Raw genomic sequence first — 57671 nt, 5'->3', positions numbered from 1 at the left:
CTCTAATTTGTCTTGTGAAATACCAACCCCAGTGTCTTTAATCTTAATAATAGCCCGATCGTGTTTAGAATACGCTTGTATCATAACTGCACCTGTCTCAGGTGTAAATTTCAACGCATTACTCACCAGATTTCTAAGAATCGTCATGGTCGTATTCCTATCCACCCAGAGGTCTATAGACTCAGAAATGTCAGCTTTCAAATCGATGAGCTTTCCTTGAGCCATATTTTTTAAGGTCTTCACAATCTCATCCGCCATGTCATTCAGAGATACTTTTTCAGGCACATTAGGAAAATGACCTTGTTGCTGCATGGCCCAATTGAGGAGATTATCTAGAAGCGCAGAAAGTCTTTCCACAGAGTCATCAATATCATCCGCGATTTCGAGTAGTTGATCAGTTTCTTTTGCCTCTACTAAAAACTTGATCATTCTACTTATACCCATAAATGAACTTACCGGGCCGCGTAAATCATGAGAAATGATGGAAAAAAATTTGTCTTTGGTTTGATTAAGCCGTTCCAATTCCTGGCTTGTTCTGCTTTTTTGCTTGTAGTATTTGTAAACAATTAACCCAAGTATGAGCAGCACCACAGCAAGCAAGGTAATTGCTGCCATGATGACCCGCTCAGTCTTTTGTTGTGCCGTAAGTACGTCTACTTCAGCTTGTTTTTGACCAACTTCATATTCCGTGCGGATATCAGCAATCTTTTGAATGGTTTCTTCATTATTAATACTATCCCTGAACGCGACATACTGTTTGTGATAATAATACGCACTGTCTATGTTTCTCTGCATTTCAAATAGCTGAGATAACTTCAGACTTGCATCTCTTATTTGTTCTTTCAGACCATACCGAATAGCTAATTGCATACTTTTTGACGCATACTTTAAAGCAGAATTTATTTCATGCTTCTGCTCATAGATATCGGCCATATAGGTGAGGTAAATTGATATCCCATAATAATCCTCCATCTTATCAAGACTATTCACAGCCAGTTGTATGTTCTTTTCCGCAGAAATAAAATGACCCTGCTTGGCATAAACCAACCCGATGTTTCCTAAACTATACGCAACTCCAATTGTATAATCTAAATCCTGATAAATCAGTTGAGATGCTTCAAAGTAGAAAAGTGCAGAATCCAACTCACCATAATTGAAATATTCATCTCCCAAATTGAGCTGAACAGAAGCAAGTGTCAACTTATTTCGTCCTGTTAGTGCAAAAATGGCTTGCTTGTAATAGTCAATGGCATTTTGATGACTCCCTAATATTGAATATATATCAGCGATAGCAACAAGTGATTCGCCAACACTATTTGAGACGACTGCTTCTTGTCTTTTTGATATTTCTAAACATTTAAAAAAAACCTGAAGGGCACTATCTAAATTTCCCAATTTGCGTAGTGCATCACCCAATTGATAATACCCTCTGAGAACTCCTATTTCATCGCCATTTTTTAAGGAGAAATCAATCATTTCATTGGAATATCGAATTTTCTCTTGTGGGTTTGTAGAATTGAAAGCTATACTCCAAACGAGCTCACTATACTCTGAAGCATTTAAATCTCCATTAGCCTGTTTGTCATAAATAAATAAGAGACTATCCGCAATACGTTGATCTTGCGAATAGCCTCTCAGGAAAACTAAAAGAAATATAATAACGCAGAAATTACACCTCAAATCAAGTCCCTCCTTTTATACTAATTTTCGGATCTACCTCATGACAGTTCCCATCACTATCTACAAATCGTATAGTATATTTAGGCTCGTTATCAATTATCGCATCAGGTTTCACTTTGACTATCCACATTCGGTTGGTATATTTTGGCTTAGGTGGATTGACAAAGTCATCATTGTCAACAAAGTCGATCCCTGTAATGATCTTCACTCCAGGACCAGCCATCCAGATCATTAATTCATTTTGCTTAGGATATCCAGTTACAGTTTCAGGCGAAACTTCTTCCCAGGAATTGTCATCATCAGAAAAATAGAGTTTACCATTCTTGTACTTAAGAATGTTTACTACAGCATATCTAGCCATGGTCAGTTAGGTTTATTACGTAGGTGAATTAAAAAGTATGGGAAGTTAAAAATTTATCACAAAAAACGTAACCAGCAAGACAACTTATGTTGCAATTACTTCTTCTTCTAGATCGTAAAGTGGTAAAGTAACGGTAAATGTAGTCCCCACAAGTTCTTGACTCGACACTTCAATTTTACCTCCATTCATTTCTACAAACTCATAAACTAACTGCAATCCTAAACCAAGCCCCTTCTCTCCAGAAGTACCATAAGTACTCTTTTTATCTTGTAACTGAAATAAATTTTTCAGCTTCTCCTGTGGTATTCCCACTCCTGAATCAATGACTTCAATAACGGCTTGATCGGCATTTTTGGAAGCTGAGATGGTAACACTTCCTCCATCGGGTGTAAATTTCAAGGCATTATTGACCAAATTGCGTAAAATGGTCATAGTGGTGTTTTTATCCACCCACAAATAAATAGGCTGCTCGATCTGTGCTTGCAAGTCTATTTGCTTTCCCTTAGCCATCGTATCCAGCGTACGAATCAAATCCTCCGCTACTTCATTTAAATCCACTTTCTCAGGCACATTCGGGAAATGACCCTGTTGCTGCATTGCCCAATTGAGTAGGTTATCTAATAATGCGGACAATCGATCGACAGACTCATCAATATCATCAGCTATTGCCAGAAGCTGCTCCGTTTGTTGCCTATTAACAAGGGATTTGATCATTCTACTAATCCCAAAAAAGGAACTTACTGGTCCTCTTAAATCATGTGAAATAATGGAGAAAAACTTATCCTTGGTCTGATTGAGTCGTTCCAATTCCTCATTGGTTTTGGTTTTTTGCCGATAATACTTCAGGATAACCAACCCAAGAATCAACAGTACAGCGGCCAATAAAGAAATACCAATAGTTATTAAACGCTCCTTATCTCGTTCGGCATTGACCAGATCCAGTTCTGCTTGTTTTTGCCCAACCTCAAATTCTGTTTTCATGTCCCCGATTTTTCTAATAACCTCAATATCTTTCAGGCTATTATCAAGTTCTATAAACTCCTTGTAGCTTTTTAACGAATTCTCATAATCACCTTGAATTTCATATAGCTGACTCAACAACTTATACCCATCACGTAACTGCTCTTTAAACTCTCCCTTATTCGATTTGGCAATAACATCCTGTGTTAATGAAATGGCTTTAACAACCTGTTTCTTTTTCATGTAAACTTCCGCCAGCAAAATCTGAAAAGTCAACTTTGCATCCGAAACTTTAACTAAGTAATCAACAATTTGGCGTAGTTGAACTTCAGCAGAATCTAACCTTCCAATCTTTAGGTTAACCATTCCTAAATTACCAGTAAGAAACTTAGTGTACACGAGTTTTTGAGCTTCTTTAGCATGCTCTACTCCAATAGAAAAATAGTAATATGCCGAATCAAGTTGATTGTTTTGATAGAAAGCCTCACCAAAATTATTATAAGCCTGGATTAGTCTGTTTGAATCTTCATTTTGATGAAATTCTTTGATCAATCTATGAAAGTATAAACTACTTTTTTCCATATCACCAATCCGACCATAAACAGTAGCCAGCAATGTTTCCGCAGGACTTGTTTTTTCATTAATCTCAAGTTTTAGTTTCAAGGACTTGTAGAGATAATCAATACTTTGCTCATAATTCCCTTTATCCTTAAGTGCTTGCCCCATATAGAAATACGCACTAGCTAGATAGTATTTATCATCCTGACTTATATCTATCAATTGTTGCGCATAAGCGATAACAGAATCCGGCTGACTAAGCAAGTATGCAGTTAATGATGTTAGAACTTCTCGTTTTTCCTGAACATCAACTCTTGATAACTTCTCTTTAAGACTATCAATTTTGGTCTGACTAGAGTATGCAATCAAACCGACAAATTGAATTATGAATGACAACCATAATTTCTTTGACATAAAAAAAGCGATTCACCGTTGAATCGCTAATTTATAAAGGTTTACTCGTCAAACCTATTCTTTAAGGCTGAGCACAATTGTTTGAATCCTCTTCATCACAAATGTCCATATCTGGATCCACTGTAATAGTTTTCTTAGACCCAGCCAATACCACAGTAATATCATATTTACAGGTATCTCCAGTCTTACAGCTTTTCTTCACTTTACCTTTCTTATCTTTTTTACCCCCAGATATAGACTCAAACAAGTCACCTGTTTTTGGTGTAATGGTAACTTCATCAATTGTTTTATCACCTATCCAGTCGATATCAGATCCACTGTTCACTACAGTGTATGGTGATTGAGGACCTACAATTCCCCAATTGGTTTTATCATCTGCACTCCACCAAAGTTTATTTTGGGAGTACCTCAAGTTTATTACTACTTTTTTAGCCATAGTTGTTTTTAGGTTTTTGGCGGTTGAACAATTAGTTATCCCGCACAATATATATCAATTGATATAATCCCAACAAACGGCTTTCGGTGAATTACCTATTACATTCGGTTAAGCACAAAAAAAGACCTACCGAAAATCGACAGGCCTTTTTACATTGGTTGCTAATATTATCTTTAATGTCTTTTGTCTTAAAATTTTTGGTTGATGTACCATCTAATGCTCAAAAGCTTCGAGATTTGCTGTGGATCTGATGAACCCTCGATATTCTTATCAACATGTCCCTTAATTTTTGAAAGTGTTGACTCAAGCATTGCAAGCTCTTCTGCATCAAATCCTTCAAATGAATCACTAAGTGCGGTCTGGTTGGTAGCTGTCATAATCATATGCATTTATGTGTTTGGACAATACAAATATTGTTTAATCACATAAATCAAAAAATTAATCATAAGCCAGTGGGAATTATTAGGAATGATTGGGAATTATCGAGAGTAAATTCGAAAAAACAGCCCCCTGAATGACCTACAATATGATAATTCTGATGAGAAATCAGATGATTCCAAGATTTTAGAGCAGTTACATTCAGCGACAAATCAAATATCTCTATTGTACCTCCAGGTTTACTGCATTTAAATGCAGTATCCATAATGTTTCTCAACACTAGCTCCAAATGCCCTCTATCAGCACAAATCCTCCTCTCTGTACTCAATTGATATTATAATTTCAACTTTTACCTTTACTATGATCACTATTTACATCCAGAAGGCCACAAACAATCTTCGAATCAGTGATTGCTGTTACTCCCGTCTATGCAAACGAGTATTTCCTACAATATCACGAGCCCCAAAAAAGTGGCAGCACAAAGTAGAGGTATACGCTAATAAGGAGAATCGAAATAATATTCAGCACTATTCCAGTCTTGATCATGTCACTTATTTTCAGATAACCTGAACCAAAGACTACTGCATTTGGTGGTGTAGCAACTGGAAGCATGAATGCGCAAGAAGCCGCCAATGTTGCTCCTGTCATTAATAAAAGTGGATTAACCCCTATCGCTTCAGAAAGCGGAGCGATTACAGGCAAAATCATCGAGGTGGTTGCGACGTTGGAAGTGATCTCGGTTAGAAAGTTAACACTGCCGACGACCCCCATTAAAATGACCGCCACATTACTACCTTCCAAAATGGACAGGTATGAGCCCAGCCAGGTTGCCAGCCCTGTTGACTTAAATCCTTCAGCTATTGCCAGTCCACCACCAAAAAGCAAAACGATTCCCCAGGGAATCTGTACAGCACTTTCCCAATCCATAATTTTTGGCTGACGTCTCGCATTGATTAAAAACAATGAGACTCCAGCCATAATTGCTATTGTCGTATCATCCATTCCTGGAATGAGTTTTGAAAAGATGAATGAACGAGTGATCCACAAGAATGCAGTAACACAAAACACAACTAATATACGCTTTTCTTCGAGGCTGATTGGTCCTAGGTCTTTCAACTGCTGATTGATTTCACTCTGATTCGTTTCTCTTACAGAAGAAACCTTAAACGCAATGCGTGTCAAGTAAAGCCAGGTAATGATCAAGAGTGTAACAGAGATCGGAAATACCATAAAAAACCATTCTGAGAATATCAGTTCAGTTCCATAATATTGCTCCACTACTCCGGACATCACCAAATTTGGTGGAGTACCAATCAAGGTAGAAATCCCTCCAATAGAAGCTGAGTAAGCTACGCCAAGCATTAGTGCTTTTCCAAAACCATCTGCCATTCCTGATTTCGATGATTGCAACTGCATAACGATAGCCATACCTATTGGCAGCATCATCACACTTGTAGCGGTATTGCTAATCCACATACTCAAGAAGGCTGTAGCCAGCATAAAACCCAAAACAATTCCTCGCTGACTTACTCCTATCGTTTTAATTAGGTTCAAAGCAATTCGCTTATGCAAATCCCATTCTTCAATAGCTACTGCCAGCATAAATCCACCTATATAGAGGAATACCATTTTATGACCATAGGCTGCTGTGGTTTCCCCAATGCTAAGAGCGCCGGTAATCGGAAACAAGACAATTGGCAAGAACGAAGTAGCTGGAATAGGAATAGCTTCTGTCACCCACCAAATAGCCACCCAGCAAGTCACAGCCAACACCATAAACGCCTGATCATTGAGCTCAGGAAATGGCCTAAGCAGCAACAACAATGCAAAACAAAGTGGACCTAATACTACGGAAGATTGATGAAGAATTCTTTTCAGACTCATGTCCAAATCTAACAATAACGGTTTTTCAAATTGAGAAGAGATTCTCCAAAATGAAGCAAAAAGCTACGACAAATTATGCTTAAACCCTCAAAAAGCGTGTTTTTCTTGATTTGGAATACTATTGGCATATCATATTTCGAATCAAATAAATCGTAATTATGAAGACACGAAATATTCTATCCACATTACTAGCTTTAATTACGCTATCTGCACTTATCTATTCATGCGACTCTGAATCAGAGGTATCTGGTAAAGGCACTGCAGGCGTTAAAGTAACCGATGCTGCTGTTGATGCGGAAAACATTAGTGGTGTTTATCTTTCTGTAGCTGAAGTTCAAGCGATCGGCAAGAGTGAAACTAAAACACTTACTGTTTTTGATGAACCTCGAATATTTAATCTCATGGATTACCAGAATGGATCAACTTATGAGCTAGGTGAAGGTGAAATCGATGCAGGACTCTATTCTGAAATTCGCCTTATAACTGACGGCAATTCTTATGTATCCTTTGATGATGGATCTACTGAACCATTAAACATCCCAAGTGGAACTTCTTCAGGTTATAAAATCAAAGGTGATTATCAAATATCTGCCAATAACAGAACTGATCTAGTTATTGACGTGGACTTAAGAAAAGCTTTTGTTTTAACCGGTGAAGGAACTTATAAGTTAAGACCTACCGCTAGATTAATCAATGAAGAAGGTACCGCAACGATAACAGGCACCCTTTCTTCCACAGCAGAGGATAGAGTGATTGTATATGCATATGCTAAAGGCACCTATGATAGTTCTGAAGAGGCTGAACCCGCTTCAGGAGAATCAAGATTTGAAAACTCTGTGAACAGCGCTGTAGTATCAAATGGTTCTTTTACACTAGCATTTATGGAGCCTGGCGAATATGATTTAATCGCAGTAGCATACGAATCTGATGAAACGAATAACACTTATAATTTCAGAGCTGCTACAGAAGCTGAAGTACTTCTCAATGGCCACATATTGAGCATCCTAGAGCTTGAAGCAAACACCAACGTGAATTTGCTTTTGAATGTAAGCTTTGAATAATGCTCATAAACTTCAAAAATTATTGTGGGGCTAATGCCCCACATTTTTCCAATCTAAATCTCCAAAGTCATGAAAAAATTAGCACTTATCATAATCCCCTTAATACTAGCGTCATGTCAATCCAATAGCTACTACAACGCTATGAATACTAACGAACAGCGTTTTGATGGTTGGCAAAAAGAAAATGCTGTTTTTCTTACAGAAACACATGATCAAATTCTATTGATCGAGGATCTATCCGAACTAGCACAAAAGAGTGCCACATTAAGAGAAACTTATCTACTCGCCGAAGATATTGAAGAAGAAATGGCTGATTTACAACTGACTTATCAGGTGGAAGCAACTATTCACCGAATCAAGCTAGCATCTGCACTTAGCGAACCAAGCGATCAGATTCTTCATAAGTTAGAATCCATTTCAGCTGACAACTTTGATCAGGTTTATTTACAGTATTTAAAATCAGAACTGATTGATCTTCAGAAAAAAGCTGTTGATTATAAAAAAGAAGGACACAACGAACGAATTCGTGAATTAGCAGATAAAGTCAGTGACCTAATTGACGATTTGAACGAAACGAATAAGCAACTAAGCTGAAACACATTTTAAAACAACCTATGAAGTTGCGCGTTACCTTTGTGGAATTAATCATTTCATACTTGAAAAGGAAAAACATTGCCAACTTCATAGGATTTTTATTAATCCTCCTAACCATTTCCGTTACCGGAATTGGTTACATCACTTATAGCAACCTCAGCGAGATAGTATCCGATCTCCAAACAGACTCCAGACCAGACGACAACCTTATCCTCTACAAAGAAATTATGATCTCCATAAGTGACATGGAGAATAAAATTGAATCTTATCAACTAACCGGAAACACCAACTACCTTCAGCAATACGACCAAAGTGTTATTGCAGTCTTTAAAACTCTTGACTCTTTAAATAAGAGAAATCGAAACGACAAAGAACTGATTGCACTAAATGACTCCTTAGGAAATCTGGTCATTCGTAAAAATGATCTGCTTGAGGACATACTTCAACTTTCACAGACTGAGGTAGAAACCAACCTTGATCCCCTACAAAGTCACATAGAAGATCTATCTCACATAAAAATCCCAGACAGTTTAAAAGAGCAAAAAGATACAATCACTCAAACTGAGTTAATCGCTCAGAAAGAAAAAGAAGGTGGTTTGTTTAATAAAATCTTTAAGAGAAAACCAGCTCCCCCATCTTCCAAAACAACTACTATAATCCAGGATAAAGAAGTCAACACAGATAGCATCTATTTAGCTCAAGCTTCTACCTATCAGGATAAACTTCGAGAAGCGATTACTCAAATCCAACAAAGCAATCAAGCCAAATCTCAGCAATTAAAACAACGAGAGCTTTTGCTTCAAAATAAGCACGATGACATCCAGCAAACCATCATGGACTTGATTAGTCGATTAGAGTCTCGTGAGACGGTAAAAATGAAGATCAACTCTCTAGAAGCAAGAAACCTGGCTTCTAAAACGAATCAACAGATTCTAATCTTCTCTTCCCTGACATTCTTACTCCTTCTAGCCACTATCATTATTATTTTTAGCTATGTACAGAAGAACAAAAAATACCAGCAACTCTTAAAAAGATCAAAAGAAAGCACTGAAACGCTCTCAAAAGCCAAGGAAAGATTCTTTGCCAATATGAGTCATGAGATCCGAACGCCTATGAATGCGATTTCAGGTTTTAGTAAACTTTTGCTTAGATCAGAATTAAATTCAGATCAGCAGGAGCAGGTAGAAATCATCAAAAAGTCCTCAGATCATTTATTAAAACTTCTGAATGATATTCTTGATTTCTCTAAGCTTCAAGCACTCAAGCTCCAGTTAGAGAAAAAATCATTCAACCTGCAGGAATTGCTGGACGATACTTACAAACTTCTCAAAGAACCTGCGGACTCCAAAGGCCTACACTTATTCACTACCTACAGTGACTTACCTAAATATGTTTCCGGCGATCCATATCGTTTAAAGCAAATACTGATCAACTTACTCAATAACAGCATTAAGTACACTGAATCTGGAAGCGTAGAACTAAAAGTCACTGCCACTAATCTAGATGAGAAAAGTGCGATCGAAATTCAGGTAATAGACACGGGAAGAGGCATTCCAAAGGAAAGCCAATTCAGATTATTTCAGGAATTCGAACAATCAGATCAGAGTTCTTTCTCTAAAGGAACAGGATTAGGCTTAGCCATCACTAAAAAATTAGTACAACTTCATCAAGGTAAAATCAACTTGGAGAGTGAAGAAGGCGAAGGAACAACTGTTACAGTTAATCTGGAATATGAAATCGCTGCAGAACCACCAAGAGAAAAAGAAGTCTTTGAATACGATGACAACTTCAGCGATAAGAAATTCCTGATTGCCGACGATGAACCGTTTAACATCAAATTGCTAGCTACACTTCTTGATAAGTGTCATGCTAAATATGACACTGCTGTTAATGGAGCTGAAGCATTTGAACTTCTCCAAAAGAATAAATATGATGTAGTCCTTTTAGATTTGAAAATGCCCGAAATGACTGGCTGGGAAGTAGCAAAAGCTGTTAGAGAAACAGACAATCCTAACGTAGATCAGCCATTAATAGCTTTAACGGCTACAGTAGCACAAATAGACAAGCAAAAGGCACAATCTAGTGGGTTTGATCACATTTTAAGAAAACCGTTTGATGAAGCGGAATTGTTTACCCTCATTTCCAAATCTGCTCCTGGCAACAGATCTATAAAAATCACTCAACCTATAAAAAAAGCATCAATGACTCAGATCGACCTTTCTTCACTTCAAAAAATGGGTGACGATGCCTTTGTAACTGACATGGTAGAAACCTTTATCGAAAGCGCCAATAAGGAATGGACGATTATAGAATTGGCATTAGAAGCTCACGACTTGGACACGGTAGCAAACAGTGCGCATAAAATTGTAGCTCCAGCTCGTCACTTAAAAGCAGAGAAGTTGGTTCCGCTGTTAAAGAACATAGAGAAAACGGCGGATTCAGGCTCATCTCCTTCTGAAAAGCTACTGGAAGATGCGCAAAACGAACTTGATCAGGTGATTCTAGCATTGAATCAATACCTGGAAAAAGATCACTCTTTGAAGTAAATCATAACACATTACCAATTTTTGTGTTATATCAGCAATAACATTTTTTAGTCTAACTACTATATGAGCGACAAACCATTCACCATATACGTCGTGGAAGACGATGACTGGTACAGAAAGCTTCTCCACCACAACCTGACTCTTAACCCTGATTATCGGGTAGAAGTTTTTAACTCGGGCGAAGCTTTTCTTAAGCAACTCAAGAACAAGCCAGACATTGTAACCCTTGATTACAAGCTACCGGACCGAAACGGGGAAGAACTTTTGAAAGAGATAAAGTCCTACGATCCGGGAATCGAAGTATTAATTATCTCAGAGCAAAATGAAATAGAAACGGCTGTAAAGCTATTGAAGGCCGGAGCTTACGATTACATTACCAAAACAGAAGATATTAGAGATCGGCTTCTGAATGTAGTTCAGCATATTCGGAAGAATTCTTCATTAAAGACACAAATCCAAAATTTACAGTCTGAGGTAGAACGCAAGTATGATTTTCAATCATCTATCATTGGTCAGAGCGCCCCTATGAAAAAGGTGTTCCAGATGATGGAAAAGGCTACTACCAACAACATATCTGTAATAGTCAATGGAGAGACAGGTACTGGTAAGGAAATGGTGGCAAAATCAATTCACTATAACTCCGACAGAGCTAAAAAACCTTTCATAGCTGTGAATATGAGTGCTATTCCTAAAGAACTTGCGGAAAGTGAACTGTTCGGCCATGAAAAAGGTGCTTTTACAGGAGCTGCCAACAGGCATGCCGGGAAATTCGAGCAGGCTCATGGAGGCACATTGTTTCTTGATGAAATTGGAGAAATGGCTCCTGAGCTACAGGCAAAATTACTTCGAGCACTACAGGAGCGAGAAATAACACGGGTGGGCGGTACTGAATCTGTGAAAGTGGACTGTAGAATTATAGCTGCAACACACAGAAACTTGCTCGAAGAAATGAAAAACGGCAAGTTCAGAGAAGATTTGTACTACCGTTTATTCGGACTTCCTGTAGAGCTCCCTCCTCTGAGAGATAGAGACAAAGACATAATCATATTAGCTAAATACTTTGTAGAAGGCTTCTGCAAAGACAATGGCATGGCACAAAAAACTTTCAGTAAAGATGCGCTTAAGAAGTTAATGGCTTATCAGTTCCCTGGAAACATTCGTGAGCTTAAGTCCATAGTAGAACTATCTGCAGTCATGGCTGATGGCGACGAAATTTCAGCCGAGGACATCTCTTTCACTCAAGCAGATCCAGTGACAGACATCTTTGACGAACAAATGACCATGCGTGACTATGAGTTGCGCATCGTAAAGATGTATCTGAAAAATCATGACAATGACATCAAGAAAGTAGCTCAACTTTTAGACATTGGACAGTCTACAATTTATCGTATGTTGAAAAGAGAAGAAGAGCAACAAGATTAATCGTTCTCATAACTTGTTGAAAAGTCTCCTTTTTTGAGAATGGCATTCTCAAATTGGGAGACTTTTTCATTTAAGATCAAATTATACCCACTGACTATCAATTAGTTACAATATTTTCTAAATCCGGCACAGGTTTGGCAACATGACTTATCAAATAAAGAAATGAAGTCATGAAATATAAACAACTATTATCACTCGCAGCAGCTTTATTCATTGGAACAGCAAGTGCATTCGCTACTGGAAACGGTAACGAAAAAGAGACTACCAAGCCTTACACCTTCGCCAACAATCCATATAAGAGTTTATCAACTCAATCATATAAATACAACACAGCAATTGGTATCAGAGGTATTGGGACTTCAGGTCTTACTATCAAACATTTTACCAGAGCCAACAGAGCCGTAGAAGGTATTGTAGGTTTTTATCCTGACGCATTTTCGGTAACCGTATTATTAGAAAACTACGTGAACGCCTTTGATCAAGCTGGACTAAACTGGTACTATGGTTTTGGTGGACACATTGCTACTCAATCTGACTGGGTTTACTACGAAAACTACAGAGGATACAGAAGAAATGAAGGAGATTTCGGAATCGGTGTAGATGGAATCTTTGGTATTGAATACAAAATCAATGAAGTGCCAATAGCAGTAAGTCTTGACGTGAAACCATTTTTAGAAGTAACCACAAGAGGCGATGCTTATCTAGCACTTGACCCAGGACTAGGAGTAAAATTCGCGTTCTAAAAAATCAAGCATTCAACCACGCTTGAGCCAAGAATAACTTCACTATAAAAACTCACTCACATGGAAGCTCTAGCATTAGTATATATCACCTTGGGATTATTATTTATCACAGTCTTTACACTTAAAAGGTATAAAGCATCATCTGGGAAAAGTTTCCCAAAACGATTAAAATCTACTTTCATCCCCCACGCTAAAATAGATCCGTGGATAGATAGAAAGAACATTAAACAAGTATTTGAACTATAAATAGCATAGTTATGAGAACAAATAATAAATCACTTATAGGTGGACTTGCCATAGGAATGGCTACGGTCCTTGGATTAACATCATGTGGCAAACAAGAAAGAGAGCAATTGAAAGCTCAGGCAGATAGCCTGGAGTATAAGTTGCAAGAGCGAGACTCAGCTTTCAACAACATCATGAATGTAATGGCTGAAGTAGAAGCGCAAATCGACGATATCAAGCAACAAGAAAATCTGGTTGTAACCAACAGCTCTGGAGATTTTTCTCCCAAAGAGAAAAATGAAATGGTTGACGACTTGAAAAGAATCAATGCTTTGATAGACGATGCAAACACGAAAATCGCTTCATTATCTGGTCAGCTTGAAAATTCAAACTTTGAATTGAATGCTTTCAAAAGCAGAGTAAAAAACATGAAAACTGATCTTCAAAATAGAGAAACCGCAATTGCCAAGTTGCAAGAGGAGATCGAAATGAAAGACACTCAAATCGCAGAACTAAATACTGAAGTAAAATCTTTGGTAACAAGAGTTCAGCTACAAACTGAAACAATTGAAGTTCAAAATCAAGAGCTTGTTGAAAGAGAAAATGATCTAAACACAGCATTCTTTGCCGTAGATACAGAAAGAAAACTGCGTGATGAAGGATTGATCACTAAAGAAGGAGGATTCCTTTGGTTAGGAAGAACTACCGAGTTGCAAGCAGATGTAGCGCAGACTAAATTCACCGAGGTTGACATACAAAACACCAAAAAATTCTATGTAGATAGTGATAAGGTGGAGATCGTTACAGAGCACCCATCTGATAGCTACAAACTAATCGGTGAAGAAGGAAAAGTAAAATATCTGGAGGTCACTGATCCAGCTAAATTCTGGAAAATCTCTAAATACTTAGTGATTTCAGTAAAAAGCTAGGGGACCCCAACCAGCAGAAAGCGTTTGCCCTCAGCCGGGCGACGCTTTCATTTAAATAACAACTCACTTTAAATAACTATTACCATTATGAAATTTAAGATTCTAATACTAACAGCATTTTGCGCATTCGCATCTACTATGGCTTTCTCTCAAAAAGCAGGTATCAAAGGTGGCGCTAACTTCACCAATCTATATGTAGAGGATGTAGATGATGAAAACATGAAAATCGGTTTTAATGTCGGAGCTTTTTACAGAGCTGATATTACAGAAAATTTTGCCATTCAGCCTGAGTTCCTTTTTACACAAAAGGGCTCGGAAATTCAATATGATAATTTTTTACAAGGAGAGGGAAAATACCGATTCAACCTGAATTATTTAGAAGTACCTGTACTGGCTGTAGTCAAATTTGGCCCTATCAACTTACACGCCGGCCCATATCTGGGATTCCTTGTTGGAGCCAATGTGAAAGATGTTGACGATAGAGGAAACATTAATGATATTGAAGAACTTGATAGAGACGATTTCAACACACTAGACACAGGAATAGCTGCAGGTGTAGGATTTGATTTCCCAACTGGAATTCTTGGCGTACGATATAATTATGGCTTCCAGGAAATTGGTCAAGATGGAGTAGCAGGTCAAGCAACAGAAAACTCTAAGAACTCGGCTTTACAACTTTATGTAGGATTTGATTTTTAATCGAACCTAATTCAAATCAACTATAGATTTGCCGCAAGGCAACAAAAGCCTCGACTTAAGGATCGAGGCTTTTGCTTTATAATCCCATCCGTTAATTTCGACTATTTACATTCCTTTCCTTACCAATAAACGAATACTCTCTACAATAAAATGTTAGAAGTATACATTGAGGGTACAAACTATCTCAGTCATGCACAAAGAAACTATTTTAGATCACGATCAATCAACTGTCTGGTTTTATCCGGAAGAGAAAATTGTTCACCATCAGTTCAAAGGCAATATAAACGGTGATGCATTCCAGAATACATTGAATGCGTCTGCGGAAATTTTCGAAGCCTACAGATGCCAAAAATACCTTTCTGATGACCGGCTCAATACCGGTGTTGATCAAGCAGATGTTCAATGGGCAATTAGCGAATGGAATCCAAGAGTCTTAGCTTGTGGATGGAGGTTTTGGGCCATTGTAAAGTCATCCACTGAAAGCGACCCAGAAATGGATAAGGTGATTGAAGCATACGAAAGAATTAATCTTAAAGTACAACTCTTTGAAGATCCGACAGAAGCACTAGAATGGCTTAAACAACAGAACTAATCCTCGTATAGCTCTAAATCTACTTCCACAAAGATCACTAAGCTCGTACTTCCTGAAAATAGATTAATTTTTGTTAAAATAATCAGCTGATATAACCAGCTGAGAACCTTCCTCGTTATCTTGACGATCAAAAGTCACTAAAATGCGTCTACGAATAATGGTGGGCGAAAGGTGATTTGGTCTCGTAAACCCAAGCGCACGAGCATTGCTATGTAGACTGGGGTTCGAACCTTTTAAAAGAGGATTTATTACAAAATCAATAAAATAAAAAAGCCTCAACAAAAAATTGCTGAGGCTTGAAGTGATTCGCCTGGGGCTCGAACCCAGGACCCTCTCCTTAAAAGGGAGATGCTCTGCCAGCTGAGCTAGCGAATCGTACGTAGCTATAAAAACTATGAACCAATGAATAAGTTTAAACAGCAACAAGAAAATAAAAAAGCTTCATTTCGATTAATGAAGCTAGTGTGATTCGCCTGGGGCTCGAACCCAGGACCCTCTCCTTAAAAGGGAGATGCTCTGCCAGCTGAGCTAGCGAATCAGGACGTCAAAATTGCAATTTCTAAGGCCGTTTCCTTAAATTGCGGTTGCAAAACTAAGCCGGTTATTCTCAAAATACAACCCATGAATAAGTTTTTTATTAGAAATCTTTACCTACTCGTCGCATTTGTATTGATTCATTCTTCGGCCTTCGCTCAAAAGACCGAATTATCAACTGCGGATTCTCTTTTTATGAATCAAAAATACACTGAAGCTTACGAGACGTATGAGAAAATTTTCAATGAAAATCAGGCCTCTCCTGCTATGCTGACCCGCATGGCATTCATTCAGGAAGGTCTGGGCAACTATGCTAATGCACTCTACTACCTAAATCTGTATTATTTACAATCCTCTGACAGAGATGCTCTGACTAAAATGAGAGAGATCGCCGAAGAACATAATCTATCGGGTTATGAATATTCAGATTTTAAATTCTTCGAAAACTTCATTCGTAAATATCAAATGGAGATCAGCTTTTGCTTAATGGCATTCTCACTGTTCATATTAGGTTATAGTTTTAGAAAGACCAAGAAAGACGAACGTCCTGCTATCTCCTTAGGTGTTCAACTGATAGCTCTAATAGCGCTTTTAGCTATCAACAATGAGCTCTTCATCAAAGACAAAGGAATCATCAACCAGGATCAGTCCATATTGATGTCAGGCCCATCTGCTGGTGCTGAGCCAATTGAGGCCATCGGCCTGGGCAACAAGGTGACTATTCTAGAAACAGACGAACTCTGGTCCAAAATCATTTGGAACGATTCTGAAGCTTACATCCGAAATAAGAATGTAAGAAAATTATAATCTCTGAAAGAAAAGTAAAGACACAAAAAAAGCCCTGCAACACAGGGCTTTTAACTTATGCAATAATTTATAATTACTTAACTGTTTTTACAGTTTTGATAATTCTAGCAGCTACTTTGTATGGATCTGCATTTGATGCAGGTCTTCTGTCTTCTAGATAACCACTCCATCCGTTGTTCTTAGTGAAAAGAGGAATACGAATAGAAGCACCTCTATCAGATACACCGTAAGAGAAGTCTGTGATCGCAGCAGTTTCGTGCTTACCAGTCAATCGCTGATCGTTATAAGCACCGTATACAGCAATATGCTCAGCTACAACACCTCTGAATGCCTCACATACTTCTTTGATCTTAGCCTCAGAACCAGCAGTTCTGATCAAAGAGTTAGAGAAGTTAGCGTGCATACCAGAACCATTCCAGTCAAGTTGACCTAGTGGTTTTGGATGGTAGTTGATAGAAAGACCATATTTTTCAGTCAATCTTTCCAACATATATCGTGCAACCCAGATTTGATCACCTGCAGATTGTGCACCTTTTGCCATGATTTGGAATTCCCACTGACCAGCAGCTACCTCACCATTGGTACCTTCGATATCAAGACCAGCCTCGATACATAGCTCTAAATGCTCATCTTTGATTTCTCTACCGAAAACAAACTGCCCACCTACACCACAGTAATATGGTCCTTGTGGAGCTGGGAATCCACCTTCAGGGAATCCGATAGGTCTGTTAGTAGCATTGTCCCAAATGAAATATTCTTGTTCGAAACCAAACCAGAAATCATCGTCCTTATCATCAATAAGGGCACGACCGTTTGATTCGTGAGGAGTACCATCAGCATTCAATACTTCTGTCATCACCAACCAACCGTTTTTGATTGCTGGATCTGGACATACAAACACTGGCTTCAAGATACAATCTGAAGATCCGCCTTCAGCTTGCTCAGTAGAACTTCCATCAAAAGACCAATCTTTTAGGTCTTCTAGTTTTCCACTGAAATCATCAACCAATTTTGTTTTACTTCTTAGAGACTGAGTTGGCTTATAACCATCAAGCCAGATGTACTCCAATTTTGACTTAGCCATTTTCTTCTGGTTTATATTTTAATTAAGTGAACGATTAAAAATTTTCTAACAAAACAGCGCTAAAACTGAACATTTTCAATGTTAAGCGCCTATTACAAATTTTAAAAAAAATAATGAATTATTAAACGATTTTCATCATTAATTACAAATGATTATCAATCGAACAAAAAAATCACAATTCTACATGCAAAAATCCCATTTCCACCCGATTAGCTCGAATTGGAAATGGGATATTGAAATATTTTAATGCTTTTCTAGCTAAAATTTAGCTTAGAAAGCGTAAACTGCAGCCAAAGTAAATGCAGCCAATGAGCTTCCAACCTCAAAGTCAGTTGGACTATCAAATTCGGTCAACACATAATCATCACTGTAAGCATCTAATCTCACTTCAGGAATAAAAGTCAATGGACCTACAGAATAATTGGCAGATAAAGTAAGATCAAAAACTGAATCATCTTCAGCTAGCAAACCTAGCCCTGTATCTTGAAAGTACTCACCTCTTAGGCCCAAGCTGAAATCATCAGTAAATGATTGCTGAAGGTAAAGAGCCGCACCAATGAAGTTATCATTATTGTAAGTAGCATTAATCCCTAAATAAGTAGCATCTGCCACATCAAATCCTCCGGTATAATCAATCTGGAAATAGTCATCACTAAATAATAAGTTCAAGTACTGACCTGCAATTCCTAATTGAGCTCCTCCGTAATAGTGATTATTCGGGTTAAATTCTGTTACATCAGTATCATTAAATACACCCAACATTAAACTAGCCTCTCCCAAAGCAATATCAGCTTTCAAACCTGTGTGAGAGAATGGACCGTAAGAGAACATGTAAGAAGTCGAGTAATTGAAATTCGCTGTTGGAGAAATCACCTCGTAACCAAGGAATGTATTGAAGTTACCGAAAGTCAACGTAAATCCGTCGGATACATTCCAGTAGGTATACAATTGATTCACAATACTTGACGATCCAAACGGAGAACCAAATACTGCCTCCATACCTCTCGGACCGAAAACAAGGTCAGCAACAAATCCGACTTTCTCTCCTTCGTAGCCAGCAACTAGATTAGCCATACCTAACGAGAAGCCTGGAAGATTCGCAAAAGAAGTACCAGGGTGTTGATAATATTCAGCACCATTTTCTGGATCACCATCCAAATCAACATATTTATTAGGAGCATTAAGATTTGCTCTGTAATATGTATCAACAGAACCACTAAACGAGAAGCCAGCAGCTTCATCTTCGTCCTGTGCCTGGACCGTAGCTACGCCAAGCAAGAACAATACTGGTAGTATTAGTCTTTTTGTTAATTTTGTAAAAGTGTTCATAAGCTTTAATTCGATTAAATAAGGTTTGTGGAAATTTTGGCCTCTGAAGTGTTATTGGTTGGCGCCTTAGTACTCAGAGGCCTTTATGTTTTTGATCTATTATTCAGAAATGATAGTGTATCCTCTGATACCGTGTTCGTGACTATCAAGACCTTCTTTTTCATGCTCTTCGGAAACTCTAATTCCTCCAACCATTTTCAATACGATGAAGATCAAGAATGCACAGATGAATGCAGCAGCACCACAAGCAGCGATACCGATCAACTGAGAAACTACACTATGATCAGGATTAGTAGAGAAGAAACCTACTGCTAGCGTACCCCAGATACCACAAGTCAAGTGAACAGAAACTGCTCCTACTACGTCATCCAATTTAAATTTATCTAATGTAACCGCAGAGATTACAACCAATACTCCTGCAATAACACCTACGATGATGGCATTTCCTGGCTCAATTACATCTGCACCAGCAGTGATACCTACTAGACCAGCAAGGATACCGTTAAGCACCATACCAAGATCAAGTCTCTTGAATGCAATGTAACCTGTAACGAAACCACCAAGACCACCAGCACAAGCTGCTAATGAAGTAGTTACCAATACAAATGATACCAATCCTGGATCAGCAGAAAGCACAGAACCACCGTTGAATCCGAACCATCCTAACCATAATAAGAATACACCTATTACAGCCAAAGGAACAGAAGAACCTGGCTTGTCAATTACTTTTCCATCTACATACTTACCAAGTCTTGGCCCAAGAATCATGATACCTGCTAGAGCTCCCCATCCACCAACAGAGTGAACTAGTGTAGAACCTGCGAAATCGTAGAATCCAAGACCATCAAGGAATCCACCACCCCATTTCCAGCTACCGATAATTGGGTAAACCAATCCAACGTAGATTAAGGTGAAAATTAAGTAAGAGCTAAGTTTGATACGCTCCGCAACTGCACCCGATACAATGGTAGCAGCTGTAGCAGCGAACATTGCCTGGAACAAGAAGTCCGTCCAGTAAGTGTAGCCAGCGCTTGCATAGTCCGCAGAATTATCAGCTGTCACTGAATTCTCAAGACCGAAACCAGCAAATCCGAAGATACCATTGAAGTCTCCAGGATACATTAGGTTAAAACCTACCAATGCATAGGTAAGAATACCAATGATAGGAGTCAGTGTATTCTTGAAAAGAATGTTCACTGTGTTTTTAGACTGGCCAAACCCAGCCTCTACACCTGCAAAACCAAGGTGCATAATGAATACTAGCGCAGTAGACAACATCATCCAGATGTTGTTTGCAGTCAGCAAGTTTGCTGTGATGTCTGCACTGTAATCTGTAGCCGCTGCAGCGACTGTCTCGACAACCTCAGGTACCTCAGCAGCTACTGTTTCTGCTACGGCCACCGAGTCTTGTACAATCATCAATAGGTTGGTGATCATGTTCATAAGCTTTTAAAGATTTGAAATGTTTTTACTAAACGTCTATTAGTTGTTCAGTCATGACGATTCTGAGCACATTACTCATTTCATCAATTCCAAATTAAGAAACTTAATCACTAATTATCAAAACATAACTTTGCAGAAACATTGGATTTTCACACCCAAATCAAGGGTATTTTGCAAGATATTTTGTAACATTCATTATTTAAGCTTAGGAAAATTATCAATTTAATAATCAGGTGTTCGGTATAGGCATTTTACTTAAGCATATTGTAATTATTATATTTTTCAAAATATTTTTAAATGGTTTTAACCTAATTCTGATTTTTTATCAATTATATAACATTTTATCAGAATATTATTCTGAATCACCAGTTCTGACGATATTTCAAACAATCTTCAAACCGTCAAAATAACATTTCTAGCATTCCACGCTACTTGATATAATTTTGCTAAATGGATAACGACCAAATATTCTTTCATTTAGGCGAGGGCACAGCATTTGACAATATTCCAGCCTCACCTGCTATCTATCAGACAAGCAACTTCACTTTCAACACACTGAAAGACATGTCTGAATCGTTGCAACACGAAGACAAAATACCCTTTTACACACGCGGAGCTAATCCAACGACAGCCATTTTACAACAAAAACTGGCAGCTTTGGAAGGGACAGAAGAAGCTTTAGTATTTGGGAGTGGAAGTGCAGCAATTACTGCAGCCGTATTTTCACAAATAAAATCCGGAGATCATGTCGTCTGCGTAGAGAATCCTTACAGCTGGACAAAGAAACTGCTTGATAAAACATTATCACGTTTTGGAGTATCTACCACCTATGTAAATGCTAGTGACAGCCAAGGCATCATAGATAGTTGTCAGCCCAACACTACCCTCATATACCTGGAGAGTCCAAATTCCTGGACGTATGAAATGCAGGACATTGAACAAATTACAGCTTATGCCAAATCAAAAGGCATCATTACGATTATGGATAACAGCTGTGCCTCACCTCTGTATCAGCAGCCTGCCAAATATGGAATTGATATTATAGTTCATTCTGCTACAAAATATCTAAGTGGACATGCTGACATGGTAGCAGGAGTTCTATGCACATCTAAAACGATATTCGATCAAATATTTCAAGGTGAGTACATGACTTTTGGTGGCATCTTATCTCCTTTTGAATCGTGGCTAATGATCCGCTCTCTGAGAACTCTAGACATGAGAATGGAACGAGTTACTAAAAACGCCTTAATAGTTGCTGATTTTCTTGAGGATCATCCAAAAGTTGAAAAAGTGATATTCTCACATTCCAAAAACTATCCCCAACCTGAGCTCAGAGACAAATATCTAAAGGCTGCAGGTGGCCTTATGACAATCGATTTGGCAACAAAAGATTTTCAAGCAACGGAAAAATTTTGCAACACATTGAAACGTTTCAAGTTAGGTTGTTCGTGGGGTGGCTTTGAATCATTAGCTTTCCCTGCTGTAACTACTATGAGCTCACTAAACTATGACAAGCCCAACACGCTGGTCAACAGAATAAGATTGTATATAGGCATGGAAAGCTCTGAATCACTGATTGAAGACTTAACCAATGCGCTTAATACTATTTAGTATTTTTATTTTTTTCTTGGGCAGCTTTTGTTTTGGACAAAATACTGGCATTGTCAAGGGTAGGATCACCGACAGCAATGGTGATCCTTTGGCATTTGCTACTGTCTATGAAGAAGGAACCACCAACGGCACTACGAGCAATGCTGATGGTTTTTACCAACTCTCTTTACTAGCTGGGACGAGAAACATTGTAGCCCAATTCGTAGGATATCAGCGCCAATCGCAACAAATAGAAGTTAGCACCTCTTCCACCATTCAGCTGGACTTTCAACTAGCAGATGAAGCCTTAGTCCTGCAGGAAGTCATCGTATCTGCAAAAGAGAAAGATCACGCCCGACAAATCATTCGAAACGCTATCAAAAAAAGGAAATACTACCGAGATGAAATAGCCGCATTCTCTACCGATGTGTACGTAAAAGGACTTCAGCGTCTCGACAAAAAACCAAAGAGCCTTCTGGGAATGACCATCGATATAGATACTGGAATCGTTTATTTATCAGAGTCTGTTTCCAAAATCAAATACCAACATCCTGACAAGGTCAATGAAATCATGATTTCCTCTAAAGTAAGCGGAAACAATAATGCTTTCAGTTACAACCAGGCATCTGAGATGCTGATCAACCTTTACGACAATAGCTTTTTTGTAGAAGGAATCAGTGAGCGACCATTTATTTCTCCTTTAGCGAACAATGCCTTTTTATATTATGACTATAAAATGGCAGGCACAATTATTGAAAATGATCTCTACATCAACAAGATAAGAGTGATCCCCAAACGAAGTACAGATCCTGTTTTTAGTGGCTACCTATATATCATAGAAGATAGTTGGAGACTCTATAGTGTGGATGTACTAACCACCAAGTCTAATGGCATTGAATTCCTGGACTCTTTAACTTTCAACCAGGTGTATGCACCTGTAGGCAATGATATCTGGATGCCAATATCTCAACGATTTACGTTCAAATTCAAAGCCTTTGGCTTTCAAGGAAGTGGTCATTTCACAGCTATTTACAGAAATTACAAAGTACAACCCAACTACTACCAACGTCGAGTAAGCGATAAAAAGAAAAAAGAAGAGGCAGAAGAAAAGCCCAAAGAGAAACCAAAAGAAACTCAACCAGATGTCATCAAACCAAAAAAACCTGAAGCTCTAGAAAATGACATCATCGTTAAAATGGATGAGCCTCCTTTATTTACCAAACAGGATTTCTCCAATGCCATTCTCGTAGTAGAGGAAGAAGCGAATGATCGAGATTCAGCGTACTGGGCGAGAGTCCGTCCTATTCCGTTGACAACTAGAGAGAAAGTAGATTATCAACAAAAAGACTCCATTCGAGCAATCAAAGAGTCCAAAGCCTACAAAGACTCTGTTGATCAAATTAGAAACAAGTTTAAATTTTCGAACATCTCATTAATTGGCTACACACATTACAACAGCTACGAAGGAAAATACATCAACTTCCCTACGCTCAAAGAACTGGTGCAGTACAACTCTGTAGAAGGACTTGCTATCAACCTGCCAATAGCGTTTCAAAAAAGAAATGATCGATATTTCAATTATCGAATAATGCCAACACTGAGGTATGGATTTGACAACAAGCAGCTCCAGGCCAAGATTGAAGGGCTAAAAATGCTCAATCAAAAGAAACGAGAAATGATACAGGTAGCTGGTGGTCGATTTATTGATCAGCTGAATGACCAGGATCCTATTTCGTATATCAACAATACCTATTTCACCTTAATAAGAGGACTGAACTATGCAAAATCTTACCAAAAGCACTTTGGGTATTTCATTTACCAACGAGAAGTGACGAATGGCCTGCTTTTTACCGGAAGAATGGAATATGAGGATAGACAGCAGATATATAATACTGCAACCTATAACCTGTTCAACAGAGATTTTACTCCGAATGCACCTACAAACGAAGAAATTGGCACAACTGACTTCCCTCGATATCAAGCATACAGCATTAGCGCTCGATTACGCATCAGGCTGAATCAGAAATACATTGATCGTCCAGACCGTAAAATAATAGTGGATTCTAAGTTTCCTGATGTTTTTCTTTATGCTAAATCAGCTCTACCAGTGTTTGGTGCTGATGTTCAATACCATCTACTGAAAGCAGGGATTTCTCACAAAATGATGCTGGGACAGTTGGGCACAAGTGATCTAAGTATATGGACGGGAGCTTTTGTAGGTAAGAAGCAAATGTATTTTACAGATTTCCAGCACTTCAATGGTAACCAAACGTACTTAACCACTCAGGGCGTGATTAATCGTTTTCAGGTTCTGGAATATTATCGATTCAGTACTCAAGATAAGTTTGCAGAGGCTCATTATGAGCATCATTTTAATGAGTTTATATTCAATAAAATACCATTCGTTAAAAAACTCAATCTACAGGCAGTAGCCAGCGCCAACTACCTAACCACGCCAACAATGGGTCATTATTTTGAATTTGGAGCAGGAATTGAACACATCCTTCGATTTATTCGAGTTGATTACTTTACTGCAATTAGAAATGGCGATTACTACGGGTCAGGAATTCGTATTGGCGCAGGATTCTAGTTATTTGAGCACATGAATATAGCCCTTATATTCAGTAATGGAATACTTCACCAAATAGTAGTAGACACCTGATTCTACATTGAGCCCTTTCCATGAAAATTCTCGATTATCACTGTAGAATACCTCTGTACCATTACGGTCATGCACTACAAAATATTGGAATGAATCATCGCAATTATCAATAGGTAAATTTTGATCAGAGTTTAGCAGGTTAGTCAATGAATATTCATCATTGATACCATCTCCATTTGGCGTAAACACATTAGGAGGCGTGAATCGATTAAACTGCTCTCGCGTTTCGGTAATCTCAAAACGAATAGCCATTGTATCTAACCTTGCTCCTACACAATTGTCATCGTAGGCGATAAAAGGAATTTCAAAAAATGCCGATGTTTCACCAAAATCAATCAAAGAACAATCCGGCAACCATTTAAAAGTAGAAGTAACCTCACCATACCCTGTTTCCCTTGGGAACTCGATAATCTCTGAACGTGGCAATCTGGCTGGATTAAAAAAGTCAACAGTTACAGAATCGCCCAAATCAAAATCAAAGGCAGTGATGTCCATTTCAAATAGTTGATTCACATAGATGACTGTATCAGCGTAGTACTCGAATTCCGGCTTTTCATTTGGAGGAACGATTACGTGAATTTTAATCAATTTTGAATCTGCATTGGTTACCTGACACTCATCATAATCTTCCGAATGGAAGTCCAATTCGTAAGTTGTGTTTTCACTAATGCGCAAATTCTTGCAAGAGGTATCCCAACTAAACTCTGATTCTACCTCCCCATTACCTTCTACTTCAAAAAAGACCATACCAATATTCGCTGGAGTAAATCCATCTGCCAGCAATTTCAGATCAATTTGATCCATATCAGCATCTGTTGATTGCACTTTAAATCGTACCACATCTCCAAGCGTAATCGCTATAGAATCTTGAGTTTCGGCAGTCACAACCGGACTGGTATTTGGAGGAAGAATGACGTTCATATTGTACCACTGAACTGAAGGGCTAGGCACCTCACAATCATCTAAATCCTCCGCGTATATACCTACCACGAAATTGTTGTAAGTAGAGAAATCATAATCCTGACAGTTCGTTCGCCAGACTAATTCAGCAGTAGTTTTACCAGATTCCTGAGTTTGTGTTACCAATTCAAACCCAAAATCTTCAGGGCTTTCCTCATTTTGTAAAACGAGCATAAAATCAATGCTATCACTATTCGCATCGCTACTTACCACATCTATTCGCAAACTATCACCTTCATTGATAGTATAACTAACATCAATTACTCCATCAAATGTGGGAAACTCATTTGGTGGTGGTTCTACTATTACCTTCAGCCTCGCCGTGTCCAATTGAGGCACCGGACAAGCATCATCAGCGGCAATTAGATCCACAATAAAAGGCCCATCCCGAACAGGTGGACACCCAGGCATACAGACTTCAATAATCAATGAATCCTGGCCAGGGGTTACAGTTTGATTGGTTATTTGGAATACATCATCCAGATATCCATCAAAATTCACTCCTTTCGCTTTCAAACTGATCGTTTCACCATTGGTTACATTAGTCACTACAAACTCGAAACACTTATCATCTGAAAGTGTAAATTCCAAAATATCAGTATCTACATTAAAATTTGGTCGGTCAGGAATTGAAACACCTACAACAGGTGGATCTGGAGGATTACAACCATCCACTACGAGCATCTGAAAATCTCGCTGCATTTCACCGAGTTGCACTCCATCTCTCCATTCTTCAACAATAACAGAAAACACATAAACTCCCGTTTCACTTGGATTGACTGTCAGTAAACCTTCACTGCTGATAGCCAGAGGTCTTGAACCAGGCACCATCCTATCCTGAGAAAACCCAGAAGACCAGGATACCTCAATATGAGGTTTGGGAGTTTTTGGGGGGTAAGGAGCAAGTGCACTACTGTTGAGTGGCGTAGCCAGCCTATAAGCTAAAGAATCTCCATCTGGGTCAACACCTGTAAAGTCTGTATAATACAGTTGATCTACACAAGCATAATCACTTAATGGACGAAGCAGAGTTGGTGAAGAATTAATAAACTCTTTACCATCTTTCCATAAAGGAGGAATTTCCAACACATATTTCATACCTGTATCACCAGGATTATTAATGTTCCTGATGACATGATTACGGCAGCATCTTTCATAAACGATGTAATACCCTTCCTCATCAGCAAAGTCCTCAGGATTCAACTGGACATCCGCTGAGAATAAAACCTTAGATGTTTTAAGCTCATCAATCGCACATTCTTGATTAGAATAAGGAACATCGGAAATTGACACTCTGTCCAAAAAATACTCACCCACGCGGCTATTGTCTCTATTAGAGAAGATGACCACATCGATCGAGGATTCGAAAAAAGTATTATCTGTTTGCGCGGCATCCCTATATTGAATCAAGGAAATACGGTAAAGACCAACGCCCAACGTCCTAAACTCAATCTCACCACCAACTATATGGAAAGCTTGTGTCAAATGGATTAAAAAGAATAATCCCAGATATAGTATTCCCTTTTTCATTTTTGGATTCTCCTAGATTAGAGGAACACCTTTTTCATGATGAACCCCAACCCTTCAGACAAAACTATTATTAGCTTTGCGCTGAAATGAAGTCTAGTAAAGTTATCGAAAAGAATAGAGATATCTCGCAGCAACATTCTAGTTAATGAATCCTCCCTCTTCTAATTCAAATTTCTCACAATTAAACACATGAGTACTTGATTGGGAGACAAGGGGAAAACTAAAAAACAATAAGTACAGATAACGCTTCTACAAATCTCAAGACAATAAATTTAACAACAGGCCACGTATAGATTGAATATGGCAAGAAGATCATCAAACAAATTTGTAAAACGAGGAGAAATACTCGAAATCAAAATTGAGAATTATGCCTTCGGCGGAAAAGGTATTGGTCGTATTCGAAATGAGCTAGGCGAGTTTGTAGTGTTTGTTCCCAACACGCTACCAGGCCAACTAGTGAAAGCACAAGTCCAAAAAGCGAGTAAAACATATGCTGAAACAAAACTTCTAGAGGTATTGACTCCTTCTGAAGATGAAGTTTCCATTCCATATCAGGAAATACCAGGTGCACCCTACATCAAATTACCAATTGAAAAACAGCATGCTTACAAAAAGCAAAGTACGCTTGAGCTGTTTAAAAGAATTGGAAAAGTTGATAACATAGAATCGCTTCTAGATGAATTTATCGCTTCTCCAAGTGGTTTCCATTATAGAAACAAAATGGAATATGCTTTTTCTGCAATAGGCTACGATCACGAACTTAAAACAGATGTAGATGAATTTACGCTCGGCTTCAAAAAGCGAGGCACCTGGTGGTGCGGAGATGATCTAAAAAAGGACTCTGGACTCTTTGATAAGGAAGTAGAAGATAAACTCAAGCTGATCAAAGAATACTGTGAGAAGACCGGTCTTCCTCCATGGCACGGACCAAAAAGAACTGGTTTTTTCAGATACCTGGTAGTTCGTAAGTCATTCAAAACAGATCAAATCCTATTCAACCTGGTCACAACTTCAGATGAAGAGGGCAGATTTAATATTCAAAAGTTTGCAGATTTCCTGGTAGAGCAGTTTGGATCACGAATTGCAGGTCTACTTCATACCACTAATGACGAAACAGGTGACCGAACTATAGCCACCACAGGAGAGATCAATTTGGTTTACGGAGAAGACAAAATCGTAGAAGAACTTCTTGGTCTCAGTTTTGAGATAAGCATGAAGAGTTTCTTCCAAACCAATCCTAAATCTGCAGAAAAGCTGTACAGCAAAGTGATCGATTACGCTTTAGAAAAGAAAGATACTGTAGATAACAACATCGTACTTGACCTATTCTGCGGTACAGGAACTATTGGACAAATCCTGGCTTCGAAGAGCGAAAACGCTCAGATAGTGGGTGTAGACATCATCGAAGAAGCTATTGAAAATGCGAAAGAAAACGCCGAAAGAAATAATATTGAAGGCGTCAAATTCTATGCGGCTGATGTTGGCAAGTTCCTTTACGAACATCCTCAATATCAAAACAAAATCCGCACCATCATCTTAGACCCTGCACGTGCTGGAGTAGCCCCTAAAACGATGCAGAAAATCATCAATCTTGGAGCTGAGCGCATGGTTTATGTTTCTTGTAATCCGGCAACCCAAGCTAGAGATATTGACTTGTTAGCTCAAGCTGGTTATCATATTACCAAATTTAGCCTCGTGGACCAATTCCCACATACGGCTCATGTGGAGAGTGTGGTGTTGCTGGAGAAAACTGTGTAAAAAACAAAGCCTGTCTGAGTAAATCAAACAGGCTTTTCTTTTATTCTTTATCAAGTTCATACTTCGAGAGTACTGCATATTCAGCAGCTCGTGCAAAACTGAACATCCCTTCTGTATTATTAGCTTGATCATCAGAATTCCAGCCAGCCAAAAGATTGGTTGGTAAAATTCCTTTTTTCAGATAATGATCATATGCATAATCCAGGTTTTGCTGAAAAGTATCCAGATAATAACCCGTTCTTTTATTTTCCGAATACACATCCGTATACCCACGCATCAGCACACCATTGAACCATCCATTAAACCCTGTAATCTCATAGGAATAGTATCCTGTCACATCCTTATCCAACTCAGTGAAGTACTCAAAGGATGAATCACTTAATACTTTTACATCCTCCAAATAGATCTGATCTTTTGTCACACGCAAGAGGTCGATACCTCCAGAAAGCATTGTGCCGCTGTTATATGAAATAGCCGCCCCTACAGGATCTGTACAAGTGATTCCTTTCCGATAAGTTACTCCATCAACTTGTTCTAACTCTGGCTTACCTGGTGTACAACCACCCATCATATCAGCATATACATTGTCCTGGCGAAGCAAATGATCCTTTTGATAGTTATAGACTTTTTTGGCAAACATTAAATAATAGTCGCTTTTACTCATTGACTTTGATATTCGAGTTTGCCGATCCGAGTCATCGATGTAGCGGTAAGTAATAGAATCTTGCGCCCCATCGTATATCTCAGATAACCATACCAATGGACTAACCATTGGGCCATTGCTACAAGAGTGTTTGGTAACGTAACCTGGCCCCCAGGTAATCCCTCCATTCTCATTACCAGACTCATCAAAAGTACAATCCCAGCCGTCCAAAACATATTCCGTTAGGTATTCAGCTTTTTCCAGGAACTTCTTTTTACCTGTCAAATGATAGGCTTCAATCAGTTCGCGAGCAAGCCACATCTGATCATCATACACATTCATCACACCTGCTACTTCAGCAGTTCCTTTAGCTCCTCCTCTATTTACACCATAGACTGTCCACTCATTCGTTTGTGTATAAGAAGTCAGCTCAAATGTGCCCAGGTAATAATCACCGTTGGTGTATAGCTTTTCAAGAATGTTTTCAAATCGAGCAAAGTGTTCTTTATACAAAGAGTCATTACCATGTTCATGCTGAAGTTTTAGTCCATGCATTATGGCATCAACTGCCTCCATTGCACTGGTATACATCCAGATACTTCCTACTTCTTCCGAACGGGAATTGGTTAGCGGGTTGTAAAAACGTGCCATCTTCATCTCCTCACCTTCAAAGTATGCTGCAAAAGCAGAATCAGCAAGTTGGATGGATCGAAGTAGGTTTTGCTCAGATAGCGATAGGTGTTTAGGCGTTTGTTTTTTCGGTGAACTGCACCCCAGAAATACTCCAATCAATATCAGACAAGTGATTGGAAACGAGAATTTTCTATAATTGAATTTCATCAGATTTGGTCTATTCTGTTGGGGGCTAACAGAGAATTACATTAAACAGTTAGTGATAATTTCAAATCTAATAATTATCCGTCAATTATACGCTTAATGAAAAAGTGGTACCTTACCATTTGACAAACGGCCAAATATCAAATCAACAACACAATTAAAATTTGATAGAAACCAGGGTCACGCTACTTTTGCACCAAATTCCCAAAAGCACATTTAATTTCTATTGGACAATATTGGAACAAATACATAGAGATAAGTGTACTTAACCTGGTAAACACAAGACAAAATGCAAAACGACCCTACTTTAGATCCGAAATACCTTGGCAAAATTTCAGCTGATTTCGTCAAAGTTTCAGAACAGTTGAAAGAGGCTAGTTACATGATTCGTAAACGCGAATTTTCAAAATACCCGGTTTTTCCTGTCTCTAAAGAAGACATTCCCATTGGTCAACTTCTCTATGAAGCTGGTAAAATGGAAAATGAGTGGAATTATTATGCCTCTTTCATGGAAGAATTTATTCAGAGAGGTTTGATAGAAGAAGAAAAAGCATTCTCTGAGGCCTATAAAGATCCAGATGAGTTTTGTTGCCTATTTATTGTAGATCAGCAGTTTACTAACTTTGTTTTTATTCCGTTTCCGGAAGATTGAGATAAGTCTAAACATTTACACGCCTAAAACTATTCCTTTTATATATGGAAGAAATACAATCGATTTTTGATGACGCGACCAATTACTCCAACATTATCGTGGAGTATGTCATGGAATATGGTCTAAAAGTAATATTTGCAGTTCTCGTACTGATTGTGGGTCTTTGGATAATCAAAATGATTACCAATGGCTTGAGAAAAGCAATGGACAAAAGAAATTTTGATCCTTCATTATCCCCTTTCTTATTGATGCTTCTGGGCATCGCTCTAAAAGTCATGCTGGGTATCTCTGTTGTCGGCATGGTTGGTATAGAAGTCACTAGCTTCATCGCAGTTCTGGGTGCGGCAGGTTTAGCTGTCGGTTTAGCTCTTCAAGGAACCTTGCAAAACTTTGCTGGTGGAGTGGTCATTCTGCTCCTAAAGCCTTTCAAAGTAGGTGAAGTGATCGACGCAAAAGGTTACCTAGGTACCGTTAAAGAAATTCAAATTTTCTATACCATCGTCAACACTTTCGACAAAAAGACGGTCTACATACCAAATGGCAGCCTTGCAAATTCTGATATGACAAACCTGTCTCAGGAAGATACACGAAGAAATGCCTGGACATTTGGCATTGCCTATGGCGATGACTATGACAAGGCAAAAGAAGTTTTGAAACGACTAATTGACGAAGACGAGCGCATCCTCAAAGATCCAGAGCCATTTATTGCTTTGGAATCTTTAGGAGACAGTTCTGTAAACATCGTAGTTCGCGCCTGGAGTAAAGCAGCTGATCTTTGGCCTGTACACTTCGACATGAACGAGAAGGTTTACAAGACATTCGCAAAAGAAGGCCTCAACATTCCTTTCCCACAAATGGATGTTCACCTTCACAAAGAAGACTAAAACGAAAAAGGCCTCAAACGAGGCCTTTTTTCATTTCAAATCATTCACATTCAATCCATGTAGACAACCCCTTCTTTCATAACGAAAGATACTTTGCCCATATCATCTATCTGCTCTAGCGGATTTCCATCCACAGCAATAATGTCGGCCATCAAGCCCTTCTTAAGGCTACCAAACAAATCACTTTTTCCAAGTATTTCAGCATTTACTGATGTAGCACATTTGATAGCCTCCATTGCAGGCATTCCACCAGCTACCATGTAAATAAACTCCTTATAGTTTTCTCCATGCGGGTACACAGCAGCATCGGTACCAAACCCGATTGGAACTCCCATTTTATACGCTTTAGAAAAAGTACTACTGATTTGAGGTCCAATCACAGCAGCTTTCTTTGCAACCATTGCAGGATAATATCCATCGATCTTTGCTAATTCAGCAACAGACATTCCTGCGGTAATAGTAGGGATGTAATAGGCACCATGCTCCTTCATCAATTTCATAGTCTCCTCTGACATGTACGTACCATGCTCAATAGTCTTAACTCCAGCTTTTACCGCACGTTGCATTCCTTCATCACCATGTGCATGTGCCGCAACGTGAAAACCCAGATCGGAGGCAGTTTTCACAATCTGATCCATCTCTTCTTGAGAAAAGTGAGCACCAACACCATCTTTTGCTACGCTTAGCACACCGCCAGTTGCTGTAATTTTAATTAAATCAGCTCCATTCTTATATCGTTGACGCACTGCTTTTCTAGCATCCTCCACACTATTAACCACTCCATCCTTAGCAGATGGATCACCCATCAAATCTTCTCTGTAACCATTGGTAGGGTCTGCATGCCCGCCAGTAATAGCAAGGGACTTTCCTGAAGTATAAATTCTTGGCCCCACGACCAATCCTTTGTTGATAGCATTTCTCAATGAAATATTTACACCAGAACCCCCTACATCCCTGACTGTGGTAAACCCGGTCATCAAGGTAGTCTTGGCATGCTTAGCAGACTCGAAAGCAATGTCGGCAGGGTTCATTGTAAATTCTTTGAGGTAACCATCCTTACTGGTCTCACCTTCCAGATGCACGTGCATATCTATTAGTCCAGGCATCACCGTTTTATTCTTCAGATCAATGATTTGATCTCCATTCATTGGTTTGGTGTAGCCTTCTTCAACTGATACTATAGTTTTATCTTCCACCACTATAGTTTGTTCAGTTTTCATTTTATCGCTTACGCCATCGATCATTCTTCCAGCATAAATCAAAGTGCGCTGGGCTTGAGTGCTCCATGCAATGGTAAGCATGAATAGTATAATCAGGTTTTTCATTGGTGTCTTTTTTTTCTTTAAAATACAACAATATTTGACGATGCAACCAATCCTAATACATGAACCAACCAAAAACCAATAAAGGTGGTAGTCCAGGCTTACTAATTGCCGCAGCATTTATCGGTCCTGGCACAGTCACGGTATGTACAATCGCCGGAGCTAACAATCAGTTTCAACTACTTTGGGTAATGATCATTTCAATAGTGGCAACCATATTTCTTCAGGAAATAGCCTCTCGCCTTGGTATTGTGAGCAAAATGGGGTTAGCGGGATTACTAAGGAGTCAAGTAAAGCATCCAATCATAAGAGTCCTTTTATTAGGCCTTGTGGTTTGCGCTATCATCGTTGGTAATGCTGCTTATGAAGCTGGTAACATTAGTGGAGCTGTCTTTGGATTGAAAGTAGTTGCTCCTATTCCCTACGGAGGAGTTTTATTAGGTCTCATAGCTGGTGCCCTATTATGGTCGGGAAGCTACAAAATCATCGAAAAGGCCTTAATTGTATTGGTAGGCATAATGAGCATCTCATTTTTAGCTACCGCCATCATTACGCAACCCGATATCATTTCATTAGCAAAAGGAATGCTCCTGCCCACCTTTGAAGACGATCAACTGCTGATCATTTTGGCACTTGTGGGCACTACCATTGTTCCATACAATTTATTTCTACACGCATCTATCGCAAAAAATCACTGGAATAACACTGAGTTGGCAGCAGCCAAAAAGGACACGATAAGATCAGTAATCATTGGAGGTATTATTTCCTTATCGATCATCATCACTGCTGCCAGCGCTACAGAATCTAACATTCAGAATGCCGCAGATTTAGCTCTTGGTTTAGAACCACTTTATGGTTCATTCGCCAAATACTTAATAGGCATCGGCTTGTTCGCAGCTGGAATTACTTCGGCTATTACAGCTCCTTTAGCAGCAGCCTATGTTGCACAAGGGTGTTTTAATTGGGAAGACAATCCAAAACATGCTGGATTCAGAGCTACCTGGATTGGCATACTACTTATTGGCACCATATTTTCATCTATTGGCTACAAGCCAATTGATATCATCAAGTTTGCACAAGTGGCCAATGGTTTACTGCTTCCTATCATTGCAGCACTGATTATTTGGCTTTCGAGCAAGACAAGCATACTAGGTCAGTTCACGAACAAAAAAAGCACCACCATTATCGGTATCATCATTATTTTGATCACTCTTTCTTTAGGAATAAAAAGTATCTGGTCCGCTTTATAAACATTAATCGGATTCGGTGATTATATTTAAATATGAAGAGATGGCTCATCAACTGTGACATGGGTGAAAAAATCGGAAACGATCACCTGCTAATGCCGTACATTCAATCTTGCAGTATAGCCTGCGGAGGTCACATTGGTGATGCAGATTCCATGAGCGAGACCGTCCAACTCGCACAAAAATATCAAGTTGAAATAGGAGCACATCCATCTTTCCCTGATCAAGAAAATTTTGGACGCAAACCGATGAGCATGGCGTCAGATACTTTAATTGATAGTCTTGTATCTCAAATTAACAGTCTTGAAAAAGTTTGTTCGGTTATAGGAGCCAGATTGAGCCACATCAAACCTCATGGAGCCTTATACAATCAAGCAATTACAGACCTGAGGACTGCCGGAGCCGTAGTACAGGTCATGAAAAAATACCCAGGTGTTACCCTATATGCACCATGGCAAAGTGTTGTTTCTGAGTTAGCCCAGGAAGATGGAATTCCAGTAAAGTTTGAGGGTTTTGCAGATCGCAGATATGAACATGATGGATCTTTAGCTCCTCGCAACAACAGCGATTCAGTAATCAGTAACCCAAAAGAAGCACTTTCACAAGTGAAACAGATTACCAAATACCACAAACTCACCTCTATTGATGGTATTACCTTCGACTTTGAAGCAGAAACTTTTTGTGTACATGGTGACAATCCAGAAGCTGTCGCCATTGTAAAATTATTGAGCGAAAAATCATGAGAAACATTCACATCAAATCAATGGATGAAAGCAATCTATTGATGGAATGGCCCGGAGCAATCTCCGAAGATATCATGCGTGAAATTGCCGCCTGGCAACATGCAATCGAAAAAAACCTTAGTCCGATCATATTAGAATGCTTTGCGGCATATAGAAGTCTTTTGATAACCTATGACCATCAACAAATAGATGCCGAGGATCTAGAAATAGAACTACTCAAATTACCTGTTAGCAAAAGAAAACTCCGATCCAAAAAATGGCAAGTACCCGTATATTATGATGAGGAAGTAGCCCCAGACTTGAAAAAATTCTGTGAAGAGAAAAACCTTACATTGAAACAACTAATTAAAAAACATACTTCCCCTCTTTACGACATTCATTTTTACGGCTTTCTACCAGGATTCATGTACCTGGGAGGGTTGGATGATGCTCTAGGTCATCCGAGAAAAGCCACTCCTGACAAATCTATTCCAGCTGGATCCGTAGCTATTGGTGGTCAACAAACAGGTATCTACCCAACTACCTCACCTGGAGGCTGGCATGTGATTGGCAATTGCCCAATCAAATTATTCGATGTTACTCAGGATCCTCCATGTCCTTTCAAACCCGGAGATCAGATACGATTTAAGTCTGTTGCTAAAAAACAGTACGATAAAATCAAAGAAGAAGTAACATCAGGAACTTATAAATACCAGAAGGCATGAGCGGGGCAATGATTTTCAAAAAAGCAGGCCTGCACACTTCTATCCAGGATATGGGTAGATATGGCTATAGAAAATATGGAGTACCTGTTTCGGGATCGATGGATCAAAATAGCGCCATCCAAGCCAATCTATTGGTAGGAAATGATGCTCATGCTCCTGTAGTGGAAATAACGGTAGTAGGACCAACAATTGTGTTTAACGCGAATGTCAATATTGCCATTGTTGGTGCTGATCTTTCTCCAAAACTGGATAAGAAATCAATTCCATTGAACACCCGACTGATTGTTCATGAGGGACAAACCTTGGAATTTGGAAAATGTAAACTGGGCATTCGAGCCTATTTGGCCGTAGCAGGTGAACTGGATGTGGAGAAAATCATGAAAAGCACATCTCAATATCCACAAATAACCTCTGACAGTAAGATTACTGATGGTTTAGAAATTGGACTTAAAAACAACCGATTTTTGGATGGAGTCTCCGCATCAATTAGAGTGGATAAGAAATATTTCAATGAGAAAGCATTGGAAGTATTCCCAGGCCCAGAATACAACCTCCTTCAGGAAGAGCAATTGAAATCAATCTTTGAGCAGACCTGGACTGTAGGACCAAATAATCGAATGGGATATCAATTGGTCAATGAATTAATGCCTGGACATACTCGTGAGATCATAACTACACAAGTTATCCCAGGAACAATTCAACTAACTCCTGCGGGAAAGTTGCTTGCACTCATGCGTGATGCACAAGTGACAGGAGGTTATCCAAGAGTTCTACAACTTACTGAGCTTTCTATTAACATCCTGGCTCAAAAAACGGAGCGAACAAAACTTCAATTCAAAATCGCAGAAAACGACTAGTAATAAGAATTGCTACAGGGTTTAGCTCTGTAGCAATTCTACTAATTCACTATTCCCTTTCATTCTTGCCTGCTCCACTAACGAATGCCCTTGTCCATCTTTTATATCGGTCTCTGCTCCAGACTGCAACAGTAGCTTTACAATGTCAGGTTGATTAAAATTCACAGCATACACCAATGCAGACGCACCATTTTCACTTCTTAAATTAACATCCGCTCCATGCTGAATGAGTAATTCTGCGATGGCTAAATAGCCTTTAAAGCAAGTACCCATCAATGCGGTATTCCCAACCGGGTCTTGCTTATTCACATCCACACCTTTTTCAATAAGCAACTCTACGGCGGCCAGGTTATTAAAATAGGCTGCCATAATTAATGGTGTAAAACCTCTTCCATCAGGTTGACTGACGGCTGCAGGATTATTTTTTAGTGCTTCTTTTAATTCTTCCAACTGATCATTTTTGATCAGTTCATTCACATGAGTTGTTGCCGTATTCATTTAGATTCTATTTAAATAAGACTTTGTGATAAGAGTCCTATGATACTCTCAATATAACTTCGTAAATATGCAATAGTTTATTTCTATGTAGTTTATTGGGTGATAGGTTGTAGTTATGACATTAACGCAGTTGCGATACGCACTTGTTCTTAAAAAACATCAAAACTTTAAAAAAGCAGCAGAACAGCTGGAAATTAGCCAACCGGCTCTGAGTGTTCAGATTCAGAAGCTAGAGGATGAAATTGGCATTAAGTTGTTCAACAGATCCGGAAGTCCAATTCAGGTAACCAGAGATGGTGATTTGTTTTTGATCAAAGCGCAAGAAGTTGTTAACAACGCCAAGCAACTAACCACTTTTGCTCAGGAATTAAACGAGGATTATAGCGGATCATTAGAAATTGGCGTAATCGCCACATTAGCTCCTTTTCTGGTTCCATTATTTAGCCACGCTATTCAAAAAGACTATCCTAATCTTCAGCTAGTATTCAAAGAACAAACTACAGAGGTCATTGTCAATGGAGTGAGAAGCGGAGATCTGGATGTAGGGATCATTTCTACACCAATAGATGTCTACGGAATACAATCCATTCCATTGTTCTACGAGCGCTTCTACATGTACTCTTCTGAAAGTGGTGAAGGATCAAATGAAATCAAGCTAGAAGACATCAACTATGACAGGCTTTGGTTACTCAATGAAGGGAATTGCTTTAGAGATCAGGTAAATGACTTCTGCGATATCAAATCCATCAGAAAAGGAAAGAAATTCATCTATCAGAGTAACTCCATTGATGCTTTGATCAGAATTGTGGATACACATGGGGGCATGACCATACTTCCAGAATTAACCACGCTTAGCCTAAACGAATACCAGGAAGAAAACCTAAAAGTCATTCATGGAAAGCCGAAAGCACGGGAGATTGGTATCATAGTGACTCCTAATTACGATAAAGTGCGTTACGTTAAGCTTTTGGAAGAGTACATCAAGCAGAATATTCCATCTCATATGCTCAAAAAGAATGATTACGAGATAGTGGATCCAAATATTCAGATGGACTAATTCACCTCCTCCTATTCAGTTTCTATATTGAATTGTATCAAATGGTAATCTTCGTATAGCGCACTCTATTGGAATGTATGCTCTTCAGGCATTCCCAATCTTAGGCTGCTATCTGTTCGATTCACTGAATGGAATTATTCTAGCATTATCCATCTATCTAATCCTTTCAATAGTCGTGCTGGTTCAAGCCCTATATGGAAAGACCTTATTAAGCTCACCTCCTTTAAAGCCATCACCGTAATTACAAACAAACAATCTTTTATAAGATGGAAATACCGACTCGATTCCATTTATATTAATTCGCCGTTCATCCACAATATCACCCCACTCATCTACAATATCACCCCATTCATACGTAAATAGACGTAAGTAAATCTATATTTTAGTTGAATAAAATTTTCTGTTTTAAGAATATACCAAAGAATTAATCGAAGTTCATTTCTGACAGTAAAAGAAACTTGCATTGCTTGATTCTTCGAAAACTAATTTCATATATTTGAGAATCCGCCATAGATATTTTGGATCCAAAATATCATGATATGCCTCTTTCTAAAGATGGCCAACTAAACCTATAAGCGTATGAAAAAACCTAACCCGAGATAGAATCTCGACAAGCAAGTACTGCACAAAAAGTATTTAAACCGTTGTTAACCATAATTCAAAAACCATTTTATGAAAAACTCTACTCATTTTGCAAAGGCCTTGTTAATGGCCTTTGCATTAAGTATCACTATGGCTTACGCTCAAACAGCGCAGGAAAAACAAGCCATTAGCAGCAAGTACAACCTCACAAAACTTTACAGCCTTCAAAATCAGTTCCAAACAAAGCAGGATCAAAAGCGGCTAGAAGCTATACAAATAGCCAATCAGAAAGGCTGGGAAATAACCAGAACTAGAGAAGACGGCTCTATTGACCAGTTAGTTGCAGTTTCACCAGATGGTCTACCTGTTTACTACACAGTCTACAATGCAGATGCTTCCAGATCTACAAGAGCAAACCACCTAAACATTGGCGGGTCATTAGGCTTGAGCCTTGATGGACAAAATATGACTGCTCATGTCTGGGATGGAGGTCCTACACGCGTTACTCATCAGGAATTTGATGGTCCGGGTGGCAACAACCGTGTAACAATCAATGATGGCGTAACCGGCCTAAATGGAAATAGCTTCCATGCTCAGCATGTTACCGGTACTATTGTAGCTTCAGGAGTACAGGCACAAGCAAAAGGTATGGCTCCAAGAGCTCAAGCATTAACTCACGACTGGAACAATGACCTATCTGAAGCTACCAGTGAGGCAGCATCCGGAATGCTCCTTTCGAACCACTCATATGGTTATCGTGCAGATCTGGTTCCTGACTGGTATTTTGGAGCTTACATCGATGAGTCTCGAGATTGGGATAATCTAATGTACAACTCACCCTATTACCTGATGGTAGTAGCGGCTGGTAATGATGGAAATGACAATAGCTCTAATGGATCGCCGCTAAACGGAGCCTCCTCTTATGACAAACTAACCGGTCATTCTACTTCCAAAAACAACATGGTAGTAGCCAACGGAAATGATGCCAACGTCAATAACGACGGCAGCTTCAATTCAGTAACGATCAATAGCAGCAGTAGTGAAGGTCCTACTGATGACTTGAGAATCAAGCCAGATATTACTGGAAATGGAACAGGGGTCTATTCAACCTATGACAATAGTGACGTAGCATATAACTCCATCACAGGAACATCTATGGCATCCCCTAACGTAACAGGAACCTTGTTATTATTACAACAACACTATAACAACATCAACGGCAGCTACATGAGAGCAGCTACACTAAAAGGTGTAGCACTACATACCGCAGATGATGCTGGTATATCTGGTCCTGATGCCATTTATGGTTGGGGCTTATTAAATGCAAAAGCAGCTGCAGAAGTAATCACTGCCAATGGTGGATCTTCAATGGTATCAGAGTTAACACTTTCTCAAGGCCAGTCTTACACAATCAATGTTGATTCTGATGGGTCTAGTCCATTGGTAGCATCTATTTCATGGACTGACCCGGCAGGTACTGCCAATTCAGGCACCACAAACCTGACGACTCCAGTTTTAGTAAATGATCTTGACATCCGTGTTACAAAAGGAGGAACTACTTATTCTCCATACAGACTTACTGGTGTAAACTCTAACAACACTGGCGATAACGTAGTAGACCCTTACGAAAGAATTAATGTTGCTGGCGCATCTGGATCTTACACGATCACTGTTACTCACAAAGGATCTTTGTCTAGTGGCAGCCAGGATTACACATTGATTGTTACCGGTCTTGGAAATGCACAACCATGTACTGCGTCCACTCCTACCGGGCTAGCAGCATCTAGTGTTGGCTCTACTACAGCTACTTTATCTTGGGGAGCAGTAACAAGCGCATCTTACGATGTACGTTATCGAGTATCTGGTACTACAACATGGACTACAACTACTTCTGGCGGAGCGTCTCTTGTACTAACAGGCCTATCACCACAAACACAATATGAAGCTCAGGTTCGTAGTAAATGTACTGACGGATCAACCTCTTCTTATACAAGCTCCATTACATTTACAACAACAGAAGTACAACTAAGCTACTGTGCTTCTAATGGGCAAAATACAAATGATGAATACATCAGTAGAGTGCAGCTTGGATCTATAGACAATAGCACTGGAGCATCAAGTGGTGGTTATGGTGACTTCACTTCCATATCAACTAACCTTGCTAAAAATGCCTCTGCAACGATCACTATAACTCCTACCTGGACAGGCACTACCTACAACGAAGGTTACAGTGTATGGATAGACTATAACAAGGATGGTGATTTTTCAGATGCCGGCGAACAAGTATATACTCGCTCAGCAACACAAGCAACGCCAATTAGTGGCACATTCACAGTTCCTTCTTCGGCTGCTGATGGCCCTACAAGAATGCGTGTTTCTATGAGATACAATACTATCCCATCGCCATGTGAATCTTTCAATTATGGAGAGGTAGAAGACTACACGGTAAATATTACTGGCACTGCAGGTGATACTCAAGCACCATCAGTACCAACAGGGCTTTCTGCATCAAATGTTACTCAAACCACTTTAACATTAAGCTGGACTGCTTCTTCAGATAACGTGGGAGTAACAGGGTATGATGTCTATCAAGGTGGGTCAAACCTTGGATCAGTAACAGGAACTTCTGCAAACATCACAGGACTGACTGCAGGAACAACATATTCTTTCACGGTTACTGCAAGTGATGCAGCAGGAAACACTTCTGCACAAAGTTCTGCCCTTAGCGTTACCACACCAAGTGCAGGAATGAGCTGCTCTTCTACTGAGACACTACCTTATTCAGAAGGTTTTGAATCAAGTGTTGGTTGGACGCAAGCTACTGGTGATGATGGAAACTGGTTACGTGATGCCAATGGCACCCCTTCATCCAGCACAGGTCCAAGTTCAGCATCAGAAGGATCATACTACTTGTATCTAGAAGCATCTACAAGTGGAACAGGACAAATAGGAAGTAACGCAACGGCTATTTTAGAAAGCCCTTGTTTTAACCTTGCAGGAGAAACGGCAGCTAACTTCTCATTCAGATACCACATGTATGGTTCAAATATGGGGTCATTAGCTGTTCAGGCTACCACTGACGGCACTAACTGGACAACACTTTGGTCGCTATCAGGGAACCAGGGCAACTCATGGTTCACAGCAAATATCGATTTAGCTTCATACCTTGGAGATGATGTCAAGCTTCGTTTTGTAGGAACGACAGGATCCAGCTACACATCTGATATGGCTATAGATGATTTGCAAATCACTGCAGGCTCTACAGGTGGTGGAGATACTGATGTAACGCTGACTATCGTATTGGACAATTATCCTGAGGAAACTAGCTGGCAAATACTCGATGGCTCCACTGTTTTAGCATCAGGAGGAACATATGGATCTCAGCCTGATGGGTCTACAATAACTGAAGTTATTTCACTCGCTACTGGCTGCTACAATTTTGTAATCAATGATGCATATGGTGACGGAATCTGCTGCTCGTATGGAAATGGATCATATAGTTTAACAGATGGAAGTTCTACGCTCGCTTCTGGTGGAGCATTTGGCTCTAGTGAAACTACTTCATTCTGTGTTGGAGGTGCGACTTCTACTTCGTACTACATCACGACGCAATCCGTTGGTGAGCCAGTAAGTTTCGAAATCTATCCAAACCCTGTAGTTGGCAATACATTAAATATTGCTACTTCAAGAGAAAAGATGAGCTACTCCATCACAAACCTTAGTGGACAAGTCATCAAAGCTGGTGAAGTAAACAACCATAAAGTGGATGTCTCAAGTCTCAGCACTGGAGTGTATATGATTGAAATAGCTTCTGGCGGCAAGTCTGTCTACAGAAAGTTTGTAAAGCAATAAGATTATAGTAACCTAACCCGAAAGCCGTGTCAAGAAATTGACATGGCTTTTTTTATATTCAATAATCGATAAAAGCATTTGGAGTTACATCAGCTCACTCACTCCAACTTCTTTATTTAGCACAAATGGTTGCCAACCACTATTGGGGTCAACTCCGGGCATATCCAAAGAAGCTTTTATGCCCCACTTTACAGAAAAATACTTGGCAAGGTAAGTAGGAGGCACCTCAGCAGGTAGCTCTACAGTAAAAGACCACTCCTTCTCATCTCCCTGATTTATCTGAAGATCCTCCGATAGGATATGTTCTTGTCGAAACAATACATTTTTGGTGGATGATTCTTCCACCACTTGTACTTCCAGATATAAGCGCTTGGCATGAATGGTATCGCCTGTTGGTTTCACACGTATCACAACATGCATTGAATACTCATTATCCAAAACCGGATTGATTAGCTCCAATTGAACTTCTGCCGCTCCGCCCGTCACAAAATTTGCTACATTCTTAAATAATCCCATCTCACATTTGTTCTACAGTATAATCAACCTTTTTCTGTACATAAAAACTAACCCAACCACTGTCTGGATCATTGCCAGGCATGTCTAGTCCCGCAAAAACCTTCCAGGTCATATGGCAGTCTTTACCTTTGAAAGACGGTAAAGCGTCTACAGGAATTTCAAATTCAGCCAACCACTTCTCTTCCGAATCTTTTCTCAACAGAATATCTTCTGCTAATACTAATTCTTTTGTGAAGTGGCTATAATATTTGGTTACATCTCGGGACGTGGTAGTAGTATTACCATTACTATCAGTTGTCGTTGTGGTCTCCCTTTTCTTGTAAGTCTCTTCACATTTTATATGGAGATAGACTTTTTTGATTTTACAGTCATCCTTAGCTGAAGCTGTTACAAATAGACGAAGCTTATCTTCCGGACGGACCAGATCATTTTCAAATACTACTGCAACTTCCGCAGCTCCGCCAGTTATGTAATTTTTAATCTTGGAAAAAATCCCCATGATTGACTTTTATTTATAAAATTGAAGCGTTTAGCTAAGATATACCATCCGTGACGGATGGTATTTTCAAGATGAATGATCAACTACTACTTTCCATTCTCCATCTATCATTCGAAACAAAAAGACTAAAATGACCATTTGGAGCATCATCTTTACGCTGCAGGTTCCATTGACCAATTACAAACCAGTAATCATCAGAAAGCGGATAAATTTCCTTCACCGTTAGATCCAGCTTCCCCATTTTCTCTTTAGAAGGATAAGAACTCTTATACATGGCCAATGTAGATTCCCAGCCGTAGGTTACTCCTTTCTTTCCTACAAACATCAGTTGATCAGATTTCCAGTACCCATCCATGTAACATTCCAAATCTCCTGAATTCCAACAATCAACCTGATCCTTTAGGACTTCTCGAATGGCATCCTCTTGCCCAAAAGCAAAGAATGGAGCTAAAACAATAAGGACCAATAAACTTTTCATAAACACTTTTTCTTGACCACTACTTCTTTATTCACTTCGCATTTTATTTCCTGATCTAACTAAAAAAAAGACGAAGAAAATCAATTTGACCCCTTTAGGGTAGAGGTTAATCAAAATGATTTGATTACCAACTAAGAATAAAGATACTCAAATGCACTTTGGTATAAGTTTCTACTTTGGAAGTTCTGAATGAGTTGATCAAAAAATGAATTACTACTCAATGTAGCAGAATCACCAACCATCACAAGCAAGTGTCTTGCTCTGGTCATGGCCACATTCATTCTACGTTCATCTGCCAGGAAACCTATCTCTGCATTTGGATTAGATCGCACAAGAGAAATCAACATGATATCACGCTCTTGTCCCTGAAAAGAATCTACCGAATTAATTGTAATGCGTTTCAAGACCTCCTGATCAAGACCAAAATCCTCTAAATACTTACGAAGTATCTCTGCTTGAGCTTTGTAGGGAGCAATTATTCCAATTGTAGGAATTCGATCTTCTCTTGACATCACATCTTCCACAATTTCCTGAAGACGACTCAATACAAATCGAGCCTCTTCTACATTGTAGGTAGACAATGTTTCCTGATTGAGTTTTTCATCAAATCCACATCCAGCAGTATCTATGAATCGAACGGCTTGATCAAACAATGCTCGACGTTGAAGAATGATATCCCCACTTCTCAGCTTGCCTTCATAAAAATGTTCATTAGAAAACTGCATAATGTCATCATGCATTCGATACTGAACTTCCAGCATCACATCAGCACTCCACTGTTCTATGACTCGTCGAAAAATGGTTTGAGATAATCCTTCTTTTGCTGCTTCTAATGACTTTACTGTCGGAGGCAACTGCCAATGATCTCCTGCCATGATGATGCGCTCACTCTTCATGATCGGTATCCATGCTGCAGGCTCCAATGCTTGGGACGCTTCATCAATAAATAAAGTCTTGAAGGTTCTTCCCTTGATGTAGTTACTATTAGTCCCTACTAGCGTACATGCAATCACCTGTGCCTTGTTCAGCTCATCATAGATCATATGATCTTCGAGCATATGGGCTTCATCTTTCAGGCTTCGCGCTTCATCCAGGAGCATTTTCCGCTGTTGACGCTCCGCCTTACCAAAGTTGCGTTTGTACTTTCTCCCCAGATTTCGAAATTCCTCAGCTTTCTTACGAAGCTCCTTGAGCATTTTAGCATCATTATGTTCACTAAGTCTAGCGTCCAAGGTACAAGAAACTACCTCCTCAGTTACTCTGGCAGGGTGCCCAATTCTTAATACTCTTAAGCCTTGTTGTGTCAGTTTTTCAGCTAGCAAATCAACAGCTGCATTACTCGCTGCGGCCACTAGTACTTGCTTCTCTTTCGAAACAGTATCTTTTATTGCCTCTACTAGCGTTGTGGTTTTACCTGTTCCTGGAGGACCATGCACCAAGCCAACATCTTTCGATGCATCAATAAGTGATAGGGCCTTATTCTGACTATCATTTAATCCCGGGTGACGAAAATCAATGAGAGAAGCAAACCTAGGTTCTGTTTCCCCCAATAATATCTTCGTTAGTTCCTTTAGTCGACCCTCTCTAACTGATGCCATGGAAATCATTGTGCGTTCCATTTCGTCGTAGGTGCTCTCATCAAAAAGTAAGTCCACGCCAAGTTTACCTTCATCAATCCAGTCTGGAGCATCATCACTATTGAGAACAAGCGTCATATACTTCTCATTCACACGGCTTATGATTCCTGATGCGCTCAGCTTTCTTTTTTCATCATTCAAAAAAAGACTTGCCGATGAACCCGCTTGAAAGAAGTGTCTATTTTCTGTTTGTGAAGTTCGTTCAAGTTGAAGTACCCATTTCTCACCAGTTCCTAGATAGGACCTATCTACAACTACTGGATACCAGGTTACTCCTTCTCTTTTACGATCTTCAAGAGATCTATTTCTAATCTTATTTTCGTATTGCTTACGATCTTCTACACGCTCCTTCTTGAGCAATTGAAGAAGGTGCAGAAAGTGTTCGGAATGATCCATTCTACTTTTTCAAATACTTCTGAATGGTGGTTTTCAGCGATTCCTTGTCTGCGGAAATATCGGGATCGCTATAGATTTTTAGCATTAATTCAATTAGCACTTCTTCTTCATAACCGATCTTACTGGCTATTCGTGCACAAAACTGAATCTCTTCTTTATATAACCGTCCATCAATTTTCATCAATTGAACTGCATTGTAGATGAACTCATATTTCTCGTCATCCGTGAGGTTATCCAAATCCTCAACCAGGTTTGGATCTTCAAAACAGGCACTCACTTCATCTTGTGACATGCCTAATGTTTCACCGACATTTTTGATCAAATCAATTTCATCTTGCACTACCACTCCATCAACTTTAGCTAGTTGCACTAGTAAGTTGAGTTGAGTTCTTGCCATATTTGTTGCTCGTGCTGCGATAGGAAAGACGGTTTATCGGAGTTCTTGTGAATTAATTTTTAAACTTAATGTAAAATACAGGATGAACAAAATTTTTGTTCCTATGTGGAAAACTCCCATTAGATGAATTTCTTAGCACACATATACCTCTCATTCGAAAATGAGTCCATTCTAATAGGAAATTTCATCGGTGACTTTGTGAAAGGAAAAGCGATGGAAGAATACCCCCTGGAAATTCAAAATGGTATTTCGCTCCATCGAGAAATCGATCACTACACAGATACTCACCCTATTGTAACTGAAACAAAAAAGAAACTTCGACCCACGTTTCATCATTATGCCCCTGTAATTTCAGACGTTTTTTATGATCACTTCTTGTCATCACTTTGGTCTGATTACCACAAAGAGCCATTAGCGGAGTATACCAATTGGGCTTATGATGTATTGAAAAAGAATAAAAAACTGATTCCTCCAAAAGCATGGCACATGTTATCCTACATGTCTCGAGATAATTGGCTCTATAACTACCAATTCATTGAGGGAATAGATCGAGCGTTGACTGGAATGTCCAGACGAACACCCTTTGAATCCAAAATGGAGCAGGCGAGTGATTATTTGGTTAAAGATTACGAGGCCTATAAAACTGATTTCATTAGTTTTTTTCCAGAACTCATTGCACATTGCCAGCAGAAGCTAAATACGTTTAAATAAATGAAGGAAGTTTTGTTCGTGGCAATTGGTGGTGCATTGGGAAGTGTATCCAGGTATTTAACTGGAGTATTTCTAGCTCAGCAACTCACTGGCACCTACCCATACGCTACGCTTTCAGTCAATTTAGCAGGAAGCTTACTAATAGGTCTCTTAAGCGGTTTATTTGTCAAATCCGGATCTCCTATTACTCAATTCATGCTGATTACCGGGTTTTGTGGTGGATTTACCACCTTTTCCACTTTTTCACTTGATGGTGTTAAACTACTTCAAGCCGGAGAATACATTCCTTTTATTTCTTATGTTGGCATCAGCCTCATAGGAGGAATTTCCTTATGCATAGCAGGGTTTTGGCTGTCTGATAAAATCTTCGGATGAAACAATATCGTATATAGGTTGCGTTAATAAGCTATAACACTGTTTTATGGCCGATCATTATCAAACACTCGGTATATCTGAACAAGCTTCACAGGCTGAAATCAAGGCAGCATTCAAAAAATTAGCTGTACAATTTCACCCGGACAAGCACGGAGGTCATTCAGAAATGGAAGAGCGATTCAAAGAGATTAATGAGGCCTATCAAGTGTTATCCAATCCATATGAAAAAGCAAGGTATGATTTAGCCAGACAGTTCGGGAGTACGAGCTACACATCATACACTCCTCCACCTCCCCAGTACCATCATCCACACTCGCACAGACCCAGAAGACCTTACGTTGACCCAAGAATTAATTGGAGAGAAAACTGGATTGCAACAGCCTACGCTTTCGGATTTACTTTTATCATGGCAGTGATTGTAATGTCTGGAATCAGCATCAAGAAGTATTTTGATGAGAAAAAGCTCGAGGAGCGTTTAGCTTTAAGAAGGTCAGTATTTGAACAAGTACAAAAGAACTATGAAGTAGGAAAGGTAAAAGCAGCTCTTACTTCGCTCAATGACTTGGGTGTCTTTACCGATAAGGAGAAAGACATGAAAGAATTCAAGGAACGCGTTTATGTTGAGTTTCTGGATAAAGCAGAAAGAAGCTATAAAAAAGCACAGTACGAAGATGCTATTTATTATTTCGAACTGATCCAAAACTATGGCCCCAGAACCACTTACGTTTTACAAGAACATTTAGCTGACTCCTATAAGAATACAGGTAAAATTGAAGAAGCTATTGCTCAATACAATGAGTTATTGGTGTCCAATTTCAACCTCTTGAACTCATACATGTCACTTGCTCTGATCTATCATATCAATCTTCAAAACCCAACCGAAGCGTTGGTTTATTATGAAAAAGCGAATGAGCATGCCATCAAGCTTTATAAAAGCATGTATGGTAACGCATATCCACTGGTATTAACAGCCAGTGTTATCCCCAAAGAACATTACTTCTTATATACTGGAATGGCTCGAGCATATTTAGAGTCTGGAAATCCTGAACGCGCTATCAAAGCAACAAAATGGAATTTGAATATTTGGCCACAAAGCGCGGAAAATTATGTAACTGCAGCTGAAGGATTTGAACAAATCGGCAATCACCGTAGAGCTTGTAGAACACTAAGAACAGCTCGTGACCTTGGCTATCTTGGGGATTTTAGTTTTAAGTGTAACTAATTATTCTCAGCGAATAAGTTATCCCAATCCCCACCTTCTTTTGAAAGTCGAGTTTCACAACGCTGATCTTTTAACAACGGAAAATCTTCCACTAAAATGAAGTTAGACTTCACTTGCTTCATAGCTTTACGAGACTCAGATTTTAAATTCTTACGCTTGATCGCCTCGATAAACCTTCTGATCTGATCCATATCTTCAAGAATCAACGGAGGAACTTGAGTTAATTTCTCATCGTCATCTTTTGCCACCATGGTGAAGTAGCTGGTATTCGTGTGTTTGATTGTATGATTTTTCACATTCTCAGCAGTCACTTGAATTCCAACCACCAGAGATGTATTTCCCACATAGTTTACCGAAGCCTTCAAATGAACAAGTTCGCCTACTTCTACAGGTTGTAGAAAATCCACTTCATCTACCGAAACAGTTACACAATAAGCGCCAGCATGTTTGCTAGCACAGGCATAAGCTACCTTATCCATCAAAGACAATAGAATGCCTCCATGAATTTTACCACCGAAGTTCGCATAACTGGGAATCATCAGTTCGGTTAAAGTAGTCTGAGAAAATTTGACTGGTAAAGCTTCCATTATCCTACAAAATCGCCGCTATTTTCAGCGCATTCTTTTATTCGTTTCTTGGCTACCAATTTCCAAAATGGCCCTTTGGTAAAAAACAGTTTGAGTTTCACCAACATGTTGTGATTCTCTATTTCAGAAATGGTCATCCCTCCAGGCACGCCAAGCGGTTGAGGAACGTATTCGAATCCCATTTTTCTGGTCACCTCCACTGCACAAGGGTTTCCAAATAAAATACCCTTCGAATCCTTGACATAGATATATTCAATCACTTTTCTTTTTGGTCGGTTTTTTGCCCTATTGGCCTCATAACCGGGCTTTATATTTTCCGTAGGCGTATGCTTTTTCCAGTCATCTTTCTTAGACTTCTGAGCATATGCAACCGTACCCATCAAAAAAATGGTGAATATCATTACATATAATCGCATGTACATATATCGCACCTTACCTGTTTGAACCATAAATATAGTGATCTTACCTATCTTTGGCAGCTTATTGATTAAGAACTGAGAATCAACCAAATGAAGCAACTAATTAGCTTTCTACTTAGAAGAGTACCAAGAAAATATCTTCAGCTTGTAAGCCACTATGGTTTACGCGTTGCAGCACTGTTTTACAAAGGCAATAATGTACAATGCCCGGTATGTGATTCTACCTTCAGAAAGTTCCTTCCATACGGTCGTCAATCACGTGAAAACGCACTTTGCCCAAGCTGTTTAGCACTAGAAAGACACCGTTTAATTTGGTTATACCTAAGAGATAGAACTGACTTCTTCACCAAAGAAAGAAAAATGCTTCACATAGCTCCCGAGCTATGCTTCATCGATCGTTTCGAAAAATTGGATAATCTAGATTATATCACGGGTGATATTGAATCTCCTTTAGCAAAAGTGAAAATGGATATTCATGAGATTCCATTTGAGGAAAATACATTTGATGTAATCTTCTGTAACCACGTTTTAGAGCACGTAGATAGTGACATCAAGGCTATGCAAGAAATGCGTCGCGTGTTGAAACCAGGTGGATGGGCAATTCTTCAGGTTCCCTTCTTTTATCCACTTGAGGATGAAACATTCGAGGACAAATCAATCACATCTCCTACTGAAAGAGAAAAAGTCTTTGGACAAGATGATCATGTACGTATGTACGGTAAAGATTATGCAAAAAGACTGGCAAGTGCAGGCTTTAAGGTGGTAGAAGAAAAAATGGTAATGGAGTTGCCGAAGGAAGAAGTAAAACGATATGCCCTTCCTCAAGACGAGATCATTTACAGAGTAGAGAAATAAGTAAGCTTAATAAAGCTCGATGTATTTAGTATTCGGGTTTATTCCTCTGAGTTTTCTAAACCACTCATAGATAAGGCCATATCCGTACCCAAACAATTGCAAGAACGCAACCAAAGGAGAAAGCACTCCAACCTTGATGGATTTGGTTTTAAGTAGAGCTTCCAGGAATATTAATGTAAAATATGCCAGATAACACATTGCACCAAAATAGCCTAGTAGAAGTTGAGCTGCTGACAATAATAAACTTAAAATCAATCCAAGGCTAAAAACGGTTGGGAATAGGTGAACAACACCAACCTGCCCTTTGTGAAATCTGGATAAATTGATTCGAGCTCTACCAAAGTATTTTAGCTGTTTGTAAAACTTGGTCAGACTTGTTCGTCTTTTGTGATAAACGAATGCATCTGGAATAAGAGCTGTTTTGAAGCCTTCTTTGAGTATACGAGTGCTAAACTCCATGTCCTCTCCCATAAATGGGATGATATACCCTTTCGTTTGTTCCCAAACTGCTCTACTAATCCCCATATTAAAACTTCGAGGATGATACGTCCCAATATGTTTTTTATTCCCTCTTATTCCTCCAGTAGTGAAAAAAGAAGTCATTACGTGGTTGATAGCCTTTTGGGTTACAGTGAATGATTCATGTGCAGCATCTGGGCCTCCGTAGGCATCCACATTATTCTGTATTAAAAACGCATCAACGCTCGCTAAATAATGTGGCGGAATCAAGCAATCAGAATCAAATACAATGAAGTATTCGCCAATAGCCCGTTCATAACCATAATTCCTTGCAAACCCTTGACCACCATTCTCTTTGACGAAATACTGTATGTCAAGCCTTGAGGCATATTTGGATATGACATCTTTACAATCAACTGTCGAGCCATCTTCAACTATCACGACCTCAAAATCCTTGAAAGTTTGAGAAGTTAGAGTCTCTAGAAGTTCATCTACTTCGTCTGGTCGATTGTATACAGGAATTACAATAGAGTACTTAGGCATCGATGCCAAGATTTTCTGAAATTAGGTAATCATTCTTTTTAGGATTAACCTGTATGATCATTTCTGCTAGGAAGCCAGCAAGGAACAGTTGCGTACCCAAAATAATAGCAACCAGAGCAATAAAAAATAAGGGCTGATCAACTACATCTCTTACTGGCAAATGATGTGACAATGAGTATAATTTATCACCAATTAAAAAACCTGTCACCACTATTCCGAATAAAAAAGAAAGGGTCCCAAGAGTTCCGAAAAAGTGCATAGGATTCTTTCTGAATCGAGTCACAAAACTCACGGAAATCAAATCTAGAAAGCCATGCACAAAACGTTCTAGTCCAAATTTAGTAGTCCCAAACTTGCGTTCTCTGTGTTGTACTACCTTCTCTCCGATTTTATAAAAACCACTCCACTTCGCTATCAATGGAATATAGCGATGCATTTCGCCATATACTTCTATATTCTTCACCACATCTCTATGATAGGCCTTGAGGCCACAATTGAAGTCATGAAGTTTAATTCCAGATACCATTCTGGTTACCCCGTTAAAAAATTTGGAGGGAATAGTTTTGCCTAATGGATCATGTCTTTCTCTTTTCCATCCAGACACGAGTTGATAGCCATCTTCTTTGATCATTTTGATCAAACCAGGTATCTCGTCTGGGCTATCTTGTAGGTCGGCATCCATGGTAATGACCACTTCACCATTGCACGCTTGGAATCCAGTCTGCAAAGCTGCTGACTTTCCATAATTACGATTAAATCGGATTCCCTTAGCACGAGAATCCGATTTTCTTAAATTCATGATTACACTCCAGGAAGCATCACTGCTTCCATCGTCCACAAAGAGCACTTCAGTTGTTATTGAATGTTCGTCAACGACTCTACAAATCCATTCAAACAACTCAGGAAGTGATTCTTCCTCGTTATATACTGGTACTACAATACTAAGGTCAAGTGCTTTTTGTGTCACAGGTGTTGATTATTCAAAGTCAGGTTCGCTTTTCTTTACGATAGCGCCAGTGATAAGTGAAATGATTAGGTAAAAAATGATCAAGATACCATAGCCCTTTAAAAGGCCTCCAAAAGTATAGCTATTAGGAGCATCCTCTCTTACTTTTTCAAGAGCCTCATCCATTGCATCACTTGGTGTTCCGAAATTCTCCAACATTGTCCTTGTTTGCTCAATAGTAGCATCCGTTAGAATCTCCGGTAACTCAGGGTCAATGACATTATACAGTAGAGCACTGAATAATATCCCAATAAAGCCTGAAATTAAAAGCAAAACAAATCCATGTAAAAACCCTTCTTTAAACGTAAGATAGCCTTCCTCTTCTTTTCGATATTGTAACCCAAAATAGATAACCAATCCAAGATTGATCACTAGTAAACCAATACCAAACCACCATTTGATAAACAGAGTTGGATCAATTACATAAACGATTAGGTTAATGATGATCCCAAATACTCCTACATAAATTCCTGATTTTACTGCATTTTTCATTGTACAATTAGTTAGGTTGTTTCCTTAAAATTATCGATATAACCGGTGTTATGAAGAATCCGGCTATGATTTTTTTAACCGTCGATTCTTGAATCAAATCCCATTTGGTGACATGCTTTATCTCCTCCAATTGAAGTTGATACATGTCTTCACCAAACTTATCGATAAAAATCTCCGATCGTTCTTCAAGGAACTTAGTCGCAGCAGATTGGTAATTTATTACAGCATCCGCATCAAAATTGTAATAAAATATTTGCCCTGACAAGAAAATAGCAGAGCCTAGAGCGTAGACAATGAAACCAATAGTCATCCCTTGCCAAAAATGAAGTATACCTCCATTCTTATAGGTCTTATAATCTTTCTCCGCAAAGAATACGAATAACCCGATTAACACAAGGTCAACGAACAAATGCCCAAGATCTATTTGTGGATTAACCCCTAGCCAGAAAGATAAATGATAGATCACTATCATAAAGACTCCTGCTAGAAGTGCAAATTTTAATGTAGACTTAAAAATCATGAATTAATGATTAGTTCTTCGCCATTAATAACAGCAAGACACTTTCCTTTCATTATTTTGTTGAATTGCGGTGAGTTGATAGATCGAGATGGATTAATCGATGCATCAAATACCCACTCTTTATCCAGAGATATTATGGCGAGTCTAGCTTTGGCTCCTTTTTCGATTTTTACTGGATCAAATTTTAAGACACCTCTTGGTCCATTTGTCACCTTATCGAAAAGAACCTCCAGATCAAGTGAGGCTGAAAGACTCAAAAGATCGCTCATAAATGAAGGAAGTGAACATATACCAGCTGTTGAAAGATCAAATTCCAAATCCTTACTTTCTGGATCTTGAGGATTATGTGCTGAAACAATCGCGTCTATCACTCCTGTTTCCAATCCTTTGAGCAGTGCTTTTCTATCTTTCTCTGATCTAAATGGAGGATCAACCTTATAATTGGTATCATAATCCATCAAATCTGAATCAGTGTAGATCAATTGATGAATAGATACATCACATGTCACATCTAATCCATCTTTCTTAGCCTTCTTGATCAATTCCACTCCTTTTGCTGTAGATATTTGACTAAAGTGAAGCCTCCCTCCAGCATAAGAAAGTATATCCAAATCTCTTTTAATCGCAATTTCTTCAGATATTGAAGGTTCACCATTCATACCCAATATAGTACTCACTTTCCCCTCATGCATCTGCGCAAACTGAGACAAGTGGATATCCTTAGGGTGATTAATTATCAACCCCTCAAACTTCTGAACATATTGTAGAGCCTTTAATAAAAGCTCAGTATTGTATATGGTATTCAATCCATCTGAAAATGCAACTGCACCAGCATTCTGCAAATCCAGAATCTCAGTTAAGTTTTCACCTTTGCACCCCTCACTTATAGCTCCAATAGAATGCAATTCAACACCGTTGGCTGATCCTCTTTTGATGAATTTTACATCACTTTTGGATTCAATAACCGGTTCAGTGTTTGGAATAACACATACATCAGTAAAACCACTAAAACTTGCTGACTTGGTTCCTGAATACAAATCCTCGCGGTGTTCTGAACCTGGTTCAGTGAAATGAGCATTCAAATCAAACAAACCAGAGGTAACGATACATCCTTCGAATGAATGATCATATTTCGAAGATATGTTTTTAGCTATTTCAGTGATCTCACCATTTTCAATGAGTACATCAACCTCTTGCTGATGAAATGATGAGTATTTATCAAATATTTTGGAGCCTTTAAGTAAAATCTTCATTTAAGAAATCTCAAAAGAATTGATTCAATAAGAATGAATGACAGGGCCAAAAGTAATGCATATTTCCATAAGGATTCAGACTCCTTATTCATATTAAACGAGGCTGAAGATAAAGCATTCGTATTAATTGGATAATATGAAATATGTGCATTCTCATTAGCTAATCTTGACAACTCTTCAGGTGAATGTGTATGAATATCTGATTCACTTAATGAGTAGTTAAAAGCAAATACTCCCAAAGTGTCACTATCATTTGTGAGATAATAAATTCCTGGCTCATTCATTTCTTCAGGAATTTCTAATGTCAAACCTTGAGTACTAAACCTATATGAGGGAATGAATGAATTGTCTACTGAACTTAATTTCAAAATTCCATTATTAACAATACTGTCCACTCCAATTTGCACATACTCTTCATCCAATCGATGAAACAATGGATCTTGTATGTTCTTTTGAGCCAGCCGATACATAATAGGTATGAATAAGGCATGTTTCTGAAAATTGGTATAATCATCAGACAAAGGTGTGTTCAACAAGTACATCGAAGTATTTCCAAAATGGCTAAGTACAGGTAAACCTTCATTCGTTTCAAGTAATTTTTCAAAATATCCCGTCAAATTAAATATCGTCCGAAACTGTGGAAGACTTGCTCGATTAGATAAATCTCTTGTGAAAGCTCCTGCTAAAAAAGGATGTTCTAAACTCTTCGCATTTAAGGGTTGCAATCGTTCATTTTCATTTAAAGAAATTCCAACTGACAATAACTTCTGATATGAATCAACTTCGGAATGGCCAGAAGGAATAACCAGGACCTTACCCTTTATTAACCCAATCTGACTAAGTAACCATTCCGGCAACACAGATAACTCAGAAAGAATCAGTAGATCAACATTCGACAACCTACTCAACGAAGTAGCACTGATATATTCTCGTGTAAAATTGAAATAATCACGATTACTATAAAGCTTCGCTACAAAATCTCCTGTTTGAGACTTTCCTTCCTCCACTAAAACCACGTTAGCTTGGCTTGGTTTAATAATATTAAAATGAAATTTATTATCAAAGACAACAGGAGCATCTGCAAGTTCCAGTGTGTAAGCACCATATATACGATCACCCGTTTCCAAAGACATTTCTATACGTGTCCGTCCTTCAGCTACTAGGTTAAATGTTTGACTAGCTATTTGTCTATCCCCTCGCTTCAATTGAACTAGACCATCAGAAATTTCCATTCCTCCTGAATTGCCCAGTTCAATCAATAACTTTTGAGTTTCAGCCTGACTACCTCCAATACTTAGCCATACACTATCAATAAAAACATTGCTCTGTTTACCCGGGATTAATTGATATAATTCAAAGCTGCTACTAGTATCCTGTTCTATAATACTAAGCTCGAATCCATTTTTTTGGAAATCAGAAATTAATGATACTTTATCACTACCATACAATTCCTGCTTATCAATAATTGCTCCTACATTTACGCTACTTGAAGAAAATCGCTGTAGTTCAGAAATATCAGATTCAACCCCAGTGTAATTCATAATCGCATCATTGCTCATCAACCTCACGGACTGCAGTTCATCTCCAATAATAGTCTCTAAACTATTAGACGCAATAAATAATAACGGTTCCCCAGTATTATCAACTTGTTGCATACTAAGAGAATTATCAAAATAGACCAAAGAAGAACCAATAGCTATTTCATCTCCCTTTTCCAACGTTGGTTGAGCAAATGCTACAATTAAAAAAAACAGAAACAAGAGTCGACTTATTAGAACAAGGAACTTCTTGACAGTAGAAGAGGATTGTTTTTGCTCTTTTATTTCTGAAAGAAATGCAAGGTTTGAAAAAAGTACCTTCTTATATCTTCTAAAACTAAATAAATGAACTATCAGAGGAATGATTAATAAACATAATCCCCAAAATGCCTGTGGGTTTAGAAAAGTCATCTAGCTATTATTTCCGATTCAATCAAAGGTATATTGAAAGAACGTATTCTAAATGATTTGTATGTGATAATAGAAGACAGACTTGAGCTTCACCATGAACTATTTTATATAGAACAGTACAGCCTCTAAAAAGTATATAAACAAAAAAAGGGTAGTTCTAAAAAGAACTACCCTTTATAATAAGCTGGCGACGACCTACTCTCCCACATGTTACTGCAGTACCATCGGCGCTGGTGGGCTTAACTTCTCTGTTCGGAATGGGAAGAGGTGGACCCCACCGCAATAATCACCATAAAGTCT

General features: G+C 38.9%; 50 protein-coding genes, 2 tRNA genes and 1 rRNA gene (1 of these 53 running past the window's edge). 24 read left to right on the top strand and 29 right to left on the bottom strand.

Annotated features, from left to right (window positions below; genetic code table 11):
- The 6 genes from NXS00_RS23740 to NXS00_RS23715 form a co-directional block, all read right to left on the bottom strand.
- Positions 1–1680, bottom strand: the 5' portion of a protein-coding gene (locus NXS00_RS23740) for a tetratricopeptide repeat-containing sensor histidine kinase (RefSeq protein WP_258101781.1). 201 nt of this gene lie to the left of the window's left edge; only the first 1680 of its 1881 coding nucleotides appear in the window; it begins with the start codon at positions 1678–1680; the stop codon falls past the left edge of the window.
- 1 nt (position 1681) lies between these two features.
- On the bottom strand, positions 1682–2041 hold the full coding sequence (locus NXS00_RS23735) for a hypothetical protein (protein ID WP_258101780.1): 360 nt from the start codon (positions 2039–2041) through the stop codon (positions 1682–1684).
- Between the two features lie 84 nt (positions 2042–2125).
- On the bottom strand, positions 2126–3973 hold the full coding sequence (locus tag NXS00_RS23730; RefSeq protein WP_258101779.1) for an ATP-binding protein: 1848 nt from the start codon (positions 3971–3973) through the stop codon (positions 2126–2128).
- Between the two features lie 61 nt (positions 3974–4034).
- Entirely contained in the window at positions 4035–4409 is a 375-nt protein-coding gene (locus NXS00_RS23725; RefSeq protein ID WP_258101778.1) for a hypothetical protein, read from the bottom strand.
- Between the two features lie 188 nt (positions 4410–4597).
- On the bottom strand, positions 4598–4786 hold the full coding sequence (locus NXS00_RS23720) for a hypothetical protein (protein ID WP_258101777.1): 189 nt from the start codon (positions 4784–4786) through the stop codon (positions 4598–4600).
- A 454-nt stretch (positions 4787–5240) separates the two neighbouring features.
- Positions 5241–6671, bottom strand: coding sequence for an SLC13 family permease (locus NXS00_RS23715; RefSeq protein WP_258101776.1), 1431 nt, complete (start codon positions 6669–6671; stop codon positions 5241–5243).
- Between the two features lie 158 nt (positions 6672–6829).
- On the opposite strand from NXS00_RS23715, the gene NXS00_RS23710 reads away from it, so the two are divergent.
- The 8 genes from NXS00_RS23710 to NXS00_RS23675 all read left to right on the top strand — a co-directional run bounded on the left by NXS00_RS23710 (position 6830) and on the right by NXS00_RS23675 (position 15482).
- Positions 6830–7732 carry a DUF4382 domain-containing protein gene (locus NXS00_RS23710; protein WP_258101775.1) on the top strand — a complete coding sequence of 301 codons (903 nt, stop codon included), beginning with the start codon at positions 6830–6832 and terminating at the stop codon, positions 7730–7732.
- A 69-nt stretch (positions 7733–7801) separates the two neighbouring features.
- Positions 7802–8326: a DUF4142 domain-containing protein gene (locus NXS00_RS23705; RefSeq protein WP_258101774.1), complete on the top strand. Its 525-nt coding sequence runs from the start codon at positions 7802–7804 to the stop codon at positions 8324–8326.
- 20 nt (positions 8327–8346) lie between these two features.
- Complete coding sequence (locus tag NXS00_RS23700) at positions 8347–10872, top strand: ATP-binding protein (protein WP_258101773.1); 2526 nt, start codon at positions 8347–8349, stop codon at positions 10870–10872.
- Positions 10873–10935: 63 nt separating this feature from the next.
- Complete coding sequence (locus NXS00_RS23695) at positions 10936–12294, top strand: sigma-54-dependent transcriptional regulator (RefSeq protein ID WP_258101772.1); 1359 nt, start codon at positions 10936–10938, stop codon at positions 12292–12294.
- A gap of 170 nt (positions 12295–12464) precedes the next feature.
- Positions 12465–13037, top strand: coding sequence for a hypothetical protein (locus NXS00_RS23690; protein ID WP_258101771.1), 573 nt, complete (start codon positions 12465–12467; stop codon positions 13035–13037).
- A 257-nt stretch (positions 13038–13294) separates the two neighbouring features.
- Entirely contained in the window at positions 13295–14191 is an 897-nt protein-coding gene (locus NXS00_RS23685) for a Cbp1 family collagen-binding glycoprotein adhesin (RefSeq protein ID WP_258101770.1), read from the top strand.
- Between the two features lie 87 nt (positions 14192–14278).
- Positions 14279–14890, top strand: a complete 612-nt coding sequence (locus NXS00_RS23680; protein ID WP_258101769.1) for a porin family protein — start codon at positions 14279–14281, stop codon at positions 14888–14890.
- Between the two features lie 190 nt (positions 14891–15080).
- Positions 15081–15482 (top strand): hypothetical protein, encoded by a 402-nt coding sequence (locus tag NXS00_RS23675; protein ID WP_258101768.1) that lies wholly within the window; start codon positions 15081–15083, stop codon positions 15480–15482.
- Positions 15483–15784: 302 nt separating this feature from the next.
- Here the strand turns inward: NXS00_RS23675 and NXS00_RS23670 are convergent.
- Positions 15785–15857, bottom strand: a tRNA-Lys gene (locus NXS00_RS23670).
- Positions 15858–15947: 90 nt separating this feature from the next.
- Positions 15948–16020: transfer RNA gene (locus NXS00_RS23665), tRNA-Lys, on the bottom strand.
- A gap of 83 nt (positions 16021–16103) precedes the next feature.
- Here NXS00_RS23665 and NXS00_RS23660 point away from each other — a divergent pair.
- Entirely contained in the window at positions 16104–16823 is a 720-nt protein-coding gene (locus NXS00_RS23660; RefSeq protein WP_258101767.1) for an SH3 domain-containing protein, read from the top strand.
- A 73-nt stretch (positions 16824–16896) separates the two neighbouring features.
- Here NXS00_RS23660 and NXS00_RS23655 read toward each other — a convergent pair whose 3' ends face one another.
- From NXS00_RS23655 to NXS00_RS23645, 3 genes are all read right to left on the bottom strand, one after another.
- Positions 16897–17907 carry a glutamine synthetase beta-grasp domain-containing protein gene (locus NXS00_RS23655; protein WP_258101766.1) on the bottom strand — a complete coding sequence of 337 codons (1011 nt, stop codon included), beginning with the start codon at positions 17905–17907 and terminating at the stop codon, positions 16897–16899.
- Positions 17908–18177: 270 nt separating this feature from the next.
- The gene (locus tag NXS00_RS23650; RefSeq protein ID WP_258101765.1) at positions 18178–19236 is read right to left on the bottom strand and encodes an outer membrane beta-barrel protein; all 1059 of its coding nucleotides are present in this window, start codon (positions 19234–19236) and stop codon (positions 18178–18180) included.
- 99 nt (positions 19237–19335) lie between these two features.
- The gene (locus NXS00_RS23645) at positions 19336–20673 is read right to left on the bottom strand and encodes an ammonium transporter (RefSeq protein ID WP_258101764.1); all 1338 of its coding nucleotides are present in this window, start codon (positions 20671–20673) and stop codon (positions 19336–19338) included.
- A 456-nt stretch (positions 20674–21129) separates the two neighbouring features.
- Here NXS00_RS23645 and NXS00_RS23640 point away from each other — a divergent pair, with 456 nt between their 5' ends.
- On the top strand, positions 21130–22290 hold the full coding sequence (locus NXS00_RS23640) for a trans-sulfuration enzyme family protein (protein WP_258101763.1): 1161 nt from the start codon (positions 21130–21132) through the stop codon (positions 22288–22290).
- The gene (locus tag NXS00_RS23635; RefSeq protein WP_258101762.1) at positions 22271–24859 is read left to right on the top strand and encodes a DUF5686 and carboxypeptidase regulatory-like domain-containing protein; all 2589 of its coding nucleotides are present in this window, start codon (positions 22271–22273) and stop codon (positions 24857–24859) included. Before NXS00_RS23640 ends, NXS00_RS23635 begins: the two co-directional genes overlap by 20 nt.
- On the opposite strand, the gene NXS00_RS23630 is transcribed toward NXS00_RS23635, so the two are convergent.
- On the bottom strand, positions 24860–27421 hold the full coding sequence (locus NXS00_RS23630; protein ID WP_258101761.1) for a T9SS type B sorting domain-containing protein: 2562 nt from the start codon (positions 27419–27421) through the stop codon (positions 24860–24862).
- Between the two features lie 300 nt (positions 27422–27721).
- On the opposite strand from NXS00_RS23630, the gene rlmD reads away from it, so the two are divergent.
- Positions 27722–29179 (top strand): 23S rRNA (uracil(1939)-C(5))-methyltransferase RlmD, encoded by a 1458-nt coding sequence (gene rlmD / locus NXS00_RS23625; RefSeq protein ID WP_258101760.1) that lies wholly within the window; start codon positions 27722–27724, stop codon positions 29177–29179.
- A 40-nt stretch (positions 29180–29219) separates the two neighbouring features.
- Here the strand turns inward: rlmD and NXS00_RS23620 are convergent, their stop codons facing one another.
- Positions 29220–30662, bottom strand: a complete 1443-nt coding sequence (locus NXS00_RS23620) for a glycoside hydrolase family 76 protein (RefSeq protein ID WP_258101759.1) — start codon at positions 30660–30662, stop codon at positions 29220–29222.
- Between the two features lie 286 nt (positions 30663–30948).
- Here NXS00_RS23620 and NXS00_RS23615 point away from each other — a divergent pair, with 286 nt between their 5' ends.
- Positions 30949–31311 (top strand): hypothetical protein, encoded by a 363-nt coding sequence (locus NXS00_RS23615; protein ID WP_258101758.1) that lies wholly within the window; start codon positions 30949–30951, stop codon positions 31309–31311.
- 44 nt (positions 31312–31355) lie between these two features.
- On the top strand, positions 31356–32195 hold the full coding sequence (locus NXS00_RS23610) for a mechanosensitive ion channel family protein (protein WP_258101757.1): 840 nt from the start codon (positions 31356–31358) through the stop codon (positions 32193–32195).
- A 50-nt stretch (positions 32196–32245) separates the two neighbouring features.
- Here the strand turns inward: NXS00_RS23610 and NXS00_RS23605 are convergent, their stop codons facing one another.
- Positions 32246–33520, bottom strand: coding sequence for a metal-dependent hydrolase family protein (locus NXS00_RS23605; protein ID WP_258101756.1), 1275 nt, complete (start codon positions 33518–33520; stop codon positions 32246–32248).
- A gap of 59 nt (positions 33521–33579) precedes the next feature.
- Between NXS00_RS23605 and NXS00_RS23600 the strand changes: the two genes are divergently transcribed.
- From NXS00_RS23600 to NXS00_RS23585, 4 genes are read left to right on the top strand one after another with little or no spacing between them, the layout of a single operon-like run.
- A complete protein-coding gene (locus tag NXS00_RS23600) occupies positions 33580–34767 on the top strand; it encodes an Nramp family divalent metal transporter (protein ID WP_258101755.1) in 1188 nt (395 codons plus the stop codon).
- Positions 34768–34799: 32 nt separating this feature from the next.
- Positions 34800–35507, top strand: a complete 708-nt coding sequence (gene pxpA, locus NXS00_RS23595; protein WP_258101754.1) for a 5-oxoprolinase subunit PxpA — start codon at positions 34800–34802, stop codon at positions 35505–35507.
- On the top strand, positions 35504–36211 hold the full coding sequence (pxpB, locus tag NXS00_RS23590) for a 5-oxoprolinase subunit PxpB (RefSeq protein WP_258101753.1): 708 nt from the start codon (positions 35504–35506) through the stop codon (positions 36209–36211). The genes pxpA and pxpB overlap by 4 nt, the downstream gene beginning before the upstream one ends.
- On the top strand, positions 36208–37068 hold the full coding sequence (locus NXS00_RS23585) for a 5-oxoprolinase subunit C family protein (protein ID WP_258101752.1): 861 nt from the start codon (positions 36208–36210) through the stop codon (positions 37066–37068). The genes pxpB and NXS00_RS23585 overlap by 4 nt, the downstream gene beginning before the upstream one ends.
- Before the next feature lie 21 nt (positions 37069–37089).
- Here the strand turns inward: NXS00_RS23585 and NXS00_RS23580 are convergent, their stop codons facing one another.
- Positions 37090–37566 carry an ankyrin repeat domain-containing protein gene (locus NXS00_RS23580; RefSeq protein ID WP_258101751.1) on the bottom strand — a complete coding sequence of 159 codons (477 nt, stop codon included), beginning with the start codon at positions 37564–37566 and terminating at the stop codon, positions 37090–37092.
- Between the two features lie 115 nt (positions 37567–37681).
- Between NXS00_RS23580 and NXS00_RS23575 the strand changes: the two genes are divergently transcribed.
- Entirely contained in the window at positions 37682–38623 is a 942-nt protein-coding gene (locus NXS00_RS23575; RefSeq protein WP_258101750.1) for a hydrogen peroxide-inducible genes activator, read from the top strand.
- A gap of 672 nt (positions 38624–39295) precedes the next feature.
- A complete protein-coding gene (locus NXS00_RS23570; RefSeq protein ID WP_258101749.1) occupies positions 39296–43057 on the top strand; it encodes a GEVED domain-containing protein in 3762 nt (1253 codons plus the stop codon).
- Between the two features lie 84 nt (positions 43058–43141).
- On the opposite strand, the gene NXS00_RS23565 is transcribed toward NXS00_RS23570, so the two are convergent.
- The 5 genes from NXS00_RS23565 to NXS00_RS23545 form a co-directional block, all read right to left on the bottom strand.
- On the bottom strand, positions 43142–43573 hold the full coding sequence (locus NXS00_RS23565) for a sporulation protein (RefSeq protein WP_258101748.1): 432 nt from the start codon (positions 43571–43573) through the stop codon (positions 43142–43144).
- 1 nt (position 43574) lies between these two features.
- Positions 43575–44072, bottom strand: a complete 498-nt coding sequence (locus NXS00_RS23560) for a vacuolar protein sorting-associated family 26 protein (protein WP_258101747.1) — start codon at positions 44070–44072, stop codon at positions 43575–43577.
- A gap of 79 nt (positions 44073–44151) precedes the next feature.
- The gene (locus NXS00_RS23555) at positions 44152–44550 is read right to left on the bottom strand and encodes a YybH family protein (RefSeq protein ID WP_258101746.1); all 399 of its coding nucleotides are present in this window, start codon (positions 44548–44550) and stop codon (positions 44152–44154) included.
- A 131-nt stretch (positions 44551–44681) separates the two neighbouring features.
- Complete coding sequence (locus NXS00_RS23550) at positions 44682–46583, bottom strand: AAA domain-containing protein (protein ID WP_258101745.1); 1902 nt, start codon at positions 46581–46583, stop codon at positions 44682–44684.
- 1 nt (position 46584) lies between these two features.
- Positions 46585–46980, bottom strand: a complete 396-nt coding sequence (locus NXS00_RS23545; protein WP_258101744.1) for a TerB family tellurite resistance protein — start codon at positions 46978–46980, stop codon at positions 46585–46587.
- 123 nt (positions 46981–47103) lie between these two features.
- On the opposite strand from NXS00_RS23545, the gene NXS00_RS23540 reads away from it, so the two are divergent.
- Genes NXS00_RS23540 through NXS00_RS23530 form a run of 3 tightly spaced genes read left to right on the top strand, consistent with a single transcriptional unit; the run spans position 47104 to position 49288 of the window.
- Positions 47104–47691, top strand: coding sequence for an acyl carrier protein phosphodiesterase (locus NXS00_RS23540; RefSeq protein WP_258101743.1), 588 nt, complete (start codon positions 47104–47106; stop codon positions 47689–47691).
- Positions 47692–48066, top strand: a complete 375-nt coding sequence (gene crcB / locus NXS00_RS23535) for a fluoride efflux transporter CrcB (RefSeq protein ID WP_258101742.1) — start codon at positions 47692–47694, stop codon at positions 48064–48066.
- A gap of 46 nt (positions 48067–48112) precedes the next feature.
- Positions 48113–49288 (top strand): J domain-containing protein, encoded by a 1176-nt coding sequence (locus NXS00_RS23530; RefSeq protein ID WP_258101741.1) that lies wholly within the window; start codon positions 48113–48115, stop codon positions 49286–49288.
- Here NXS00_RS23530 and NXS00_RS23525 read toward each other — a convergent pair.
- Together NXS00_RS23525 and NXS00_RS23520 are read right to left on the bottom strand one after the other, a co-directional pair.
- The gene (locus tag NXS00_RS23525) at positions 49285–49875 is read right to left on the bottom strand and encodes an acyl-CoA thioesterase (protein WP_258101740.1); all 591 of its coding nucleotides are present in this window, start codon (positions 49873–49875) and stop codon (positions 49285–49287) included. The two genes, NXS00_RS23530 and NXS00_RS23525, sit on opposite strands and share 4 nt — an antisense overlap.
- The gene (locus NXS00_RS23520; RefSeq protein WP_258101739.1) at positions 49875–50276 is read right to left on the bottom strand and encodes a hypothetical protein; all 402 of its coding nucleotides are present in this window, start codon (positions 50274–50276) and stop codon (positions 49875–49877) included. Before NXS00_RS23520 ends, NXS00_RS23525 begins: the two co-directional genes overlap by 1 nt.
- A gap of 108 nt (positions 50277–50384) precedes the next feature.
- On the opposite strand from NXS00_RS23520, the gene NXS00_RS23515 reads away from it, so the two are divergent.
- The gene (locus NXS00_RS23515) at positions 50385–51149 is read left to right on the top strand and encodes a class I SAM-dependent methyltransferase (RefSeq protein WP_258101738.1); all 765 of its coding nucleotides are present in this window, start codon (positions 50385–50387) and stop codon (positions 51147–51149) included.
- 6 nt (positions 51150–51155) lie between these two features.
- Here NXS00_RS23515 and NXS00_RS23510 read toward each other — a convergent pair whose 3' ends face one another.
- The 7 genes from NXS00_RS23510 to rrf form a co-directional block, all read right to left on the bottom strand.
- The gene (locus NXS00_RS23510; protein ID WP_258101737.1) at positions 51156–52151 is read right to left on the bottom strand and encodes a glycosyltransferase family 2 protein; all 996 of its coding nucleotides are present in this window, start codon (positions 52149–52151) and stop codon (positions 51156–51158) included.
- Positions 52144–53118 (bottom strand): glycosyltransferase family 2 protein, encoded by a 975-nt coding sequence (locus NXS00_RS23505; RefSeq protein WP_258101736.1) that lies wholly within the window; start codon positions 53116–53118, stop codon positions 52144–52146. The genes NXS00_RS23510 and NXS00_RS23505 overlap by 8 nt, the downstream gene beginning before the upstream one ends.
- Before the next feature lie 9 nt (positions 53119–53127).
- On the bottom strand, positions 53128–53649 hold the full coding sequence (locus NXS00_RS23500) for a DUF4199 domain-containing protein (protein WP_258101735.1): 522 nt from the start codon (positions 53647–53649) through the stop codon (positions 53128–53130).
- A gap of 7 nt (positions 53650–53656) precedes the next feature.
- Entirely contained in the window at positions 53657–54169 is a 513-nt protein-coding gene (locus NXS00_RS23495) for a DUF4199 domain-containing protein (RefSeq protein ID WP_258101734.1), read from the bottom strand.
- On the bottom strand, positions 54166–55422 hold the full coding sequence (locus NXS00_RS23490) for a dihydroorotase (RefSeq protein WP_258101733.1): 1257 nt from the start codon (positions 55420–55422) through the stop codon (positions 54166–54168). Before NXS00_RS23490 ends, NXS00_RS23495 begins: the two co-directional genes overlap by 4 nt.
- Positions 55419–57371 (bottom strand): BatA domain-containing protein, encoded by a 1953-nt coding sequence (locus NXS00_RS23485; RefSeq protein WP_258101732.1) that lies wholly within the window; start codon positions 57369–57371, stop codon positions 55419–55421. The genes NXS00_RS23490 and NXS00_RS23485 overlap by 4 nt, the downstream gene beginning before the upstream one ends.
- 182 nt (positions 57372–57553) lie before the next feature.
- Positions 57554–57665: ribosomal RNA gene (rrf, locus tag NXS00_RS23480) — 5S ribosomal RNA — on the bottom strand.
- Between the last annotated feature and the right edge of the window lie 6 nt (positions 57666–57671).

The organism is Marinoscillum pacificum (assembly GCF_024714495.1).
GTDB lineage: Bacteria > Bacteroidota > Bacteroidia > Cytophagales > Cyclobacteriaceae > Marinoscillum > Marinoscillum pacificum.
This window is presented reverse-complemented; position numbering and strand designations above follow the sequence as displayed.

What these genes read in the sequence shown, in the direction of transcription:
- NXS00_RS23580 (WP_258101751.1), bottom strand. Translation starts at nt 37,566, where the DNA reads ATGAATACGGCAACAACTCATGTGAATGAACTGATCAAAAATGATCAG.
- NXS00_RS23655 (WP_258101766.1), bottom strand. Translation starts at nt 17,907, where the DNA reads ATGGCTAAGTCAAAATTGGAGTACATCTGGCTTGATGGTTATAAGCCA.
- NXS00_RS23675 (WP_258101768.1), top strand. Translation starts at nt 15,081, where the DNA reads ATGCACAAAGAAACTATTTTAGATCACGATCAATCAACTGTCTGGTTT.
- NXS00_RS23700 (WP_258101773.1), top strand. Translation starts at nt 8,347, where the DNA reads ATGAAGTTGCGCGTTACCTTTGTGGAATTAATCATTTCATACTTGAAA.
- pxpB (WP_258101753.1), top strand. Translation starts at nt 35,504, where the DNA reads ATGAGAAACATTCACATCAAATCAATGGATGAAAGCAATCTATTGATG.
- NXS00_RS23570 (WP_258101749.1), top strand. Translation starts at nt 39,296, where the DNA reads ATGAAAAACTCTACTCATTTTGCAAAGGCCTTGTTAATGGCCTTTGCA.
- NXS00_RS23630 (WP_258101761.1), bottom strand. Translation starts at nt 27,421, where the DNA reads ATGAAAAAGGGAATACTATATCTGGGATTATTCTTTTTAATCCATTTG.
- NXS00_RS23550 (WP_258101745.1), bottom strand. Translation starts at nt 46,583, where the DNA reads ATGGATCATTCCGAACACTTTCTGCACCTTCTTCAATTGCTCAAGAAG.
- NXS00_RS23560 (WP_258101747.1), bottom strand. Translation starts at nt 44,072, where the DNA reads ATGGGGATTTTTTCCAAGATTAAAAATTACATAACTGGCGGAGCTGCG.
- NXS00_RS23495 (WP_258101734.1), bottom strand. Translation starts at nt 54,169, where the DNA reads ATGATTTTTAAGTCTACATTAAAATTTGCACTTCTAGCAGGAGTCTTT.
- NXS00_RS23605 (WP_258101756.1), bottom strand. Translation starts at nt 33,520, where the DNA reads ATGAAAAACCTGATTATACTATTCATGCTTACCATTGCATGGAGCACT.
- NXS00_RS23555 (WP_258101746.1), bottom strand. Translation starts at nt 44,550, where the DNA reads ATGAAAAGTTTATTGGTCCTTATTGTTTTAGCTCCATTCTTTGCTTTT.
- NXS00_RS23585 (WP_258101752.1), top strand. Translation starts at nt 36,208, where the DNA reads ATGAGCGGGGCAATGATTTTCAAAAAAGCAGGCCTGCACACTTCTATC.
- NXS00_RS23500 (WP_258101735.1), bottom strand. Translation starts at nt 53,649, where the DNA reads ATGAAAAATGCAGTAAAATCAGGAATTTATGTAGGAGTATTTGGGATC.
- NXS00_RS23620 (WP_258101759.1), bottom strand. Translation starts at nt 30,662, where the DNA reads ATGAAATTCAATTATAGAAAATTCTCGTTTCCAATCACTTGTCTGATA.
- NXS00_RS23510 (WP_258101737.1), bottom strand. Translation starts at nt 52,151, where the DNA reads ATGCCTAAGTACTCTATTGTAATTCCTGTATACAATCGACCAGACGAA.
- NXS00_RS23715 (WP_258101776.1), bottom strand. Translation starts at nt 6,671, where the DNA reads ATGAGTCTGAAAAGAATTCTTCATCAATCTTCCGTAGTATTAGGTCCA.
- NXS00_RS23485 (WP_258101732.1), bottom strand. Translation starts at nt 57,371, where the DNA reads ATGACTTTTCTAAACCCACAGGCATTTTGGGGATTATGTTTATTAATC.
- NXS00_RS23695 (WP_258101772.1), top strand. Translation starts at nt 10,936, where the DNA reads ATGAGCGACAAACCATTCACCATATACGTCGTGGAAGACGATGACTGG.
- rlmD (WP_258101760.1), top strand. Translation starts at nt 27,722, where the DNA reads ATGGCAAGAAGATCATCAAACAAATTTGTAAAACGAGGAGAAATACTC.
- pxpA (WP_258101754.1), top strand. Translation starts at nt 34,800, where the DNA reads ATGAAGAGATGGCTCATCAACTGTGACATGGGTGAAAAAATCGGAAAC.
- NXS00_RS23610 (WP_258101757.1), top strand. Translation starts at nt 31,356, where the DNA reads ATGGAAGAAATACAATCGATTTTTGATGACGCGACCAATTACTCCAAC.
- NXS00_RS23730 (WP_258101779.1), bottom strand. Translation starts at nt 3,973, where the DNA reads ATGTCAAAGAAATTATGGTTGTCATTCATAATTCAATTTGTCGGTTTG.
- NXS00_RS23650 (WP_258101765.1), bottom strand. Translation starts at nt 19,236, where the DNA reads ATGAACACTTTTACAAAATTAACAAAAAGACTAATACTACCAGTATTG.
- NXS00_RS23725 (WP_258101778.1), bottom strand. Translation starts at nt 4,409, where the DNA reads ATGGCTAAAAAAGTAGTAATAAACTTGAGGTACTCCCAAAATAAACTT.
- NXS00_RS23710 (WP_258101775.1), top strand. Translation starts at nt 6,830, where the DNA reads ATGAAGACACGAAATATTCTATCCACATTACTAGCTTTAATTACGCTA.
- crcB (WP_258101742.1), top strand. Translation starts at nt 47,692, where the DNA reads ATGAAGGAAGTTTTGTTCGTGGCAATTGGTGGTGCATTGGGAAGTGTA.
- NXS00_RS23545 (WP_258101744.1), bottom strand. Translation starts at nt 46,980, where the DNA reads ATGGCAAGAACTCAACTCAACTTACTAGTGCAACTAGCTAAAGTTGAT.
- NXS00_RS23525 (WP_258101740.1), bottom strand. Translation starts at nt 49,875, where the DNA reads ATGGAAGCTTTACCAGTCAAATTTTCTCAGACTACTTTAACCGAACTG.
- NXS00_RS23490 (WP_258101733.1), bottom strand. Translation starts at nt 55,422, where the DNA reads ATGAAGATTTTACTTAAAGGCTCCAAAATATTTGATAAATACTCATCA.
- NXS00_RS23685 (WP_258101770.1), top strand. Translation starts at nt 13,295, where the DNA reads ATGAGAACAAATAATAAATCACTTATAGGTGGACTTGCCATAGGAATG.
- NXS00_RS23520 (WP_258101739.1), bottom strand. Translation starts at nt 50,276, where the DNA reads ATGATATTCACCATTTTTTTGATGGGTACGGTTGCATATGCTCAGAAG.
- NXS00_RS23660 (WP_258101767.1), top strand. Translation starts at nt 16,104, where the DNA reads ATGAATAAGTTTTTTATTAGAAATCTTTACCTACTCGTCGCATTTGTA.
- NXS00_RS23530 (WP_258101741.1), top strand. Translation starts at nt 48,113, where the DNA reads ATGGCCGATCATTATCAAACACTCGGTATATCTGAACAAGCTTCACAG.
- NXS00_RS23575 (WP_258101750.1), top strand. Translation starts at nt 37,682, where the DNA reads ATGACATTAACGCAGTTGCGATACGCACTTGTTCTTAAAAAACATCAA.
- NXS00_RS23565 (WP_258101748.1), bottom strand. Translation starts at nt 43,573, where the DNA reads ATGGGATTATTTAAGAATGTAGCAAATTTTGTGACGGGCGGAGCGGCA.
- NXS00_RS23720 (WP_258101777.1), bottom strand. Translation starts at nt 4,786, where the DNA reads ATGACAGCTACCAACCAGACCGCACTTAGTGATTCATTTGAAGGATTT.
- NXS00_RS23705 (WP_258101774.1), top strand. Translation starts at nt 7,802, where the DNA reads ATGAAAAAATTAGCACTTATCATAATCCCCTTAATACTAGCGTCATGT.
- NXS00_RS23645 (WP_258101764.1), bottom strand. Translation starts at nt 20,673, where the DNA reads ATGATCACCAACCTATTGATGATTGTACAAGACTCGGTGGCCGTAGCA.
- NXS00_RS23680 (WP_258101769.1), top strand. Translation starts at nt 14,279, where the DNA reads ATGAAATTTAAGATTCTAATACTAACAGCATTTTGCGCATTCGCATCT.
- NXS00_RS23640 (WP_258101763.1), top strand. Translation starts at nt 21,130, where the DNA reads ATGGATAACGACCAAATATTCTTTCATTTAGGCGAGGGCACAGCATTT.
- NXS00_RS23635 (WP_258101762.1), top strand. Translation starts at nt 22,271, where the DNA reads ATGCGCTTAATACTATTTAGTATTTTTATTTTTTTCTTGGGCAGCTTT.
- NXS00_RS23600 (WP_258101755.1), top strand. Translation starts at nt 33,580, where the DNA reads ATGAACCAACCAAAAACCAATAAAGGTGGTAGTCCAGGCTTACTAATT.
- NXS00_RS23735 (WP_258101780.1), bottom strand. Translation starts at nt 2,041, where the DNA reads ATGGCTAGATATGCTGTAGTAAACATTCTTAAGTACAAGAATGGTAAA.
- NXS00_RS23615 (WP_258101758.1), top strand. Translation starts at nt 30,949, where the DNA reads ATGCAAAACGACCCTACTTTAGATCCGAAATACCTTGGCAAAATTTCA.
- NXS00_RS23690 (WP_258101771.1), top strand. Translation starts at nt 12,465, where the DNA reads ATGAAATATAAACAACTATTATCACTCGCAGCAGCTTTATTCATTGGA.
- NXS00_RS23540 (WP_258101743.1), top strand. Translation starts at nt 47,104, where the DNA reads ATGAATTTCTTAGCACACATATACCTCTCATTCGAAAATGAGTCCATT.
- NXS00_RS23515 (WP_258101738.1), top strand. Translation starts at nt 50,385, where the DNA reads ATGAAGCAACTAATTAGCTTTCTACTTAGAAGAGTACCAAGAAAATAT.